General features: G+C 46.8%; 59 protein-coding genes, 1 pseudogene and 3 riboswitches (1 of these 63 cut by a window edge). Of the genes and pseudogenes, 15 read left to right on the top strand and 45 right to left on the bottom strand.

Translation table 11 applies throughout. From position 1 onward, the window contains the following. Together HP401_RS30480 and dacB are read right to left on the bottom strand one after the other, a co-directional pair. Positions 1-851: the 5' portion of an Ldh family oxidoreductase gene (locus HP401_RS30480; protein WP_173606058.1), read on the bottom strand. It extends 214 nt beyond the left edge of the window; 851 of the gene's 1065 nt are visible here — the first part of the coding sequence; the start codon lies at positions 849-851; its stop codon lies beyond the left edge, outside the window. Between the two features lie 165 nt (positions 852-1016). Next, positions 1017-3911: a D-alanyl-D-alanine carboxypeptidase/D-alanyl-D-alanine endopeptidase gene (gene dacB, locus HP401_RS30475; RefSeq protein ID WP_173606057.1), complete on the bottom strand. Its 2895-nt coding sequence runs from the start codon at positions 3909-3911 to the stop codon at positions 1017-1019. A 179-nt stretch (positions 3912-4090) separates the two neighbouring features. Between dacB and HP401_RS30470 the strand changes: the two genes are divergently transcribed. Continuing rightward, the gene (locus HP401_RS30470) at positions 4091-4633 is read left to right on the top strand and encodes a hypothetical protein (protein WP_173606056.1); all 543 of its coding nucleotides are present in this window, start codon (positions 4091-4093) and stop codon (positions 4631-4633) included. A 262-nt stretch (positions 4634-4895) separates the two neighbouring features. Here the strand turns inward: HP401_RS30470 and HP401_RS30465 are convergent, their stop codons facing one another. From HP401_RS30465 to HP401_RS30455, 3 genes are read right to left on the bottom strand one after another with little or no spacing between them, the layout of a single operon-like run. Continuing rightward, complete coding sequence (locus HP401_RS30465; protein ID WP_173606055.1) at positions 4896-5627, bottom strand: ABC transporter permease; 732 nt, start codon at positions 5625-5627, stop codon at positions 4896-4898. Positions 5628-5639: 12 nt separating this feature from the next. After that, the gene (locus HP401_RS30460; RefSeq protein WP_173606054.1) at positions 5640-6389 is read right to left on the bottom strand and encodes an ABC transporter permease; all 750 of its coding nucleotides are present in this window, start codon (positions 6387-6389) and stop codon (positions 5640-5642) included. After that, positions 6389-7300 (bottom strand): ABC transporter ATP-binding protein, encoded by a 912-nt coding sequence (locus HP401_RS30455; RefSeq protein WP_173606053.1) that lies wholly within the window; start codon positions 7298-7300, stop codon positions 6389-6391. The genes HP401_RS30460 and HP401_RS30455 overlap by 1 nt, the downstream gene beginning before the upstream one ends. A 152-nt stretch (positions 7301-7452) precedes the next feature. On the opposite strand from HP401_RS30455, the gene HP401_RS30450 reads away from it, so the two are divergent. Then, complete coding sequence (locus HP401_RS30450; protein ID WP_173606052.1) at positions 7453-8166, top strand: response regulator transcription factor; 714 nt, start codon at positions 7453-7455, stop codon at positions 8164-8166. Continuing rightward, positions 8167-9549, top strand: coding sequence for a sensor histidine kinase (locus HP401_RS30445; RefSeq protein WP_173606051.1), 1383 nt, complete (start codon positions 8167-8169; stop codon positions 9547-9549). 90 nt (positions 9550-9639) lie between these two features. Here the strand turns inward: HP401_RS30445 and HP401_RS30440 are convergent, their stop codons facing one another. From HP401_RS30440 to HP401_RS30385, 12 genes are all read right to left on the bottom strand, one after another. Next, the gene (locus HP401_RS30440; RefSeq protein WP_173606050.1) at positions 9640-10671 is read right to left on the bottom strand and encodes an ABC transporter substrate-binding protein; all 1032 of its coding nucleotides are present in this window, start codon (positions 10669-10671) and stop codon (positions 9640-9642) included. Further along, a complete protein-coding gene (locus HP401_RS30435) occupies positions 10668-11426 on the bottom strand; it encodes an ABC transporter permease (RefSeq protein ID WP_173606098.1) in 759 nt (252 codons plus the stop codon). Before HP401_RS30435 ends, HP401_RS30440 begins: the two co-directional genes overlap by 4 nt. Beyond that, the gene (locus tag HP401_RS30430; RefSeq protein WP_173606049.1) at positions 11426-12208 is read right to left on the bottom strand and encodes an ABC transporter ATP-binding protein; all 783 of its coding nucleotides are present in this window, start codon (positions 12206-12208) and stop codon (positions 11426-11428) included. Before HP401_RS30430 ends, HP401_RS30435 begins: the two co-directional genes overlap by 1 nt. Continuing rightward, positions 12193-12873, bottom strand: coding sequence for a thiaminase II (tenA, locus tag HP401_RS30425; protein WP_173606048.1), 681 nt, complete (start codon positions 12871-12873; stop codon positions 12193-12195). The genes HP401_RS30430 and tenA overlap by 16 nt, the downstream gene beginning before the upstream one ends. 7 nt (positions 12874-12880) lie before the next feature. After that, positions 12881-14176, bottom strand: coding sequence for an acetylornithine deacetylase (locus HP401_RS30420; RefSeq protein WP_173606047.1), 1296 nt, complete (start codon positions 14174-14176; stop codon positions 12881-12883). Then, entirely contained in the window at positions 14169-14942 is a 774-nt protein-coding gene (locus tag HP401_RS30415; RefSeq protein ID WP_173606046.1) for a thiazole synthase, read from the bottom strand. The genes HP401_RS30420 and HP401_RS30415 overlap by 8 nt, the downstream gene beginning before the upstream one ends. A gap of 5 nt (positions 14943-14947) precedes the next feature. Continuing rightward, complete coding sequence (thiS, locus tag HP401_RS30410; RefSeq protein WP_173606045.1) at positions 14948-15151, bottom strand: sulfur carrier protein ThiS; 204 nt, start codon at positions 15149-15151, stop codon at positions 14948-14950. Positions 15152-15349: 198 nt separating this feature from the next. After that, positions 15350-15460, bottom strand: a riboswitch (TPP riboswitch). Between the two features lie 41 nt (positions 15461-15501). Beyond that, positions 15502-15885, bottom strand: a complete 384-nt coding sequence (gene kapB / locus HP401_RS30405) for a kinase-associated lipoprotein KapB (protein WP_015891398.1) — start codon at positions 15883-15885, stop codon at positions 15502-15504. 33 nt (positions 15886-15918) lie between these two features. Beyond that, positions 15919-17130 (bottom strand): alanyl-tRNA editing protein, encoded by a 1212-nt coding sequence (locus HP401_RS30400; RefSeq protein ID WP_173606044.1) that lies wholly within the window; start codon positions 17128-17130, stop codon positions 15919-15921. Positions 17131-17210: 80 nt separating this feature from the next. Continuing rightward, positions 17211-17438 (bottom strand): hypothetical protein, encoded by a 228-nt coding sequence (locus HP401_RS30395; RefSeq protein WP_041749457.1) that lies wholly within the window; start codon positions 17436-17438, stop codon positions 17211-17213. 96 nt (positions 17439-17534) lie between these two features. Next, on the bottom strand, positions 17535-18818 hold the full coding sequence (locus HP401_RS30390) for a glycoside hydrolase family 18 protein (RefSeq protein ID WP_173606043.1): 1284 nt from the start codon (positions 18816-18818) through the stop codon (positions 17535-17537). A gap of 64 nt (positions 18819-18882) precedes the next feature. Further along, positions 18883-19200: a thioredoxin family protein gene (locus tag HP401_RS30385; RefSeq protein WP_309145139.1), complete on the bottom strand. Its 318-nt coding sequence runs from the start codon at positions 19198-19200 to the stop codon at positions 18883-18885. Positions 19201-19395: 195 nt separating this feature from the next. Between HP401_RS30385 and HP401_RS30380 the strand changes: the two genes are divergently transcribed. Then, positions 19396-20694, top strand: a complete 1299-nt coding sequence (locus HP401_RS30380; protein WP_173606041.1) for a DUF6080 domain-containing protein — start codon at positions 19396-19398, stop codon at positions 20692-20694. Positions 20695-20791: 97 nt separating this feature from the next. Continuing rightward, complete coding sequence (locus HP401_RS30375; protein ID WP_173606040.1) at positions 20792-21421, top strand: LysE family translocator; 630 nt, start codon at positions 20792-20794, stop codon at positions 21419-21421. A gap of 94 nt (positions 21422-21515) precedes the next feature. On the opposite strand, the gene HP401_RS30370 is transcribed toward HP401_RS30375, so the two are convergent. Next, entirely contained in the window at positions 21516-22406 is an 891-nt protein-coding gene (locus HP401_RS30370) for an NAD(P)-dependent oxidoreductase (protein WP_173606039.1), read from the bottom strand. A 26-nt stretch (positions 22407-22432) separates the two neighbouring features. Next, positions 22433-23908: an aldehyde dehydrogenase family protein gene (locus tag HP401_RS30365; protein WP_173606038.1), complete on the bottom strand. Its 1476-nt coding sequence runs from the start codon at positions 23906-23908 to the stop codon at positions 22433-22435. A gap of 99 nt (positions 23909-24007) precedes the next feature. On the opposite strand from HP401_RS30365, the gene HP401_RS30360 reads away from it, so the two are divergent. Beyond that, the gene (locus HP401_RS30360; RefSeq protein WP_173606037.1) at positions 24008-26149 is read left to right on the top strand and encodes a helix-turn-helix domain-containing protein; all 2142 of its coding nucleotides are present in this window, start codon (positions 24008-24010) and stop codon (positions 26147-26149) included. Positions 26150-26310: 161 nt separating this feature from the next. Here the strand turns inward: HP401_RS30360 and HP401_RS30355 are convergent, their stop codons facing one another. The 3 genes and pseudogenes from HP401_RS30355 to HP401_RS30345 form a co-directional block, all read right to left on the bottom strand. Continuing rightward, positions 26311-27084, bottom strand: coding sequence for an alpha/beta hydrolase (locus tag HP401_RS30355; protein WP_173606036.1), 774 nt, complete (start codon positions 27082-27084; stop codon positions 26311-26313). A 111-nt stretch (positions 27085-27195) separates the two neighbouring features. Next, the gene (locus tag HP401_RS30350; RefSeq protein WP_254457117.1) at positions 27196-27411 is read right to left on the bottom strand and encodes a hypothetical protein; all 216 of its coding nucleotides are present in this window, start codon (positions 27409-27411) and stop codon (positions 27196-27198) included. Positions 27412-27468: 57 nt separating this feature from the next. Then, positions 27469-27546 (bottom strand): annotated as a pseudogene (locus HP401_RS30345) (hypothetical protein); the annotation flags it as partial. Positions 27547-28089: 543 nt separating this feature from the next. Between HP401_RS30345 and HP401_RS30340 the strand changes: the two are divergent. After that, positions 28090-28827, top strand: coding sequence for a MerR family transcriptional regulator (locus HP401_RS30340; protein ID WP_173606035.1), 738 nt, complete (start codon positions 28090-28092; stop codon positions 28825-28827). Positions 28828-28909: 82 nt separating this feature from the next. Here HP401_RS30340 and HP401_RS30335 read toward each other — a convergent pair whose 3' ends face one another. After that, positions 28910-29929 (bottom strand): serine hydrolase domain-containing protein, encoded by a 1020-nt coding sequence (locus HP401_RS30335; RefSeq protein WP_173606034.1) that lies wholly within the window; start codon positions 29927-29929, stop codon positions 28910-28912. A 27-nt stretch (positions 29930-29956) separates the two neighbouring features. Continuing rightward, on the bottom strand, positions 29957-30781 hold the full coding sequence (locus tag HP401_RS30330) for a MerR family transcriptional regulator (RefSeq protein WP_173606033.1): 825 nt from the start codon (positions 30779-30781) through the stop codon (positions 29957-29959). A gap of 305 nt (positions 30782-31086) precedes the next feature. On the opposite strand from HP401_RS30330, the gene HP401_RS30325 reads away from it, so the two are divergent. The 3 genes from HP401_RS30325 (at position 31087) to HP401_RS30315 (ending at position 33895) form a co-directional block, all read left to right on the top strand. Next, entirely contained in the window at positions 31087-31641 is a 555-nt protein-coding gene (locus HP401_RS30325) for a GNAT family N-acetyltransferase (RefSeq protein WP_173606032.1), read from the top strand. 270 nt (positions 31642-31911) lie between these two features. After that, positions 31912-33423: an MFS transporter gene (locus HP401_RS30320; RefSeq protein ID WP_173606031.1), complete on the top strand. Its 1512-nt coding sequence runs from the start codon at positions 31912-31914 to the stop codon at positions 33421-33423. A 106-nt stretch (positions 33424-33529) separates the two neighbouring features. Next, positions 33530-33895, top strand: a complete 366-nt coding sequence (locus HP401_RS30315) for a winged helix-turn-helix transcriptional regulator (RefSeq protein WP_173606030.1) — start codon at positions 33530-33532, stop codon at positions 33893-33895. A gap of 66 nt (positions 33896-33961) precedes the next feature. Here the strand turns inward: HP401_RS30315 and HP401_RS30310 are convergent, their stop codons facing one another. The 12 genes from HP401_RS30310 to nrdI form a co-directional block, all read right to left on the bottom strand. After that, positions 33962-34525 (bottom strand): NAD(P)H-dependent oxidoreductase, encoded by a 564-nt coding sequence (locus tag HP401_RS30310; RefSeq protein WP_173606029.1) that lies wholly within the window; start codon positions 34523-34525, stop codon positions 33962-33964. Positions 34526-34702: 177 nt separating this feature from the next. Then, positions 34703-35179: a GNAT family N-acetyltransferase gene (locus HP401_RS30305; RefSeq protein ID WP_309145138.1), complete on the bottom strand. Its 477-nt coding sequence runs from the start codon at positions 35177-35179 to the stop codon at positions 34703-34705. Positions 35180-35203: 24 nt separating this feature from the next. Then, the gene (locus HP401_RS30300) at positions 35204-36712 is read right to left on the bottom strand and encodes a fatty acid--CoA ligase family protein (protein ID WP_173606027.1); all 1509 of its coding nucleotides are present in this window, start codon (positions 36710-36712) and stop codon (positions 35204-35206) included. Positions 36713-36775: 63 nt separating this feature from the next. Next, positions 36776-38035: an MFS transporter gene (locus HP401_RS30295; RefSeq protein ID WP_173606026.1), complete on the bottom strand. Its 1260-nt coding sequence runs from the start codon at positions 38033-38035 to the stop codon at positions 36776-36778. Positions 38036-38081: 46 nt separating this feature from the next. Further along, positions 38082-39383 carry a CapA family protein gene (locus tag HP401_RS30290; RefSeq protein WP_173606025.1) on the bottom strand — a complete coding sequence of 434 codons (1302 nt, stop codon included), beginning with the start codon at positions 39381-39383 and terminating at the stop codon, positions 38082-38084. 40 nt (positions 39384-39423) lie between these two features. Then, positions 39424-40311 carry a MurR/RpiR family transcriptional regulator gene (locus tag HP401_RS30285; RefSeq protein WP_173606024.1) on the bottom strand — a complete coding sequence of 296 codons (888 nt, stop codon included), beginning with the start codon at positions 40309-40311 and terminating at the stop codon, positions 39424-39426. A gap of 225 nt (positions 40312-40536) precedes the next feature. Beyond that, positions 40537-41538, bottom strand: coding sequence for a DUF418 domain-containing protein (locus HP401_RS30280; RefSeq protein WP_173606023.1), 1002 nt, complete (start codon positions 41536-41538; stop codon positions 40537-40539). Positions 41539-41890: 352 nt separating this feature from the next. After that, on the bottom strand, positions 41891-42367 hold the full coding sequence (locus HP401_RS30275) for an acyl-CoA thioesterase (RefSeq protein WP_015891424.1): 477 nt from the start codon (positions 42365-42367) through the stop codon (positions 41891-41893). Positions 42368-42390: 23 nt separating this feature from the next. Beyond that, positions 42391-44682, bottom strand: a complete 2292-nt coding sequence (metE, locus tag HP401_RS30270) for a 5-methyltetrahydropteroyltriglutamate--homocysteine S-methyltransferase (RefSeq protein ID WP_173606022.1) — start codon at positions 44680-44682, stop codon at positions 42391-42393. A 145-nt stretch (positions 44683-44827) separates the two neighbouring features. Beyond that, positions 44828-45026: riboswitch (cobalamin riboswitch) on the bottom strand. A gap of 86 nt (positions 45027-45112) precedes the next feature. Further along, on the bottom strand, positions 45113-46063 hold the full coding sequence (nrdF, locus tag HP401_RS30265) for a class 1b ribonucleoside-diphosphate reductase subunit beta (protein ID WP_173606021.1): 951 nt from the start codon (positions 46061-46063) through the stop codon (positions 45113-45115). Positions 46064-46118: 55 nt separating this feature from the next. Continuing rightward, positions 46119-48203 (bottom strand): class 1b ribonucleoside-diphosphate reductase subunit alpha, encoded by a 2085-nt coding sequence (gene nrdE / locus HP401_RS30260; protein WP_142496802.1) that lies wholly within the window; start codon positions 48201-48203, stop codon positions 46119-46121. Continuing rightward, positions 48190-48549, bottom strand: coding sequence for a class Ib ribonucleoside-diphosphate reductase assembly flavoprotein NrdI (nrdI, locus tag HP401_RS30255; protein ID WP_015891428.1), 360 nt, complete (start codon positions 48547-48549; stop codon positions 48190-48192). Before nrdI ends, nrdE begins: the two co-directional genes overlap by 14 nt. 162 nt (positions 48550-48711) lie before the next feature. Further along, a riboswitch (cobalamin riboswitch) is annotated at positions 48712-48911 on the bottom strand. A gap of 170 nt (positions 48912-49081) precedes the next feature. Between nrdI and HP401_RS30250 the strand changes: the two genes are divergently transcribed. Further along, positions 49082-49906, top strand: coding sequence for an alpha/beta hydrolase (locus tag HP401_RS30250; RefSeq protein WP_173606020.1), 825 nt, complete (start codon positions 49082-49084; stop codon positions 49904-49906). A gap of 31 nt (positions 49907-49937) precedes the next feature. Here the strand turns inward: HP401_RS30250 and HP401_RS30245 are convergent, their stop codons facing one another. From HP401_RS30245 to tlp, 4 genes are all read right to left on the bottom strand, one after another. Continuing rightward, positions 49938-50450: an ACT domain-containing protein gene (locus HP401_RS30245; protein WP_015891430.1), complete on the bottom strand. Its 513-nt coding sequence runs from the start codon at positions 50448-50450 to the stop codon at positions 49938-49940. Between the two features lie 39 nt (positions 50451-50489). Continuing rightward, a complete protein-coding gene (locus HP401_RS30240; protein WP_015891431.1) occupies positions 50490-50819 on the bottom strand; it encodes a hypothetical protein in 330 nt (109 codons plus the stop codon). Positions 50820-50840: 21 nt separating this feature from the next. Next, positions 50841-51953, bottom strand: a complete 1113-nt coding sequence (gene mnmA / locus HP401_RS30235; protein ID WP_064199254.1) for a tRNA 2-thiouridine(34) synthase MnmA — start codon at positions 51951-51953, stop codon at positions 50841-50843. A gap of 139 nt (positions 51954-52092) precedes the next feature. Beyond that, complete coding sequence (tlp, locus tag HP401_RS30230) at positions 52093-52311, bottom strand: small acid-soluble spore protein Tlp (protein WP_015891433.1); 219 nt, start codon at positions 52309-52311, stop codon at positions 52093-52095. A gap of 124 nt (positions 52312-52435) precedes the next feature. Between tlp and HP401_RS30225 the strand changes: the two genes are divergently transcribed. Further along, the gene (locus HP401_RS30225; RefSeq protein WP_016743595.1) at positions 52436-52651 is read left to right on the top strand and encodes a hypothetical protein; all 216 of its coding nucleotides are present in this window, start codon (positions 52436-52438) and stop codon (positions 52649-52651) included. Between the two features lie 2 nt (positions 52652-52653). Here the strand turns inward: HP401_RS30225 and HP401_RS30220 are convergent, their stop codons facing one another. After that, complete coding sequence (locus HP401_RS30220) at positions 52654-53004, bottom strand: DUF952 domain-containing protein (RefSeq protein ID WP_173606019.1); 351 nt, start codon at positions 53002-53004, stop codon at positions 52654-52656. A gap of 19 nt (positions 53005-53023) precedes the next feature. Further along, positions 53024-53269 carry a hypothetical protein gene (locus HP401_RS30215; protein ID WP_173606018.1) on the bottom strand — a complete coding sequence of 82 codons (246 nt, stop codon included), beginning with the start codon at positions 53267-53269 and terminating at the stop codon, positions 53024-53026. A gap of 164 nt (positions 53270-53433) precedes the next feature. On the opposite strand from HP401_RS30215, the gene HP401_RS30210 reads away from it, so the two are divergent. Both HP401_RS30210 and HP401_RS30205 read left to right on the top strand, forming a co-directional pair. Next, positions 53434-54441, top strand: coding sequence for a glycerophosphodiester phosphodiesterase family protein (locus tag HP401_RS30210; protein ID WP_173606017.1), 1008 nt, complete (start codon positions 53434-53436; stop codon positions 54439-54441). Positions 54442-54513: 72 nt separating this feature from the next. Further along, entirely contained in the window at positions 54514-54699 is a 186-nt protein-coding gene (locus tag HP401_RS30205; RefSeq protein ID WP_015891438.1) for a hypothetical protein, read from the top strand. 61 nt (positions 54700-54760) lie between these two features. Here HP401_RS30205 and HP401_RS30200 read toward each other — a convergent pair whose 3' ends face one another. After that, positions 54761-55813: a P1 family peptidase gene (locus HP401_RS30200; RefSeq protein WP_173606016.1), complete on the bottom strand. Its 1053-nt coding sequence runs from the start codon at positions 55811-55813 to the stop codon at positions 54761-54763. After that, entirely contained in the window at positions 55810-56370 is a 561-nt protein-coding gene (locus HP401_RS30195) for a GNAT family N-acetyltransferase (protein ID WP_173606097.1), read from the bottom strand. The genes HP401_RS30200 and HP401_RS30195 overlap by 4 nt, the downstream gene beginning before the upstream one ends. A gap of 176 nt (positions 56371-56546) precedes the next feature. On the opposite strand from HP401_RS30195, the gene HP401_RS30190 reads away from it, so the two are divergent. Beyond that, the gene (locus HP401_RS30190; protein WP_015891441.1) at positions 56547-56780 is read left to right on the top strand and encodes a hypothetical protein; all 234 of its coding nucleotides are present in this window, start codon (positions 56547-56549) and stop codon (positions 56778-56780) included. 82 nt (positions 56781-56862) lie between these two features. Here HP401_RS30190 and HP401_RS30185 read toward each other — a convergent pair whose 3' ends face one another. Beyond that, positions 56863-57114, bottom strand: coding sequence for a YolD-like family protein (locus HP401_RS30185; RefSeq protein ID WP_015891442.1), 252 nt, complete (start codon positions 57112-57114; stop codon positions 56863-56865). Positions 57115-57292 lie beyond the last annotated feature (178 nt).

Genomic DNA, 57292 nt, shown 5'->3' with positions numbered 1-57292 from the left:
AAATCGGGGAGTGGCATAAATCGTTCAATATCCACTGTCAAGAATAGATGTCCTACGTTTTGTGGATCGTGCCAATTGTCATACAGGCTTTTTACATGTGGTCCCGTTGCTGCACCCGTTAGCAGCCCACACAATATATCGATGAACATCGCCAATCCGTATCCCTTTGCTCCCCCGATCGGCAAAAGTGAGCCTAGCAAGGCTTTTGTGGGATCAGTCGTTTCCTTCCCATTGGCATCAATGGCCCAATCTGCAGGAATGGATTCTCCTTTTTTAACGGCTAAGGCGATTTTTCCTCTGGCAGCGACACTTGTAGCCATATCTAGCAAAAAGGATGGCTCTTCTCCTGCCGGTATCCCCGCTGCAATCGGATTTGTTCCGAAAAAAGGGCGAATCCCACCTGTTGGCGCCATGGCTTCGGGGGCGTTGGAAAGGACAATGAGAATCTTTCCTTCCGTGATCGCTCGTTCTGCGTAGTACGAACAGGAGCCAAAGTGGTTGGAATGACGAACACCAACTAGCCCGATTCCCATCTGCCGCGACAATTTAATCGCTTCCTCCAATGCCGTAACCCCGACTACCGCACCCAAAAGGTTTTTTCCGTCTACCAGTGCTGTTGCTCTCTCTTGTTTCCATATCACAGGTTCATCATTCAATTCGATCAAGCCTGCTTCGATTCGTTGGATATAGATCGGCAGCCTCGCCAAACCATGGGATTCGATGCCGCGCAAATCAGCATGGATGAGGGATTCTGCGACAAGCCTTGCATGCTCATGTCTGGCACCTGCCTGTACAAGCACTTCTGTTACGACTTGCTCCAAACGCTTCCAATGAAAGAGTGCAGGGTGCATCTTCTCTTCTTCCCCTCCTTCACCGTTGTTCTGTACTTCGCCTGCTTCCTAATCTGAATATAGATATGTCGCCCGCTGATTGACCGCTACAGGCATTGACCCAGTTCAGGAGACGATACCAACAGAAAAAGGAGCACCCAGTAATTGGCACTCCTTTTCGTATATCTATTCGTAACTGGCTAGTATCGTAATAATCTGATCCTGCATCTTGGTAAACAGCTCTTCATCCTCGACATAGCCATTAAATAGAATCGAAACGATGAGCTTCTCCCCGCCTTTTGTCGTGATATAGCCTGACAGTGTGTTTACACCCGTCATCGAACCTGTCTTCGCGTGAAGATTATTTGCGGCAAGTGTGTCCTTCAAGCGGTTTTTCAGTGTACCATCTATTCCCGCTATGGGCAAAGATTCATCATAAGCGGCAAACGTCGATTCTTTGGTCATCCCTTCAAGTAAGGATGCGATCTGCCGAGCAGAAATTAGATTGTAGCGGGTCAAACCAGATCCATCCATCATGTCGAAGGTGGTATTCCCGCCAAGTGAAGCTACGGCTTCCTGAACGACCTCTGCACCACTGGCTGCGCTCCCTTTGCCTTTCTTTGCCGCTCCGAGCGTCTTGAGGAGCATTTCTGCGTAGTAATTGTCACTTCGCTTGTTGAGGTACTGAACGATGTCCTTGAGCGGAAGTGACTCAAATTTTGTCCATTTCACTGCTGCTGGAGGAACTGGCTGGATGAGCACTTCGCTTTTTGGAGCAAACGCAATTCCTTGCTGCTGCAACGTTTCCTTCAGTACGGTACCCACGTACTTGGCTGGCTCCTCCACAGGAACTCGCTCGTAATCCCCTTCGTGATCAAGCGGGAGGTTCCCTGACAGTCTGATGGTATTTGTTCCACGGTCACGCAGGATTGCAAACGTATTTTCTTCCCCTTTTTGTACCGTCTTGGCTTCATTGATCACCTGCACATACGCTGTTTTGGGTAGCACATTGATGTCCACTGGTTTGCCAGCATCGTTAGCGGGCTTGAATTCAATCATGACCGTCCCTCGGTTTAATGCGAGAGCCCCTATGGTCGGGTTGTAATAGTAGCTCTCGTCATCCCATGCCCAGCCGAGGCCAAGCCGTTGTTGATCAAAGTAGCTGTCATCCATCACAAGGTTCCTGTTGATACGCGTGATTCCTTGTTGCTTGAGCCACCCTGCTATTTTTTCAATCGACACACCTTCCTGCACCTGGAGTGCATTCTCCGTATGCAAGGTAGGGTCACCGTATCCTTTCACATACAGATTGCCTTGTTGTATGCCCGAAGAGGTGATCGGGGCGTCTCCATACACTTCTGTTTTAAAGACGTAATCCGAGCCAAGCTGGTTCAGCGCGGTTGCGGTCGTCAACAGCTTCAAATTCGAAGCTGGGGTAAGCAGTGTGTCCGCATCCCGCTCGTATAAAACAGGATCACCTGTTGTATCCAACGATTTGATCATGATTCCAGCCGTTACCCCTGCTGCTTCCGGCGTATCTAGGATGGGATCGATCATAGCAGAGAGTGGGTACGACTTTTTCTCTGGAAGGCTGAATCCTTCCGGTGCTGCGATATCCGGGTAGGTTGTTAACAAAATTCCGATTCGATCCTGTAGCTCCCTTGCATACTTCGATTTATAAATGCCGTTGATCAAAATCGAGAAGGCCAGCTTATGACCATTTTTTGCCGTTACATAACCCGACATCGTATTGACTCCGCTTAATGAGCCTGTCTTCGCTACCAGGTTCTTTTCCGCACTGGTTCCTTTCATGCGGTTTTTCAAGGTGCCGTCTACTCCCGCGATTGGGAGTGATTTTTCCAGTTCCGTTCGATATTCTTGCTCCTGCAAAAAGATGAGTGTTTCGATTATCTGTTCCGGAGTGATCATATTAAATCTCGATAACCCGGAGCCGTCTACCTGACGGAAGCCTGACTCAATGCCAGCTCGCTTCATCACGTCCGCTACCGCCTCACTGCCTGCTTCAAAGCTGCCCTCACCTTTCTGGGTAACGCCCAGTGTCTTTACAAGCATCTCCGCATAGAAATTGTCACTATCCTTGTTGAGCTCCACCGTGATCTCACCTAATGGTTTGGACAAGTGGGTATAGAGAGGCACTCCGCCTTGCAGCACGGTTTTTTTCACTTCCGCCTTCGGATGTAAGGCAATCCCTTGTTTTTGCAACTGATCCTTCCATAAATCGCCTACATAAAAAGCCGGGTCTTCCATCGTGACATCTTCATCATAAGGAGGTGCTTGCACCCCGATCGTACCGGATACGATGATTTCATTTTTTCCGCGCGGACGCTCGACAAGCACGTTGCTCTCCTTGCCCGCTGTCGTTTTCAACTGGTTTGTGACTGTTATGTATGTGGTAGCTGGGTTCATCGTCAGGACGGGGGCATCGTTCACCGTTTTTCCAGGGGTTGCGGTTAGGGTCGTAACGTTTTTATTTACGGCTAATCCACTTATCTGAGCGCTGTACCCATACGGTTCGTCATCCCACATCCAGCTCGTGCCCAGTCTGGTCTCATCGAAATAGCTGTCATCGAGAAGCAGGTTTCCATTGATTCGTTTGATCCCCAAATCTTTGATGGCTTTTGCCATTTGCTGCAAATCGTCCGGGGTCAGGCTAGGGTCCCCATAGCCTTTTAAAATCAGATCTCCTTGCAAAATACCTCCGTTATTTACCTTTCCTGAAACAAACACCTCGGTCTTCCATTGATAATCCGGCCCCAGCTTATCCAGACCCGCAATGGTCGTAAACAGCTTCATGTTGGAAGCCGGGATAAAATTTCGTTCGGCATTGTGCTTATATACGTACCTTTTGTCGGTTAGATCGTAGACCGCAATTCCAGCGTACATCCCCTTGCTATTCTCATCGTTTTTCAAATCGGCGAGGAATTTTTCTATGTGGAGTGCAAGAGGACTAGAAAAAGTGGACTCTTCCTTGGCTAGCGCAGGCGAAGCTGCTACCTGCAACAAAAGAGCCAACACGAAAAACCACGTACCGACACGTCGAAAAGCAAATAATTGATTCATGATAACCTCCTTGTCATAGTCTGGGCGATTTCAACCAACAAATCACAGTACGCCACCATGATAGCATGTATTCTATTTATTCGGAATATTACCATTATACTAAAAACGTATAGGCATGAATGATACCCATTCCGTTCATACTACCTTCAAGACTTCTTTTGTTTGGAGGAAATGGTTTCATGTTCTATCAATTGCTGCTTTGTCTGTCACTTCTCTGCAGCTTTTCATTCCCTGTCCATGCCCAAACGGACATCGGGCGGGTACAAGTAGATCCCTCCTCTTTTTCTTCCCTTGCGGAGCTCGTCAAAAAGTGCGACTTGATCGTCATCGGGCGGGTAGACAGCACCCATCGGGCTTATCCCACAGGACGCACCCTTCCCCAGGGCAAGATCGTGAATTACACACAAAGACTTCAGGTAAAAAAGGCCGTAAAAGGCACAGCATCCAGACTATTAACAGTGGTTAGCACTGGCGTAGAGCCGCTTCCTGATGCCTCCAGTCCGCTCAACCTGCAATATCCTGGGCCGCTGGCGGAAGGGAATTATTTATTGTTTTTACGAAAAGTGAGCGGATCACAGCTGTACAGTACAGCAGGTCTCTGGCAAGGCATTTATCCAATCTATCAAGGAAAAACCATTGCTCTTTCCAACCTTGGCTTTACCGAGTTGAACCAGCTATCACAAGAAGAAGCCATCCGAAAAATAACAGCGATATCCCGCTAATACCACAGCAAAAAACCGCTCTATGAAACGAGCGGTTTTTTGACGCTTCCATCATGTGCTGTCAGTTGCGCATCACGTAGATAAAAATCACCATAGACACAGCACAAGCGAGTACGCTGAGAATAAACCCCCAGATCACCCATTTGCTATTCGTCTTGTTTATGTGTTTATCGTCCATGGAAACTTCTCCTCATTCGATCATTCTCCTTCTATTATAAGGTTGTTTGACAGGAAAGGGAAACCGTTAATATGGCGAAAACTATTAAAGACCTTCTCTCGTAAGACGACGAATCCCCAGTGCACAACCGCTCGTCACGAACAGTACACACATGACCACAAACGCCCCCAGCTCTCCTAGTGACAAACTTTCTTGACTGAGCACGCCCATGCCAATCGTCAAAAGTGACTGGGGAAAGAACATCCCGAGCCCAGACACATACAAGCCCAACCCTACAAAAACAGAGCAAACACTAATGCCGACAGGTACAGCAAAGCTCTGTATCCGCGTAGAAAGCCATAGCTGGAAGGAAATAATGGTGAGCGAAGCCAGCCAGCCTCGCAGAATCCATCCGAACACTTCCGTAGGAAACGAAAAATGTGCGTGTAGTCCAGCGATGAAACCCGCGCAAATATAAAGTACGAAGAAGAAAAACTGCACACCAAAAAGGAGAACGCCAACCACCACCAGCTTTGCGAAAAAAATCGTTGGAGTCGATACAGGCGCTGTCAGGATTACATTCCAGTTTCGGTTTACATGCTCCAATCTGCACGCAAACGAACAGCAGATCGCGATGAGAATGGGCAAGAAAAATTCTCCGTAGAACAAGCTCACCTGCGTCCACAGGCTGTACCAGCCATTTTGCAGGATCGCTTGGTTCATCCAGAAGTTCGCAAATCCGATCAACGTACTGAAAATAGGAAGCACAAGCAAAACGAGCCATATACGAGAGCGTCGAAGTTTTACCCATTCTGCTCCCAAACATCTGATTAGCATACAATGTCCTCCCTATACGTCTTGCCGGGATACGTGAATGCTCCCAGCAAGGTAAAATGCGATGCCCATGAGTACGACGATGATCGGTAAAGAAAGACCGATTTCTCGTGTAGTAAACCGCATAGTTTCGTTCACGTACTGATACGTAACGGGCGAAAAGTCTACATAGTACGACCAGATGAAAAGGCGTCCGACTTGTGGTGGAAACAAGCTCGCTGTCATACCAATGAATCCCCCGATCATCCCGAGGCATAGGCTGAACGCCTGATTTTTGATGGCGAGAGAGACCCATTGTTGCAGAGCAATCACTACGAGTGTTGTGACCGTGGTTCCTACCACAAAGCGGAGTAATAGGCCAATCGGGACTGGCTCGGCTAAACCAAAACCAATGCCAAAGGCCACGATCGCCAAAGCTTGTAGAATGACGGCACCCCCCATCAAAACAGCCGCAGAGACGAATTTTGCCGCATAAACAGCTTTCCTACTGACAGAAGCAGCCATCAGCAGCTTCCATGTACGCCCTTTGTGTTCCATATCACAAATTCGTGAAACAATGACAGCCGAACCGATCGGCAAAAACAATCCGTTCATGGCTGTTATCGTAACCAGTATGGCGCTCCACGTCTGCGCATCCGGATTTTTTGTCATGGAGATACTGACAGCCATAAACCCCCATGCCAGTTCGATACTCAAAAGAATGGCGAGCATGAGAAACAAACGCTTATGTCGAATTTTATAAAACTCCAGCCAAAGCATCCGCATTACAAACTTCCCTCCTTGCCTGTAAGGGAAAGGAAAATACTCTCCAAGCTTTGTTTGTGCACTTCAATGCGATAAACATCAATGCCCGCCATCATCAGCGCCCGGTTTGTCTGCGCTACCTCTCTATCCCCCATCTCTTCCATAACAAGAAAGCCATCTTGGAGACTTGGAGAAAGCTCCCGATCTTGAAGAACTCTTCTCGCTTTGTCATTGTCCTGCGTTTTCAACCAAACACGAGGCCGACTATTCCGTTGCAGTTGCTCCATACTCCCTTGAAACAATAGTTTCCCCCCGTGGATAATGCCGATGGATGTGGCGACTTGCTCGATTTCCGAGAGCAGATGGCTGGAGAGCAAGACCGTCATTCCATACTGGTGTGGCAAGGATTGAATCAATTCCCGAATTTCACCGATTCCGGCAGGGTCCAGACCGTTTGTCGGTTCGTCGAGGATGACGAGCTTTGGAAAATGCAGCAAAGCCATGGCAATTCCCAGTCGCTGCTTCATCCCGAGCGAATACTGGTCTACCTTTTTGTTCTGTTGTTTTTCCAAACGAACGATTTGCAGTGCCTTTTCTACTTGTTTGTCCGGGACGTCTCGCAGCCGCTGCATGACGCGCATATTTTCCAGACCGGTAAGATGGCCGTAATAGGAAGGAGCCTCGATCAAGGAACCCGTCTGACTCAATATCTCAAGTCGATTCCTGCTAAAATCCTTCCCGAATACAGATACACTCCCTTCAGTCGGCTTGACTAAGCCTAGCAGCATTTTCAGAGTCGTCGATTTTCCTGCACCATTTGGACCGAGGAAGCCATAGACCTCTCCTTCTCCTACCGCAAGATTCACCCGCTGGACGCAATAGGCTCCTCCGTAGTTTTTGGAAAGGTTTTCCGTTCGAATCACCGTATTCATCTCTTCTCGCTCCTATCTTTTGGTCTCTCCTACGAAATCATAGAGTCCCAACCCGTCGATAAGCTGACAAGAATCTTACAACAACCTTAAATCGACTCCGAGTGGGTAGAACACACAAATCGAACGAGTATAATAAATACGGGTGATTCAATATGGAAGAGTGGAAACAGAAAAAAGTGCTCATTGTGGAAGATGAGCTAGAAATCAGAAACATGATCGATGGATTTTTACGTAAGGAAGGATTCTCTCGAATTTTTCATGCGGGTAGTTGTAAAGAGGCGTTAGAGATATGCGCTTCGGACAAGCCAGATATCGCGATCCTGGATGTCATGCTGCCTGATGGCGATGGATTTGGACTATTGACTTCGATCCGTCGTTTCTCGCAAATCCCTGTCATTTTTCTGTCAGCGAGAGGGGAAGATGAAGATCGATTGCTCGGACTTGGTCTGGGCGCTGACGACTACATTGTGAAGCCATTTTTACCGCGCGAGCTCGTTCTTCGTCTTCTGGTCATTTTACGACGCGTTTACGCTCCTCCCCAAATCGATCGTCTGCCCGTTTTCCAGCTTGGTAACAGTACGATCGATTTAGAGGCAGCAATCGTGACGAGAGATCACTACGAATATGCCCTGACTGCCAAGGAACACGCGCTCTTGCGAAAACTCTATGAAAATCGAGGACGAATCGTCACGAGCGATGCCCTGTGCCAATCTGTATGGGGGGACGATTACTACGGGTATGAAAACACCCTGATGGTTCATATGAGGCGCATTCGCGAAAAGATCGAGGCATGCCCGTCCACTCCTGAATATTTGCTCACGGTAAGAGGACTCGGATACAAGTTACTCGTAAAGGAAGAGTTGTAGATGGATGGAGCCGCACGAATTTTACGTCGTTATACAGGTGCTTCTATCCTGATCGCCGTCTTTTTGCTCATCGTCAATTACATCATTCTCGGCACATTTGTTTTTAAAGGGATGAACGAGGGCTCTCCTCCCATTCACGTCACACAAACTGTCGCAGAGGGGCTGCACAAGAACGGTTCCCACTATACATTGGAACCAAATGCACAAGAGTGGTTGCAAAAAAGCCAGGCTTGGGCCATGTTGATTGGAAACGATGGGAAGGTCATCTGGGACTACGCCATACCGAACGAATTGCCCCGCACTTATTCTCTGGCAGAAGTGGCGCAGCTCTCGCGAAATTACTTACAGGACTATCCTGTTTTTGTTTGGGAGCATGAGTTGGGGCTGGTCGTCGTGGGCTACCCGAAGGACAGTCTCGCCAAGTACCAGTTTCATTTCCCGATCAGTTGGATAAGCGATTTGCCATACCGCTTACTGGCTTTGCTTTTCGGAAATATCCTGCTCGCCGCTCTTCTCTCTTTGTTCATCGGCTCTCGACTCATTCGGGCAATCCGCCCACTGATTAGCGGGATTCATACTCTGTCAGAAGATCAGCATACACATGTCGAGGCAAAAGGAATGTTCAGCGGGATTGCGCGAAGCATCAATCATGCATCGTCGCTTCTGCAAGAGAAGAACGCTTTGTTAAAAGCCAGAGACGAAGCACGCTCGAATTGGATCGCTGGAATCTCCCACGATATACGCACGCCACTATCAATGGTGCTCGGGTATGCCAGTGAACTGGAAGAGAGCGACGCGGTGCCTTACGAGCAGCAGCAAAAAGCAAGCATTATTCGAAAGCAAGGGGAAAAGCTCCGTTCTTTGGTCAGCGACTTGAATCTCGTTTCCATGCTGGAATACGAAATGCAGCCCATTCATACCAAACCAATTCGGCTATCGACACTTGCGCGGCAAATTGTCACTGACTTTTTAAACAATGATTTGGCAGAGACGTTTACCATCGAGCTGGATGTCACGACTGAGCAATGCTTCGTAATGGGCGATGAAAAACTTCTCGTCCGCGCCATCACGAATCTGATCCAAAACAGCATCGTGCATAACCCATCAGGCTGTCACATCCACGTGCAAACGGCCCTGTCACCCAACCAGCGCAATGCTCTTTTGATTATCACTGACAACGGAAAAGGCATTGAGCCAAGCATGCTACCTGACTTGGTGGAATTGCCCTATTCGTCGAAAAGAAAATCTCCCTTACAAAATGGTCATGGTCTCGGGTTGCCCATGGTTGCACGGATTGCTGCCGCTCATCATGGACACCTGCTGTTAACAAGTGATACAGGACAAGGGATGACAGCAGAACTTTGTTTCCCCCTCTCCTCCTAAAAGGAAGACATCATAGAGAAAGCACCTCCTCTGACTGGCTAATCGAGAGTAGACTCTCAAAAGCGTGCAAAGGGGGTGCTTTTTGACTGATTACTTCACGAGATCGCGCATGATCTCTTCTGCTTTGATATCAGCTGTTATCAGCTTCTCTTTTTTCATCCAATCAATTAGTGTTTGCCAAGATTCGGCCGTCTGGTATGCAAAAGGCTTTTCCCCCGCATCCATCAGCGGAATCAGGATATCCAAGCTCTTGGTCTCAATGTCTTTTTCCAGCGGGAAATCGGCAGCCTGTTTGGCAAGTAACAGATCGAGTGCCTTCTCCTTATTATGTTTCACATAGTCCTGACCCTTGCCAATCGCACGCAGGAAACCTTCCACTGCTTTTTGCTTTTTGCCCAAAGTCTCGTCACTTGTTGCCAATACGAGCTCATAATAGTCTGGAACACCAAACTCAAAAGGCTTGAACGCATTGACTGGAATGCCGTGCTTCTCCAAAATCAGTTGTTCGTGGTTGATATAGCCACCTACCACGGCATCGACCTTTTTGGCCGTCAACGCCGGGACGATGTCAAAGCCGATATCCGTGAAGGTCAGTCCGGAATCATCGCCACCACCATGCTTCACAACTTGACGTACAATCGATTCATCAAGTGGAAGGGACGGATAACCAATATTTTTTCCAGCCAACTTTTGCGGAGTATCGATTCCACTGTCTTGGCGCGTCATGATCACGTTTAACGGATGACGAACGAGTGCACCTACAGATACGACAGGAACTCCTTCTGCACGAGCTTGAATAAGCTGTGGTTGATAGCTGATTGCCAAATCTACTTTGCCCGCAGCCGCCATCTTTAACGGATCATTGCTGTCCGAAGGCATTTGCAAGGTCACCTTGAGATTCTCGTCTTTGAAATAGCCTTGCTCCTCTGCTGCATACAAGAAGGAATGAACGGCATTCGGATACCAATCGAGAGCAATCGTCAGCTCAGTAGGCTCCGCTCCTTTATCAGAAGGGGCTTGCGTCTGACCAGCATCCGAGCTCGCCTGATTGCCGCAAGCAGCAAGACCTGTTGCCAATGTAAGTGCCATGAATGCTTTCGTCCATTTGTTGAAAGGTTTCATTGTTGTTCTCCTTTGATTTTCATATGCGGGGAAAAATGACGTTCGATTCGTCCAGCCAGCCAAAACAGCAGCATACCGAGAATCGAGAGCAACAGGACTGAGGCAAACAGCGCGGGTGCCTGAAAATTGCCGGATGCCCGTCTGCCAAAGTACCCTAGCCCTTCGCTCGCTCCCAGCCATTCCCCAATGGTCGCCCCGGCCACACTGTAGGTGGCTGCCACTTTGAGACCACTGAAGAAATGAGGTAAACTCGACGGGAGTTGCAGCTTGGTGAAAATTTGTCCGTTTGTTGCCCCCATTGTTTTTAACAGCTGAAGCATTTCCTTGTCCGTCGAGCGAAGACCATCATACGCGTTGACGACAATCGGAAAGAAAGTAAACAGAATCGTAACCGCGATTTTTCCAGATAAATCATACCCGAACCACAAAATGAATACGGGTGATAACGCGATAATGGGGATCGTTTGGGAGATGACGATATACGGATAGACCAAGCGCTCCACAATCCGATTGCGAATCATCGCAAATGCAAGGGAGATTCCAAATACAATCGAGATCGATAGCCCCAGTAACACTTCCTTTAACGTTGCCCAAAGATGTACACCTATTAGAGAGGCGCGTAAATCCCACAAAGACACAATCACAGCGCTAGGCGGCGGTAAAATGAATGGCTGCACCCCGAGGAAGCGACATCCAGCTTCCCATACCAGAAGAAAAATGGCGATGGAGATACCAAACCAAATGCCTCTGCCCATCATGCTTCTCTCCTCAACGGCTTCATAGTTGCTTGTCGATCCTGTCGAAGCCGTTCCCAAATCTCTTCACGCAATGCCAAAAATTCGGCTTGGTTGCGGCTGCTCACCGTTCGCGGTCTGCTCACCGGAACGGTTAATTCGATCGGCTTGGTAATCGGACTACCTGCAAGCACGATAATACGATCGGCAAGTAAAATGGCTTCGTCGATGTCATGTGTAATCATCAGCATCGTACTGCCTGTTTCCTGCCACTTTTCCATCAGCCACTCTTGCATGTCCATTCTCGTAATTCCATCCAATGCACTAAACGGCTCATCCAACAGCATCATCTCTGCGCCTGAAAACAAAGCCCGTAAAAAGGAAACTCGCTGACGCATCCCGCCGGAAAGCTGGGCTGGATAGCTGTCAGCCCAGTCCTGAAGCCCATACCTTGGCAATTGCTGTCTGACGCGCTCATGCGCATCTTTTTTCGTCATACCTTTGATTTCCAGCGGCAAAGCTGCATTTTCGACAATCGTGCGCCATGGCATGAGCAAATCGCGTTGGGGCATATAGCCGACCTGCCCCAAACGATTTGCTACCGGTACACTGCCGAGCCTGATTTCGCCTTGTCCCGGCTCAAGAAGACCTGCGATGAGCTGAAACAACGTGCTTTTCCCGATCCCGCTCGGACCGATCAAGCTGACGAATTCCCCTTTTTCCACACGCAGATCAAAATGATCGAGAATCTGCCTGTCGCCATACGAAAAGCTGACGTCGGCGAAAGCTAGTTGTTCTCCCACGGCCACATTTCCTCTCTGTAGGACATGTCCCAGAACATGTACTCCATTTTGGAGGTGTTGACAAAATACTCCTCCAGCTTGGCCAGCTCTTGCTCACTCTTACCTTCTGCCAATTGGTTCATGATATCAATCAGCCAGATTGCCAACTGCCCAAATTCATTGGAGCTGTACATACGTACCCATTCGCCGTACAATTCGTGATCCAGTGCCCCTTCTACTTGTGCCAACCGCTTGCCGATTTTCCAATAGCTCCATGTGCATGGGAGTAGTGCACTCACCAATTCCGCCAACGACCCTTGATGAGCAACACGCAGCATGTAGCTGGTGTATCCCAGCATCACAAACGAAGGCTCTGTCGCTTCCAGCTCCTCGCGAGAGATACCAAAGCGCTCAGCATATTGGCGATGCAGCTCCATCTCTGTGTTTAGCGTCGATTCTTGCAAAGCAGCGAATCTGGCGCTTGTTTCCAGATCGTACGCCTTCACACTCGCAATCGCGAACATTTTCGCGTAATCAATCAGGTAGATGTAGTCTTGTTTCATGTAATATTTGAATGCACCGACAGGCAGGCTGCCATCTCCAAGTCCCGTGACGAAAGGATGTTGATGAACACGCTCCCAGATCGGGGCTACACTTTTTCTCAAACGATCAGTAAAGGTTTTCATGCGATACTCACTCCTTCGCTTCCTTTGGGGTATTGCACCAGGTGGCAATAAAGCGGGCCATGATCTGGGCAAAATGAACAAGCTGGTCAGAATCAATTGATTCATCGACGGCATGAGCATGCGTGAGCTCACCAGGCCCGAATAGGACAGCTGGAATGCCTGCATGCGCAAACCAGCCTGCATCGGTCACCGTAGGCGACATGTTAACGATAGGTGTTTGATGCATGTGAGTTTCATATGCGGATTGCAGCGTTACCAACCCCGGATGCTTCGTATCCAGCTCCAGCGAAGGGAAGATTTCACCGCGCTCCTCAATCATCGAACGTCCACCCCAGCGGAATGTTGGAGGATTGTCTCTCAGCCAAAGATCTGCGGCAGCCGCACGCCCGACGTGATCCTCGATCTCTCGAATAATCTCTTCGTAGGATTCGTTCGGATAAAAATGAACGGTAATCCATAGGGCGCAACGGTCTGCGATGAACGCAGCGTGCCGGCCTCCCTCGATGACTGCAGGATTGATCGTATTGCTGCCTGGCGGGAATCCGGGATAAGACTTCATGACAGCCCAGTCCCGCTCCAGCTCCTGTAGTGCGGTGATCACCTTCGTCATTTTTTCAATGGTAGAAGCTCCCCGGACGCGTCCGCCTGCATGAATGGTCTGTGCACGCATTCCGTCATGCAGCGTCGTCGGACTTTCAATCGTGATCCAGCCTGTAATGACCCCGCCCTGCCCTTGCATTTGCAGATTGCTCGTGTCCACTACAACGGCGTAGTCAGCCTGATAGCCACGCTCAATGGCCACCAATGTCCCCGCTTCACCCGCTTCTTCTCCGATGACGGATTGGAAAAGCAGATCACCCTGGAGCTCGATTCCGTGTTCTCGCAGCATTTGGATCGCAAACAAGCTCGCTGCGAGTCCGCCTTTCATATCCGCAACTCCACGGCCGTACAAGCGCCCATCCTTGCCGTGTGTCAAAGCAAAAGGTGGATAGGTCCACCCGATGTCATCACCGACTTCAGCCACGTCGATATGCCCGTTGACAATCAAGCTGTTTGCGTAGGTTGAGGCACTCCCTGATAACCGACCGACAATATTGTCGTCTCCTGGATATACCGTCCAGCGATCTACCTCGAATCCCATCGCTTGCAGTCTGTCGGCGATTACACCTTGTGCGGCATCGCTATTTCGCGCGGGAGGACTCACAGTCGGATGAGAAACGAGCTCTGCCAATAAAGCGAACAGCTCTTCTTTGCGGCTGGCGATCGATTCTACCGCTTCTGTCAGTCGATCCACGCTACTCAATCATCCCTTCGACCGGGCTGCTCGCGGACGCGTAACGCTTTTTCGCGATACGGCCTGCCAAGAAGCCTTTGCGACCTGCTTCCACGCCGAGCTTCATCGCTTCTGCCATCAGGACAGGATTGTCAGCGAGAGCGACTGCTGTATTCAACAAGACACCATCAGCACCCAGCTCCATTGCTTTCGCGCAGTCTGCTGGCGAGCCAATTCCTGCATCTACGATAATCGGTACGTTGGCATCCTCAATGATAAAGCGGAGGTTGTTTTCGTTGACAATCCCTTGCCCGGAACCAATTGGTGAGGCACCTGGCATAACCGCATGTACGCCAACCTCTTGCAGTCGTCTGGCAAGAATGGGATCGTCATTGGTGTAGGTCAGCACGATAAAGCCTTCTTCCACCAAGATTTTCGAAGCCTCGAGCGTGCCAATCGGGTCAGGGAGAAGTGTTTTCGGGTCTCCAATAACCTCGACCTTGATCATGTCACACAGCCCAGATGCTTTAGCCAAACGGGCAATGCGCACTGCTTCTTCTGCTGTATAGGCACCTGCTGTATTTGGTAGCAGGGTGAATTTTTTCAAATCGAGTTGTTCCAAAAAGTTCGGTTCTTGCGGATTTTCCAAATTCAAGCGACGAATCGCAAAGGTCAAAATTTCTGCTTCCGACACCTCTACCGCTTTCCCTTGTGTATCCAAATCAGCGAATTTACCAGTCCCCAGAAGCAAGCGGGAGCGAAACTCGTACGGTCCAATTTTCAATGTATCCATCATGATGATCATCCTCCTCCGACAAAATGAACGATTTCTATGCGATCTCCGTCTGCAATCGGTGTTTGATCGTACGCAGAGCGATCAATGATGTCACCATTTCGCTCAACGACGACAATCTTCTCTTGCAGGGAATAAGAATCGAGCAAAGCCCGTACTGTCGTGATCTCTTCCGCCAACTCTACTTTTTTCCCATTCAGCTGAACAATCATTGATTACCTCCTTCTACTGGAAAAAAACGGCTTCTCCCGCCTGCCTGAGTCGATTCAGACAAACAGAAGAAGCCGTATACCCATCCCATCTCACCGGACGAATGGCATAAAAAAACCATCCGCCTCGGATGGTTGAGTGTCATCTTATCATACATGCGCACAAACAAGCATAGTTCCGCTCGGATGCGACACGTGATACTGATTCCAAATACCTCTTCCTCCGCTGGCATGACCCAGGTCAGGTTCAACGGTCAGTAACACACTCGTCACAATCTCAGCCAACGTTGCTTGGCCCCCGTTTGGTAGTAAAGCTATGCAATTGTCCTACATTCGAGTACTACAGTACCACTCTATTTCGTGTTTGTAAAGGCTTCCTTGTGCATCTTTTCCAGCTCAACGAGACAGCGTTCTGCCCAAGCTGCCATTTTCGAAAGCTTTTCCATTTCTCTCTCCATCGCTTGTCGGACAGATTCCTTGTAGTCGGGAATCGCTCCATTATAGCGAATAAGCCCTTGGACAGGCGTCATGAATTTTTCCATATACGACAGTGCTGGGCGCTGGTGAAACAGCGGCACATCTACTTCGTAGGAAGAATGCAAATCGCCTTGCGTCGGGAATTTGGTAACTGCCAGCACCTTAACTAGCAGCTTCGAATCGTGGATTTCCAATACTTCTGCAATATATTCACCCGTTCGCTGCGCAACGCGAACAATATCTCCCGGATTCCAGTTCATCGCGGTTTCCTCCATTTCTTGAATCGAATGCATTTATATCAGTGAGGCTTCCAGCAGTTTGCGTGCATGCAGCAATACTTCTTCCGCATTCACTACTGCCTGACCGCCACCCTGTGCCATGGCAGGATTTCCCCCACCTTTTCCATTAATAACCGGCAAGGTTTCTTTCAACACTTGATTGATGGCTACGTTGACTTCTTGCCCACGACCAAACACGACTTGCACTTTGTCTTCGGTAGTAGCAGCCAAGAGGCAAATTGCATCTGGCGCCAAAGCGGTAGCCTGCTGTGCGAACTGCTGAAGCTGTTGAATGGTTTTGTCTGTGAAGGTACACATAATGAGGCGCGACTGACCGAGTTGGCTAGCAGCAGCTAGTTGTTGATTGACTTCTACTTCCAAGAGCTGCTTATCCACTTCTGCCAATTTTGCCTTTAAGGTGTCGCGTTCTGCAAGGAGGCGTTCCGTCTGTGCGATCAGTTCGCCTTCATTGGTAGCGAGCAGCTTCGCTGTATCGCGAACCACAGCTTGCTTTTGGTTGTAGTCCCGCAAAGCTCGCCAGCCACAGATGAATTCCAGACGAATGTTCCCGCGATGTCGCTCCCAGCCCAAGATCTTGATCATCCCGACTTCGCCCGTGCGCGCAGGATGTGTTCCTCCACACGGGTTGTAATCAAAATCAGGTATCATCACGACACGAATATTTTCGGTAACAGTCGGCTGTTTTTTCAAGGGCAGCGTTGCCAATTCTTCATCATCTACAAACCGTGCAAGGATGGGGTGGTTTTCCAAAACAATCTGATTCGCGCGCTTTTCTACCTTTTCCCATACTTCTGTTGTCAACTCATCCAGTCGTACATCAATGGTGACGCGCTCTTTTCCCAAGTGAAAGGCAACAGTCTCCGCTTGCACGACTTCCAGGAAGGACGCAGATAAAATGTGTTGGCCAGCATGCTGCTGCATGTGATCGAAGCGGCGGTCCCAATCGATGTGCCCCGTTACTTCCCCTATGCTTTCGGACAAGGGAGCCTCCAGTCGATGACGAATTTCACCGTCTACCTCTTCCACATCTACCACACGAATTTCTTCCAATACACCCAGGTCGGAAGGCTGCCCGCCTCCAGTAGGGTAAAAAGCCGTTTGATTCAGTACCACGTAAGGTGTCCCATCTTGCTCGACACCTGTTTTTGTCACCTGGGCCGAAAACGTACTTGTATAGGCATCCTGATAATAGAGTCTGTCGTCCATCGTTACTCCTCGCTGCATGGAACCATGGTTCCAGCCTGATTCTCCCACTCGGGGGCAAAACAAAAACGTATGTATAAAGCTTAGCCAAACAAGTGATCCATTTGTTTTTCGCGCTCTTGGCGCTCCTCTGGGCTTGCCAGGTCATACTTTTTCAATAAATGAAACAGCTCGTTTAGACGCTCTTGGCTGAGTTCGCCGTTCAACTGATTTTTGAATTGACTCACACGCAACTCTGATAAATGTGGAGCTTGCTCTGCCAGTTTTTTGAGTACATCCTCATGACTGTGATCCAATTTGCATTCTCCCATGATTTCTCCCCTTTTCCTTCCTGTCATCTTCATCATACCATGATTTTTTATTCAAAAAAAAGGCGTACAACCCACGATGGAATGTACGCCAGATGACTATGCACGTTTACGGACGCGAAAGTTCTCCTCGATCAACAGCCAATTTTGCGGAAATGGCAAACCGAGTTTCCAGTAGCTGACGCCCCTCAAACCGAGTTGTTTAACCAGATTGAACTTGGCTTGAATCGACCGTGCATCCTCAAACCACACCTGATGTTGCTTTCCTTGATCATCGGTGTACGTAAAAAATGGAGCCTGCGCGCGATAATCATATCGAATGACGGCATTATGCCGCGCAGCCAGGGCAATTGCCGCTTGCGGACTCAGCGCTTTCGCTGTCGTTCCTCGCTCGTACGGTAAGGTCCAGTCGTATCCGTACAGATTTTGGCCCATCAAAATTTTATCAGCGGGTATTTCGGTAATGGCGTATTGCAAGACACGCCGCACCGGTCCAATCGGAGAAACTGCCATGGGAGGACCGCCACTATAGCCCCATTCATACGTCATAATCACGACAAAATCGGCAAGCGCTCCTATCGCCTTGTAATCATGGGCGGAATACCATTTACCTGCTTGCTCGGCACTCGTCTTCGGTGCGAGCGCAACAGACATCATCAACCCCGCTGCATGTATACGGCTCCTTGCTTTTCGCAAGAAGTTCGCGTACGCTTCTGCACCTGTTGTAGGCAAAGCTTCCAGATCAAAATGGATATCCCCCATTCCCAGCTCACGGGCGGTCGCGAGAATATTATCCAACAATTTGTTCTGGAGTTCTTGATCGTTCAAGATGAGTGCGCCCAATTCCGTACTGAACTGACCTTTTTCCAAATTCGTCACGACCATCATCAGGAGAACTTGGTTTTCTTTTGCGATTTCCGGAAAATTGCTCAGATTTGGTCGTTGGAGAGTTCCATCCCGTTTGATACGAAAGCTGAACGGTGCCAAATACGTAAGATGAGGGGCAGCCCTCCGAACATCCGCTTCCATCGCGGGTGGGACAGTGCGGCGCGGTTCCACATAGGCATTGAAATCAGCCGCTCGTCTAGGGCGAGGCGGGATATATAGCTTTTGCCCAACTTGTAGCGGTTTATAGGGAGAAATCCCATTGACACGAGCAAGCTCTGCTGCGCTGATATGGTTACGCTGACCGATGGTATACAACGTATCTCCTTGTTTGACCCAATAGTAGCTTCCTACAATCGGGATCACCATCGCCTGTCCGATTGCCAGTTTATTGGGATCTGGTAATTCATTCGCCTTATCGATCGCTTCCGGCGTTGTGCCGTACGTCTCGGCGATGCTTGCTAAGGTTTGTCCTTCTTCCACCACGTGGATTTGCATACGCCTCCTCCTTCGCATTTCTTCTCTCTTTGTCATATTCATAGCGAAGGGAATAGGTGTATGTCTAGGCCAAAGGTTTCAATACATCGTATAAAAATCCAACGGACTGGATGGCATAATGCCGTGCTACCAATTCGTTTCGTTGAAAAATAAGCAAGGCGGGTACGCTGGTCACTTGCCATTGTTCTGCCAATGCAGGCGCCGTATTAATGTTAATTTGATACAGAGGAACGGCAGGCAATGCTTCTTGCATGATGCCGAGCATACGTGCTGCGAGCTTGCAGGTCCCGCACATCGGTGTATAGACAAAAAGAGCGACCGACTCCTTTTCTTGCAGGTATTGGATCAGTTCTATGGAGGATAGTTCTTGCAAGTGGTTCACTCCTTTCAATCTCATCGGACATGTTCATTCATGCTAGACCCACTGATTGTAGCTGTCAACAGCGTGATGCACAGGCTTCGTAAAAAATGGATAGCCAATTGAATGTAAAATTTTGGTGCAGAATTCATTATTTTTGTATAATATAGCTAAAATTCGTTACGTTAATCTCAAAAATACGTTGAATGGTGGATTGGTATGCGTTTTTTCAGCTATTTGTTTCAAGATCGAAAAGATAATGTCAGAGCGTTCCTTCTATTTGCCTGTTTTTTCATGTTTTATTTGTCGATGAATGTGCCTTTTCTCACTTATATGAATCAAAACATCACTGTTCTCGCCCCGATCAGCCCTTTTTACGGCGTTCCATTTACGCTTAATCTGTTTAATTTTGACCCGACGCTGTACTATAGCTCTAACAACCCGACGGTGATCCATCCGTTTATCAATTTGATTTCTTTTCCTTTGGCTTATTTATCGGAATTTTTCAAGGAAAACTTCTTCTTCGCGGTGGTTCAATCGATCATGAACGCGCTCGGCGTTGTAATGGTTTACTACTACCTGCGCAAGGGATGGAATAGCTTCTATACCCCATTGCTTTTTGCCGTATTTTTCGGGACGGCCTCTTATCAAATTTTCACGGCAATGATTCCCGATTCCTATCCGTACGCGCAGTTCGTCATTCTATTATCGGTACTTTACACGCAGTACAGTCGTACGGAAAAGAAATTGGCTGTTTGGCCCAACGCTTCATTCGCCCTCGTCAACTTCGGTGTCACCTCGACGAACATCATTCCATTTATGAGCGTTTTGGCCGTCAATCTGTTTCACAAAGAAAAGACTGGCGTTTTTATGAAGCTGGTGCGGACTGCGTTGGTATTTCTCCTGTTGATCATTAGCTTTACGATTTTGCAGCATGTCATGTTCGGTCAATCCTGGTTTTCTACTTGGTACAAAGCGATTCATACCGGAGGGTTCATCTACACGGCTCCGTTCTCGTTTTTCGAGCATTGGAAAGCTCTATATATGCTCGTTATCAGTCCTGTACTAACCCCAGACATTGCGCTCATCGATCCAAAACCGGGGATGGTCGCATTCGCTACGAACCTCACGCTGCCGTATCCATGGTATGTGCATGTCATCGGCTTGACGCTGATCACTCTGGCTATACTCGGTTTCATCAAAGGGATTCGTACACAAGAAGCCTGGTCGCTCGCCGCTTATATCGGGTTTGCTTTCGTGCTGCACATTGTAATAGGGTTCGGACTCGCCACGTTTACATACGATTTGTACTTGTATGCCGGACATTACTTCTTCGCCTTTTTCCTGCTCGCTGCGAGGTTCATCATGCATCTGCGCCATGTGAAAGTAAAAAAGGCATTACTCGGTCTTATCCTATTGTTCGTCATTGTGACGTTGGGCAACAATGTCGTGAAGCACGATGAAGCATTGCATGTGATTGAACGGTCTTATGCACAAATGAATAAAGCGAGTAAGTAAATGAGAAGCTGCTTCATGAAAAAATGTTATCAAAAACTGAACGTGAGATATATAATAGTTTCTAACTTTGAGGAACCACGGAAAGAGGTCATGCAAATTGGTGAGTTTTGGTACTCTTATTGCCTTTCTATTTGTTTCGCTCGGCATGGTTTGTTCCCCTGGCCCTAACATGATTTACCTCATTTCCAGGACGATTTCACAAGGTCGCAGAGCTGGAGTCATCTCACTTCTTGGTGTCATACTTGGATTCGTGATTTACATGATCGCCACTATGCTCGGTCTCTCTGCTCTTTTCATAACGGTCCCGTTCGTTTACGAATCAGTCAAGTGGGTCGGAGCTGTCTACCTGCTTTGGCTCGCTTGGAATGCAGTAAAACCAGGTGCGACTTCCATTCTCAAGCCTGATTCTCTTTCTATTGAACCACCGAAAAAGTTATTTCTAATGGGATTGATGACAAATCTACTGAACCCCAAAATTGCTATTTTGTATGTTTCACTCTTACCTCAGTTTGTAGATCCTGCGAGGGGATCGGTGCTCCTGCAAAGCGCTACTTTAGGTATTACACAAATTGCCGTCAGCTTTACTGTTAACCTGCTTATTGTTCTTGTAGCAAGCAGAGTTGCTGTCTGGTTTGGTACACGACCAACATGGCTACGGGTACAGCGTTGGCTAATGGCAAGTGTCTTGACAGGTCTTGCTGCGAGTCTTGCTTTTGATCGCAGATAGTGGTTCATACTTCATTCAATAAGAGCCTGCATAAAAAAGTAGACTACAAGCAATCGTTGCCGTAGTCTACTTTCTCTTTCGTCAAACTCAACGCTTAACGCGCAATCGTTGTATGAGCCAGCTCTTCGGTCACGGTACAGACCGCACTCGAATCCCAGCTACCTTTGCCTTGTGCTTTGGCTGCCTCATACATTTGTGCAACCGTTCCTCCAACGAGTACAGGAACTTGCTGTTCACGTGCGGTTTGCGCATAGAGCTGCAAATCTTTGTGCATATGATCCAAGGAGAAGACTGTATTTTCATACGTACCGTACAAGATGTTAGGCCCAAAAACGGAGAGCACACGATTGTGGGCAGAGCCTTTATCCATGACTGCTGCCAGCTTGTGTGGATCAACGCCAGCTTTTGCTCCGACACTGAACGCCTCGCCCAACGCTGCTGTAATGACTGCAACGACAGAGTTGTGACAAAGCTTCGCCACTTGTGCAGCGCCGGATTCCCCCAAGTAAAAAATTTCCTTTCCAATCGCTCTGAGATAGTCCATGATTTCTGGAAGCTTTGTCTCATCACCGCCGACCATAATGGTCAACGTTCCGGTCGCAGAACCCGCGGGTCCTCCACTCACTGGACAATCATAATAGTAGATCCCTTTTTCTACGCCTTGCTGATTCAGACGTTTTGCTGTTGTAGGATCGATCGTACTGGTATCAAATACGAAACTGCCAGCCCCTAATGATAAGAAAAGTCCGTCCGCACCCAGCATGACTTCCTCAACAATCGCAGGACCTGGAAGCGAAGTGAAAACGACACGTGCTACGCTACCCACTGCCAGTGGAGACTCGACGACCGTCGCTCCTTTTTCCTTTGCCCAGGCTTTTGCTGCCGGACTTGGATCGTAGGCATACACGTGGTAGCCTTTTTGCAACAGATTGCAGACCATCCCTTTTCCCATTGCACCAATGCCGATCACACCAATCGCTTCCATCTTCGCTCCTCCTGCTTTCCCTATACTTATGGCCGAATATAAACCGTTTTTGTCTCGACGTAAAAATCGAGCGCTGATTCCCCTTGCTCTCTCGGACCCAATCCAGATATCTTTTTCCCGCCAAACGGAAACTGTGATTCAAAATGAGTCGACGGCAGATTGACATGCGTGACACCTGACTGAATCCCTTTGACAAACTGGAAAGCTTTTTGCAAATCGTTCGTAAAAATCGTAGAGGACAAGCCAAATTCCACCTGGTTAGCCACTTGCATAGCATGTTCGAAAGAATCCACATCGATCACGGCGATCACAGGGCCAAAAATTTCTTCGTTGGCAATCGTCATCTCTTGTGTGATGCCGGTAAACACCGTCGGCGCGACGAAATAGCCTTGGGCGAGATCACCATCTACCAGGCGCTTCCCTCCGCATTCCAGTACGCCGCCTTCTTCAATGCCCTTTTGTACATAATGGAGATACAAATTGAGCTGATGCTCGTCCACTACTGGACCATTATGATTGTCTGGATCGAAACCATTCCCGATTTTTAAGCCCTTCGCCCGCTCGATCAGTTTTGCTTTTACTTCTTCGGCTACTTCGGGAACAACCAATACGCGACTGGTCCCCGTACAACGTTGGCCATTATCGAAGAATCCGCTCAGTACGATGGAATCGACAGCGAGGTCAATATCGGCGTCCGCGAGAATGATCGCCGGATTTTTCCCGCCCATCTCCGCCTGAATCTTCCCTCCTCTAGCTCCAACTGCTCTCCCCAAGGCAAGTCCCACTTCAGACGAACCCGTAAATGAAATCCCTTTGACCAGTGGATGATTCGCTAATTCATCCCCGATTACTGCACCTGGTCCTGTTACCAAATTCACAACGCCACTTGGAACGCCACTTTCAATTAGGAGCTCTACTAGCTTTACACTAATCAAGGAGGTGTTGCTTGCTGGCTTGAACACCACTGTATTACCTGCGAGGATGGCTGGAACGATCTTCCACAAGCCAATCCCCAACGGAAAATTCCATGGAGCAATAATCGCGAAAACCCCGATTGGCTCTCGTACCGTGTAACCCACTACCCGTTCATCAAAGGAAGGGACCGTTTGACCTGTCAAGCGAGTCGCTTCTCCGGTCAACTGCTTCATGGAATTGATTGTCTTGGCAACCTCACCTCTCGCTTCCCGCAATGTTTTCCCTACTTCACGGGTGATCGTTTCTGCGAGCTCTTCTTTGTGTTTTTCCAATAAGTGAATGAGGGAGAACAAGAATTCTCCACGTGTGGGAGCCGATTTTTGTGACCATTCACCAAAAGCATCGGCAGCAGCTTCAATGGCAGAACGCGCATCTAGCCCGTCCGATTTTTGAAAATAACCGAGAACCTCATTCGTATTGGCAGGGTTCGTGCTAGGGAAAACCTGTCCAGTATGGCTCGTCACCCAAGCTCCGGCGATGTAGTTATTGTAAGTTGCTGTCAAATCGTCTCCCACCTTCCGCTTCATATAGGAGTATTGTATCTAGCGAAAATTATGAATACAATGTATATACAGACACTTATTTCCAGATACAAATGTGTATTTCTCTATATGGAGGACACGTGGATGAATTCTTTTTCGCTCCTGCTTGAAAAGCTGCATGAATGGTTTGGTGATCAGCCTTCTTCTATCTGGTTCCAATTTTCGCGTGATCGACATTTTCGGCTTGTTTTCTCCTCTTTTCACGAAAACGCTACCACAATTATTCCCCCTATGACTGTACCTCACAGTGATAGCGATGCGAACGATAAGCGTTATACCTATGAGTCCCTTCCCTCCCAACAAATGTACCGTTTTTTCTACGAAAACGAAGGACAAGCTGTTATCTGCCTAGCACAAGCACATAAAGCAAACCAACCGGTCATCCTAACCGCTGACCAATGGGACCTATTGTGGTTCGGGATTCGTCTGTTGTTGGCAGAAGAAAAAATGACTGCCAAAGCGGAGGAAAGCAAGAAGCTTTTTGAAGGGATTCGTTCCATATCTGCTACTCTCGACGTTGACCAAATCATTCGTGGAATCATTGGTAATGCACTGGCTGTTATCCCGGCTGCAGACGCAGGCCTCCTGCACTTGTATGATCCCTCTATCGACCGATTGATTCCGAAAGCGACTGTCGGTTTTTATGATACCGTGTTCAAAGACCTCAAAATGCGAGTAGGAGAATCCATCGCGGGCAAAGTGTTCGAGGACGGAATCCCACGTATGTACAAAACCAGCCAAGAAACAGCCCATGCAATGAAGGATATCTCTGCTGATAACTTTCATTCTCTGAACCACGCAAAAGCATTGCAAGACTTGAATGGGTTGTTATGTGTTCCAATATCACGAGGAGAAAAGCGTATTGGTGTAGTTGTCCTGCATCAGTTTCATCAAGAAAATGTGTTTACGGAATACGACCTTGACCTCCTCCAAGGCTTCGCAGACCAAACTTCCATCGCCCTGCAAAATGCCGAGCTCTATGCGGAAGTCAAACAGGCGTATGAGCATATGGCTGCCATTAGCGCGCAATTGCAAGCCAAGCACGATGATTTGATTCAACGCAACCATATCCATGAATCCATCAAGCAGTTGTCCCTGCAAAATAAAGACGCGGAAACAATCATAAAAACCCTCAGCAAAATGACCGGACATCCCATCTATTTTGCCGATTGGCTTGAGCAAAAAATGTATCCTGAAAAGAGTGGTTTATTTTTTAGCTGGGATGAACTGTATACATTGCTGAACAAAAGAAGACAGCCCGTTTCCGTCAACCTGTTCTCGCCCGCTTCTGGTGACGATCAACGGTTCTGTCTGTATCCACTAATCAATGGAAGCATCTTTCTCGGATGTCTCATGCTTCCCGTAGACGAACGCGGGCTATCTGATCTCACACGTATGACGGTCGAACAAGGGAGCGCTGTGCTCATACTCGATTTGGTGAAAAAGCAATCGATCAGCTCCGTGCTGTACAAGCGTGCACACGATCTTTTTCAAGAATTGATCGCAAGCAAAGGCAATGAACTGTTTGACCGCGCCCATTCGATGGGGTTACAGCCACAAGCAAAATACTACGTGATCTATGCCCATCTGACGCAGTGCCACGACCTGGCATTGCTAGAAGCAAACATTCACCGGCTCATTACCCGTTGCAAATGGGCGTTCAACAAAACACAAATGTTTGTCTACGGATTCCATAACCATGTCACCCTCCTCATCCGGACTCTCGGCTCCCGAGATGGAAAAGACATCCGGGAGAGGCTGCAACAGGCGTACGATGAGTGGGAACTTGGCAAGGAAGCATCGTTATCCATTGGCGTGGGAAGTATGGCAAGCGGGATTGAGCAAATCAGCAAAAGCTACGAAGAAGCCAAGAAAGCCGCTCTCTACCTGACCAACCGCAGCCGTTCTGGAGTGGTTCACTATAAAGACCTGGGTGTCAATCGCCTCATGCTGAACCAGAGTCAAGCCGATATTGATGCATTCATTCATGATGTCTTTGCCCCCCTCTGGCAAGACCCGGAAAAATATGAGGAATGGGAACAGTCGATCATCACGTATATGAAATGCAGTCAATCCCCTCAACTGACTGCCAAAGAGCTGCACATACACGTCAATACGCTGTATCAGCGTTTGCGCAAAGTAGAGGAGCTTCTTCATATCGATTTGCGAAATCCGGAAGACTTGCTAAAATTACAGCTCGCTTGTCATTTGCGCCAGGAAGGATAAATCGAAAAAGGCAGGAGTAGCTTCGGACGGGAAACTGAGCTACCACTGCCTTTTTTCTTTACAAACGATTTTTTCGCGTGTTCGATGTGTTGTTTACCATAATTTTATTATGTAAACTATCTCTTTATGGCTTTTCTATTTGATGAGAATAACACTTCAAATTATTTCAAAACTTTCTTTAATGCTTTTTGTAGCGCTTCATTGAAAAAATACCAGTCATGATTGCCAGACCATTCTTCATACTCAATGGTAAAGTTAAGATTCTGCATTTCATTGTAGAATCTTACGTTGATATCACGCATAAAATCTTCCGTTCCACATGCCATATATATTTCAGGTCTGACTGACTGATCTTTGATCTTGTTAGCTAAGTCCAATATCTCATGCTCATCACTCCACTCCAAGTTACCTCCTAAAATCCCTTGAAAATCCTTGAGCATCTGTTCTCCATAAACCATTCTAAATTTTTCAATCTCTCCATTCTCATCTAAATCCTCCTTCAAAAATAAGCATGGTGATGAAAATGCACAACAATAACCATATTGCTCTGGTTTTGACAATGCACATTTCAAAGCTCCATATCCTCCCATTGAATCACCAATAATGATCGTATCCTCTCTTTCTGAAGATATGTTAAAGACACTTTTGCATATCATTGGCAATTCTTCGGAAATATAACTAAAATATTTAAAGCCAAATTTCATATCCGAACAAAAACTCCTCGAAATTTCCGGCATGACAAATATTGCATGATAGTCATTTGCATAAACAGGCAACATCGTATAATTTGCCCAATCACCATTACCTCCGCAAAGACCGTGAAGCAGATATACCACTTGATAATTTTGCTCCATATTAAATTTGTTTGGAATAATAACCGTTATTCCGGTTTCAATTTCTAGCATACTAGAAAAAACACTACCTCTTAATATCATTTCTTTGCCTCCGTGTATTCTTCTGGATTATGATTTTTCTTACATTACTTATAATACCGACACATAAAACTAAGTCATCAACCAGCATTTCAAATGGTGGTTTGATTCCAGCTACTTCTCTGCCTTTGAAGGAAAAAGAAATAGCTTACCGTTCAAGTAGTTTTTGACCATAGATATTGCATAGGGCTGTTCTTTTTTTAGTCCCTCGGTTTCCCTGGGGTCAGAAGCATGATGACTATAATTTTCAATCATGACCATCACCGCAAAGCTCTCTAGTTTGGGGAGCCAGTCCCCTTCTAGTTTCCGCAAACTCTCGTAGCCTTTCATAACTAGCTCTCTTTGTGCAGGAAATAAACCCAAAATGGTATGGGCGATATCATAAAGATAGTAACCAAACCCACATCTTCCAAAATCAATCGGACGAGGATCTCCGTTGTGAAAAACAATGTTTCCTTGGTGCAAATCGCCGTGAATGATTCCAGAATGGCTGCTATTCTTGTCCAATTTAGCAAGACAAGTATGACAGATACGAAAACACAGTCACCATTCGCTAGATCGATGCTCACTGTCTTGGAACCATAGCGGCATTCTATCCCCGTTGGAATCTCTAGCTCTATTTTTTCATGCAAATAGCTGAGCCAAGCAAGCTCGGAATCTATTTCGTTTCTGTTCTTGTTAGCGTGAATGCGGAGTAAATAATCCCCATCCTTCTCAGTTTCTATGACAAATGTGCAAGTGTCGGACAGTTGGTTAAATCGAATGTGCTCCCCATCCAAGTCGTATTCTTTCAGCGCCTTTTGTGCGATTTGCTGCGACTGGGCCACTACCTTCTCCATGTCATCTTCAGAATTCAACTGAAATAGCTTCGTCATGCGAATCCCCCACCCAATAAACGGATCATACAATTACATTCGTTTGTTTTCGGCCGTACTCCTTTTTTCATTTTTTTCGCTTGACTCCAACCTAAGGTCGGACTGCAAACTCAACTTCAGGAGGTGAATCGCCATGTTGTATACCGTTAACGATGTAGCCAAACTGTCTGGTACCACAATCAAGACACTGTATCACTATCAAAAAATTGGTTTGCTGATGCCAGAAATCGTTACAGAAAATGGGTACCGCTATTACGGTGAGAATGAGCTCAAGCGGTTACAACAAATCTTGTTTTATCGTGAGCTAGATTTTTCATTGGACAGCATTAAAGCTGCACTTGATCACGAACCTGACAGACTTCGGTGCTTATGTGAGCAGCAAGCGATGTTAAAGGCACGCCAGCTACGATTGGAGCGCATCTTGAATACGCTCGAAGAAACAATTCGACACGAGAGGAAGCGAGGAAAAATGTCCACGGAAAACATGTTTGATGGATTGAACGAAGAAGAATGGAAGCGGGCATTCACTCAACAAAATGAGCATTTGCAGAAAGCGTATGATTTTCAATTGGATACAGAGAATCTGGACGTGGCTTCCTTGAATGAAAAAGCTGCCGAAGCGAAGGCTTTCATGACGTTTATGGCCGATGCGCTGAAAAACAACAAAAGTGTCGACGATGACAGTGTGGTTTCTGCGATCGAAAACCATCTTGCTTTTTTACAAAAAGACCATCCGATTGATGCGCGAACATTTGCCGAGCAGTCAAGATTTTTCCTATCAGATGAGTTCCACCGCGCGATGTTGGAAGAGCAGCAAACGGGTTTAAGCTACTACCTTTGCATGGCTGCCGAAAATTACGCTTTTAAGTAAAATGTAGTTAAACGACCGTTTAACAAATAAACCGGGTGAGCGGCAACTCCCCGGTTCATTGCTTCCATTCCTATCTGCTGCCTTAGATTACCGCCTCGATAATATGCTCCTTGATCAGCGTCCATCGATCACGAGAATTCGGCATGAATTCTGATGCAATGGCTACGACGAGGTTTTTTTCTGGGATGCAACAGATCATATTTCCGCCATCGCCCCGTGCAGCGAATGAAAAAACACCGTCCTCTTCACGTAACCACCATAGATACCCGTAGTGTTTGAGATTCATCGCGATTGAATCATCTATCCAAGCTACTGGAATGATCTGATGATTACCCCAACAGCCACGATTCAGATAGAGCAAGCCAATACATGCCATATCACGGGGAGTTAACGTGAGCCCCCACCCTCCTGTGGAGTTGTTGTCAGGATCTTTTACCCACCCTCTCACATCTTTCCCGAATAAATCTTCAAACCCAAACGCTTTCATTTCATAATCAGGGATTTCTTCTATGCCGATGGGTTTAAACAAGTGTTCGTTGGCAAATTCCCGGGCACTTTTTCCTGTGCTGCGTGTGAGGATGGCTGAAAGCAGATGCGCCCCAGCGGTCGAATACTTAAACGCGCCAATCCTTCCCTTTTGCCCGAGCATATCCAGAGTATATGTTATCCAATCGGACTGCATACACATCTTATCCAGTGGTTCGAGCCAGTCCTCAAAAGGATAGGGGGCTGTCATCGTTAGAAGATGGCGTATGGTAATTGATTGTTTTTGCGTATCCGTATGACCGGGTGCATAGTCTGGGAAAAAATCCAGCACCTTTTGGTCAACATGTTTGATAAACCTTTTCTGTATGGCAATTCCGATGAGAGCAGATAGAATACTTTTCGTTACAGACGCTACATGATGTCTATCTTTCGGTCCATAGCCATGATAGTACCTTTCATGGACGATATAACCATTTCTTACAAGAATGATCCCGCTTATGTTGCTGTACGAGGCTTCAATGATAGGGTCTAGCTCTGCTAGTTTTTCAGCGTCTACGTTCAAGAGGGCCGGGTCAACTGCTTGCCATTTTGTTGGGGACCAATCGTTTCTTTGCATGATAATTCCCTCCTCCACAAGAGAATGTCATTTTTTTCTAACCGGAAAATACACTCCCGTAACAAGCTCCTCAGGAACGTTGGCATGATCGGGTTCGGTTACATAGACTTCGTAGGGTGATCTCACCAATTCATAGCCTTCCTTTTCTACCCATTCCCTCAGCCTGGCGTATACCGATGTCAATTCTGAGTAAGGCCCCTTACATACAGACTTTGCACAAAGTCCCCCTGGCAAATCTCTTGTTCCCATTACAGCCTCCGCGACCGGGAGTGCAAACTCGGTATCATTTCCGGCGGGATTGAATTCCGGGCTGTGATAAATCGTTATTGGCGTACCGAGCAAGGTGAGCTTTTCAGTCGCAATTCTTTTATACAGCTTACTAAAGTACTTTCTATATCCTGTTGCATAATCATCACTCGTCATCACCTGACGCAACGAAAGAATATGGATGGGCTGGGTCTCCACAAGCTGTACTTCTATGTTGTCAAGGTATGCCATCATGGGGATCCCCTGCTCCATTTTCAAAAGATCATGGTTCAGTTGTTTGATGGTGTAGTCCAACGCGTTTCGTTTTTCATACATTTCCCTTTGCTTGCGAAGAAGCACGGTAACAAGCTTCTCTTCCGATTGATCTTCTTCCCTTTCCAGAACGACTTTTATTTCGTCCAGCGAAAAATGATACGATTTCAAACGATTGATGAAGAGCATCTTCTTCAGTTGCTTGATGGAATAATACCGATAACCATTTTCAGGATGAATCTCGTCCGGGGTCAATAGTCCGATTTCAGCATAATAGCGAAGCGTTTTAGTTGTCACTCCGCATATTTTTGAAAACTCTCCGATTGATAGCACAGGCTCACCTCCATTCTTCAATCGATATCGATATCGATATCCTACTTATACCCCTTCCCCTAAGGGCAAAGTCAACTGCAAGAGCCGTTTTTCAGCAATCGGCCATCATGTGAGATGAATATGATCATTCCCGAATGAAAAGCTGTAGCACCTACTGAGCAATCATTGTACAATTATTGAGAGAATCTTACATACAAAATAATACGAGGAGGTTCTGCAAATGGCGGAGCAATATGTATTCCGTTAAGTCCGCGGTCCCCCTTTCTATCCCTATTCTCACCTTATAAATACAGAGGAGGACGAATATGGATATTTTCATTAGAGAACTGCGGGCTGGCGACGAAGAATGTGGTGCAAACATTGATGGGAGCTTTATCGTAGACTCTACCCTTGTCTTGCAACTCATCGGACAGCAAATCGGATATACGGTGAAGGAGAGACCCCTTAGAACGAAAAGCTACGATGATGAACAGCTTGAAGAAGATACGATTGAGGATTATTCCAACTATATCGGCAATCCCCATCAAATCATTTATATAGCGCTCGTAAACAATCAAGTTGTGGGCCAAATTGTTTTGAAAAGAAATTGGAACAAATTTGCCTATGTGGAAGATATCAAAGTTGATAAGCAATATAGAGGATACGGTCTCGGTAAAAAACTAATCGAACAAGCTAAACGCTGGGCGAAGGATGGCGGTATGGCGGGAATCATGCTGGAGACACAAAGTAATAATGTCCGCGCATGTAAATTTTACGAAAGTTGTGGTTTTGTCATCGGAGGTTTCGATTCCTACGTCTACAGAGGTCTAGATAAAGATAGTGATGAGATTGCAATTTATTGGTATCTCATGCTTGATTAAAGAAGGCCATTCCGTGGCAGATTCCGGATTTCGAAGTCGATAAATACAGAGAAGAGCGAAATGGTTTTCTGGAGTTGTCGCACCGCGACAGCTCCTTTTGCTTTTTCGCCGATAGCCCCTCTTCTAGCAAATTGGTACGCGTGGCTTGTAACGAGGTAAAGTTTTATTTGCAATTGTTCTTTCCCTATTTCTTGGCAACGAAAGCATAAATAATAGTCTTGTAGCGAAGTTTGCTAAATCAATAGAAAAAGAGATAGGAGTTCGCTTTTTATGTCACGATCCGAAAAACGTAACCGTTTCATTATGCTTGCAATGGCACTTGGCTTACTGATGTCATCCCTCGACAATACCATTACCTCAGCGGCCATTAGTCACATTATTAAAGATATCGGTGGCTTTGAAAGCATGAGCTGGGTTTTCACTTCGTACGTATTAGCCGCAACCAGTACGATGCTCATCTTCGGAAAAATGTCCGATCTTTTTGGACGCAAGTTGTTTTACTTACTTGGCATCACGATTTTTCTCATTGGCTCGGCACTTTGTGGCGTTGCCCAAAGCATCGAACAGCTAATTGCTTTCCGTGCCCTTCAAGGAATTGGTTCAGGGGCTCTCTTTCCGATCACTTTCACAATCCTATTTACGCTATCCTCTGATCCGAAATATACGGCACGAATCTCTGGCGTGTTTGCCGGAATCTTTGGGCTCTCTTCTATCGCCGGACCTCAAGTCGGGACCTTGCTCTCTGATTACTTGGGGTGGCGTTGGTGCTTTTATGTCAATGTTCCGATCGGTTTGTTATCTCTCTTAACGCTTCTGTTTTCCTTGAAAGAATCTCGTTCTCAATCAAAGCCAAAGATTGACTATTTGGGGACTGTTACATTAATCGTCTCCTGTATAGCTGTCATGCTGGCGCTTGAATGGGGAGGAAAAGCATATGAGTGGTCATCGTGGCAAATCATCTCACTATTTGCCCTGGCCATAATCGTAGGGATTGCTTTTATTCTGGTAGAACGTCATGCACAGGAACCGATCCTCCCTTTCCAGATTTTCAAAAACCGTATGGTGGTCGCAACTTGTATCGCCTGTCTTTCTCAAGGTGCCATCATGTTTGCTGCCATCACTTATTTGCCTATTTTCGCTGTGGTCGTACTCGGGTATCCGAACTCCAATAGTGTTTTGACTCCGTTGATGCTCTCTTTGACGGGAGGTGCCGTGGTATTCGGAATGTTGCAAACAAAATTTTCCTTCCGATCTCTCATGGCGTTCTCTATGCTCGCTAGTGTAGTAAGTTCTATTTTGCTCATGTACGTTTCAACGGGCATTTCCTTCTTTTTCTTAACACTCTTGATGATTCTGTTCGGGTTTGCTGCAATCGGGCCGTTAATGAGCGTTGCACAAAACGCGATCGTCTATTCGGTCGATAAACCATATATCGGTATTTCTTCCTCGATCGTTGGGTTTTGTCGAAACATGGGAGGCGTACTCGGTGCATCGATCACGGCTGCTGTTGTGAACCAAAATTATGCGAGTATCGTATCCACTGGGGCGTCATTACATGGCATTTCCTTGGAGAAAGTAGCTGATCTGCTTAATCCTGAAGTTCTCATGCGTGAGCCATTAAAAATCGAGCCGAGTGTTCATTCTTTTTTGAGTGACTCTCTAGGTACTGCCATCAATCATGGTTATATCGTGGGATTGATTTTCGCCGTTATTGGTTTCTTTTCCGTACTATACGCAGGCCCTGGCAAGCTTGAGCGCCATCAAAAGAGCGTCGAATCATAAAGGTCCACGGGTTTCTTGCTCCGCATCACTTTCCAAAAATGGCAGTATGATGTATGGTAAAGTATATGCATTTATAAACTATACTTCCCAAAGGAGAGTGTGATTCGTGCGTGAAACCTGTGTTCCGACTAGTGTGGAACTGAAAGATACTGGTTTTGGTTATACGTTGTCTTTAATCGGCGGTAAATATAAAATGATCATTTTGTATTGGCTCGCTGAAAAGAAGGTGATGCGTCATAATGAGCTAAAGCGAAGTATCGGTACCATTTCTTTTAAAACGCTGAGCCTGATGTTAAAAGAGCTCGAGGCAGATGATTTGATCATCCGCAAGGAATTTCCCCAAGTCCCTCCCAAAGTGGAATATTCCTTAACAGAACGTGGTCTTTCTCTCATCCCTTTATTAAATATGATGTGCGACTGGGGAGAGAAAAACAGCTTGCAGCCTCAGGAGGATGTAAAGAAACAGGCATAACGATCGTTTCTAACAAGAAAAGAAGTATCTCCCAACCGCGGAAATACTTCTTTTTCTTTGGGCTTCTTACAGGTTATCGATGAATTTCACATAATCTTGCGCGCTCTTATCCAATACGCTACCAGTCGGCTCAAGTTCTTGACCAGGTACATTTTCCCCTGACTCAGTCTCCGCACCATAATACGCAAAGAATGAGCGATAATCCGCATGGCAGTAGCGGAAGGTTGTTTCAAAAGGGGTCAATATTTGCTCAAGCGTATACCGATACCTTCCCTCTTCCTGATAATCCTCCTTCCTAATTCCCGCTGATACCGCTAATGCAGCTTTGCGATTCTTTAATTTATCGCCTCCTTTTGAACCGTACGCCCACCCGTATGCGAAAACATCGTCGAGCCATTTTTTCAGGAGAGGCGGACAATTAAACCAGTAAACCGGGAACTGTAATACTAGATGTCCATGCGATTCAACCAATTGTTGTTCTTTTTCCACATCAATGTTTCCATCCGGGTAAACCTTATGCAATTCGTGTACGGTATACTTTTCTGGATATTTTTTGAGTTCTTCTACCCATCGCTTATTGATGACGGATGTTTCGATGTTTGGATGTGTGACGATTACAAGCGTTTTCAATGTAAGGTCCTCCTTGAAGTTTGTTGTTTTATGAGTATAAAATGCTTGCTGCAAATTTGTAAGTACGCACATTTTGTTCAGTTACTTACATAAAGGTGAGTGTAAAAAACAGAAAAAAGCCTCCCCGCGACCTAATGATTCTAGGTTGGTATCGTGGGAGACCATTTTGCAAATGGGTTATTTGAGTTGTTTCTCCATGTACAGCGTGCCTTCAATCGGATTGAAACGGTAGGGCTCAATTGGATAGAATTCCAACGAGCGGTAAAGCTGAATCGCTTGTTCCATCGTAGGAAGCGTATCTAATCGGATGAATGAATAGCCTCGAAATTTCGCTTCGTCTATGATCGCCAAGGCTAATTTTTTCCCTACTCCTCTCCCCTTCCATTCAGGCTTCACGTACAATCTCTTCATTTCGCAGACTTGTTCATCTATTTTCCGTAAGGCAACACATCCTGCGGGCTGTTCGTTATCTAATGCCAACAAAATACAACCGTCTGGTGGTGCGTATTCGCCGGGTATATTTTGCAATTCGATGGCAATGTTTTGAAAGCTCAAATCAACTCCTAATGAATCTACATATTCCAAAAAAAGTTCACGTGCTTGTTCGTATTCATCATCCTCCGTTGCATGAATCAAACGCAGCAATCCAAACACCTCCACATCCCGTCGTGCGATCGTTTACGTGGTGCGTAACGAGCGACGCAAGATTTTCCCTGTAGTGTTTTTGGGAAGCTCTGCTACGAATTCCACCTGACGAGGAACTTTGTATTTCGCCAGCTTGTCACGACAAAACGCCATGATTTCCTCTTGAGAAACCGCTATTTCCTTCAATGCCACAAATGCCTTGACTGCCTCGCCATGCACCTCGTCAGGAATTCCGATCACAGCCGCCTCGATAATCGCAGGATGCTGGTATAACACTTCTTCTACCTCACGGGGGTACACGTTATAGCCGTCAACGAGAATCATGTCTTTTTTGCGGTCAACGATGTATACATATCCTTCTTCATCCATACGCGCCATGTCTCCCGTATACAGCCAACCATCTCGAAGCGCTGCGGCCGTATCATCTGGCAAACCGAGGTACCCTATCATGACGTTGGGCCCTTGTACTACCAGCTCACCCACTTCTCCACGTGCGACTTCGTTTCCTTCGGGATCGACGACCTTGTTTTTCACAAGCGGGATATCGATTCCAACCGATCCTGGCTTTCTGGTCCCATGCAATGGATTGAATGTTGTAGCTGGGGCTGCCTCGGACAATCCGTAGCCTTCCAGTACCTTGGCATCGTATTTTGCTTCAAACTTGTGCAGGAGCTCGACGGGCATGGATGCACCTCCCGAGCAGTATATCCGGATAGAGGAGAAATCTTCTTTTGTCGCAGTCGGCACCTGTAGCAGATAGTTGTACATGGTCGGAACGCCTGCAAAGCATGTGGCTTTTTGCTCACGAATCGTTTGGAGGACGTCTACCGGATGAAATTTTGGCACGATAATAATGGCTGCACCCGTTTGAATCGGGCCATTCATGCACACCGTCATGCAGAAGACGTGAAACATCGGGAGTACCGCGACCATGCGATCTTCTGGCACCAACTCGAACAATATCCCCATCGCATCCGCATTCGAAGCCATATTCCGATGGGAGAGCATCGCTCCTTTTGGCTGGCCAGTCGTACCTGATGTGTACAGAATAACAGCGAGGTCGTCTTCGTTTCGTTCCGGCTCCGCGTAGCCTACCTCTGACTCTTGCCCTTCCTTTACAAGCTGATCGATCGTTATTTCATTCTCAATAGATTCCGAGTAGATAAGAAGCTGCAAATTTTCTATTTCTTCCTTCATCGGGGTTAGTACCGGCTGCAACGCCGATAAGGCAATGGCTGCCTTTGCTTTACTGTTCGAAAGAATGAAGCTAATTTCGCGAGCCGTATAGATGGGGTTCATGGGAACAACAACTGCTCCTACGCGGAGTATCGCATAGTAAGCGATTACAAAATGCGGCCGATTATCCATGAGCAGAGCGACAGCATCCCCATTTCCAATCCCGTGCTGGGCAAGTCCTGCTGCGAGATGTTCGACCTGCTGATTGAATTGTGCATACGTCGTCGTTTCTCCCATAAAGACAAAGGCTGGACGATCCGCAAATTGTTTCGCGCTCTGCATGAGGCTTTCATTCAAATGATACATCGCACACCTACCCCCTTTTCAGAAAATTTTAACACCTAGAGATAAGCCTATAAAGCATTACTTTTAGGAAACATGGGAGATTGGCGGTGCTAATTGACTGACTTGTTCATTGCGCTTCACAAAGAGCAGGAAAAGCACGCCACAAATAATAAATAGCAACCCGTTGACGATCATGGCGTTGCCAAAACCAGTTCCAATATCTCCAGCTGACTGAACAATAGCGCCCGTTACCAACGGCGAGATGATCCCTGCCAATGTAACCAGGCTGGACAACACGCCTACTAAAAGTCCCGTGCGTTCCGGCAACAAGCTGCTAACAATAACAGAGGCAGCTGTCCCAACAGAAAAGGCAAATCCTTTTCCGAGGCACAGAAAGATCAAAACAAATACTGTAGATTGAACGAGAGTCACACCATAAAAGCACAGTCCCCCTAAAATAATCGAAACACCGCCAACCAAAACGTATGATTTACGATAGCTGCGATGCTTTTTAAAGAAACGATCACCGATTGAAGAAATGAGTATGGTCATCAGTCCGGCTAAAAGTCCCGTGCCAGCAATTGCATAGGCCATTTCCTGATTTGTAAACTGGAAGACCTTGACGAGATAGACAGGCTCCCAAACGGATGCGAAGGTCGTCCCCCATATTTGTGCGAAATAGATTAAAAAACAGAATAGAAACGTGGATGAGAGCAAGATACCGGATATATCCGACCATTTCGCTTTTGGCAAGGTAGGAGCTGCGCCTTTTGCAGGAGCGACAGTGACATGTGGTTTTTCTTTTCCAATCCACAACCAGACCAGGAGCCATATCAGACTGAGTGCGCCCATAAATGCCCAGGAAAATCGCCATCCATAGCTATCGATCAGCGCGACAATCATCGGTGCGGAAGCAACCGCACCGACGAAAGCACCAAAGTTCACGGTGGAATAAACCAATCCACGCTTTTCTTCGGGAAACCATTTATTCAGATGGCTGACAACCGTTGCCCAAAATGGCCCTTCGCCTATTCCAAGCAATACACGCGTTACGACAAGCATCGGCAAACCCGCGATCGCATAAGCGCCGAATTGGATGACAGTCCAGGACAGTGCCATGATCGCCAGCATTTTTTTCGTCCCGATGCGATCCGATAATGCCGCGCCTATAATCCCGGCAATGGAGAAAAACCAGAAGAAGCTGCTTCCAACAAGTCCCCATTCTTTCTCGTTCAATGAAAATTCAGTCATGATCGGCACGGCAGAATATCCCGCAATCGTTTTATCCGCATAATTGATCATGTATAGCAAAAACAACATAATCATGGTGATTCTGGCCATCATGTGAATCACTCCATTTGTGTAGGAAATAGACTACCGCCGTTTCCCGCTATTTTGAAAGTCGCACGCGCCCAATTCCATCCGTGATCTCGATCACTGTGCCATATGGTTCACTCAAAGCTTTGAGCCCCTCCAAGATGGAGATATCCTCGCTTAATTTCGGCCACCCCATACGATGTACAGGCAGATCAAAGCCTAATTCAATCGGATGCAGCTCTAGTTCGAGCAGTTCACCATCTTGCATTTTCCACAAGGGAATAACCGACTCCCACACCTCTTTGTGCACACAGAGTCCGCGTGTGTAGTTGGCACTCATCTCTTCCAACGCATCTGCCACATTATGGTTGTGGTCTAAACCATAGTGCTCGTAGAAATCAGCTGGCTGACTCGTAACGGCTTCTGTCTGAAAAATAAAATCCCCCAAGCTGTAAAAGATCGGCCGATTGTTGTAGATTTCAATGCCTCGCAATAAATGGGGGCCATGTCCCACCACGGCGTGTGCGCCCGCATCGATGCAAGCTTTTGCGAACACAGGCAAGAAATCAGCCGCCACTTCCTTCGCATCCCCCTTCATCTCATGCGCGTGAATACTCACGATGACGTAATCAGCCCGCCTTTTTGCCTGCTCAATCGTTTTGACGATTCTGTTCAGATCGCGCGGATGCGGCTGAGTAGTCGTCCCTTCTTCGTCGCTTACCATGAAACGCGCATTTCCGAAGAGAAAGATCTCCTTGCCCGGATCGTTCATGAAGCCTTCCTCGATGAGAAGCTTGTTGAAGGCGTTAATGTCTGTCGACTCCGCAATGGCTTGCAAATCAGCGAGCTTTTCTTCCGTAATGTGGTGTGTCATGATATATCGCATCGGATTGATCCCTGGCCTGCCGATACTATCCGAACGCTGATCTCCGGCCGCCCACCATGGATGAAAAGTCGACGTTGTAGCGATGAAAGCTACCCTGGCTCCTTCGCATTCGAGATAACGCGGCGCCCCCGCTTCAGCGAGATTTTTGCCAGCTCCAGCATGGACGAAGCCATACTCATTGAGATATCGTTCCGTTGCTTCTAGTCCCCCATACAAATAATCAAGCGTATGGTTATTCGCCCACCCAATCATGTTAAAGCCATAATCTTTCATGACTTGCAAAACGGATGGTGGTGACATCGCCCACGTGCCTCCGCTTTGTGCGCTGGGATAGCCCTCGTTATCGTGTACGGTCGTCTCCAGATTCGCAATGCGTACGTCCGCACGGTGCAGCAAGCTGGATACCTCTTCAAAAGCTTGGTCCCTGTATGGAAGATTGCGTGTAATGAAGCTGTCGCCAGTCGCGGTAAACCAAATCGGCTTGGTCATTGGCAGGATTCCCCTTTCGCTTTTCTCATTTTTACTGTTTTCAAAAGATCGAGAAGTCTTCCTCTTCCTCTCCAACAAACGAGTATAGCTTCGAACTGATTTCATCATAGTGCTGCAATCGTTTCTGGACATTTTCCGAGTCGTGGAGCATGACGCCTTTGATCAAGACATTTAGCATGGAGAATAGTGTGGGCATACCGCTAGTGGCAACGGGTTGGGGTGTGGTAATTTTCAGGAGATGATCTGCGACTTGGCTAATAGGGGAGAACTCGCCTTCCGTAATCGCCAAAATCTTTGCTCCCAGCTCTTTTGCTGAATGGACCATTGCAACTGTCTCGCTAGGATGACGAGGAAATGATATCGCAATGACCAGCCATTCTTGATCCCGTTCGGTGAGAAAATAATCGGCGTTATCTACGGCTCCCGTATACAAATGTGTGTTTCCTTTGATCGCATTCAACGCCGAAAATAGCCATTTTGCAGGAATATGGCACCAGCGAAATCCCACCACTACGATTCGGTTAGCCTGCACGATGCTTTTGACCACATCATGGAGCAAGTGGTAATCTATTTGCTGCAAGCCTTGCTGGAGATACGCAATATCACTCTCCATCACTTGATGGGCGTAATTGCTCAGATTGAGCGTAACCTCCGTGTCTCGATATTTCTGGATCGGCCCCTTCCTTTGGTCTCCTATCAAAAGAGACTTTTTGATTTCTTCCTGAAGCTCTGTGTATCCGGAGTAACCCAATGCGTAACAAAAGCGAATGACAGTTGCTTCACTGGTATTCGTAAACTCCGCGATTTTTTTAGCGGTATGGATCGCAAGTAAGCTGGGCTTTTCTATCGCGATCTTACAGATGATTTTTTGGCTTGCTGTCAGCTTTCCATACTGCTTCCGAATCCGTTCCTTTACGAGTTGTGCCATACCTGAAGCCCCTTTATCATTCTGATTTATTTTAATATTGGGAATAGTATATCCTTTGCAATAAATCACTTCAATACTTCTTGGAAAATGTAGTTTTTGCTTCATTTTGGTGTATGCGGACTGTAAAAAGGGACCTCCACAGTTGGAAGGCCCCTTCTCTTCTCTTTTTATTCCGTACTGAGACATTCATTTGGAACCCAGCCCTAAAGCTATATCGTATTTCGCTTATTTCTCAACTTGCTTAGTCTTTTTTATTTGAACTTTACTCCAATAAGTGAAAGATCGTAATAACAGTTCAACCGGTCCCATCTTACAATACTTTAACCATATGGAGCTACCAGTGAGTAGAACAGCATGAATGATTAAGAAAGTAATCAAAGAATGAATACTAATCATGGAGCTAAAAACAATTAATAAGGCACTTTGTGCAAGATAATTTGTTAAGGACATTTGTCCATATAATTTTAATGGAGACAATATAGCTTTTATCTGATTCCATTGCAGAGAAATAATAAGGATGCTAACCATCATCGAGGAAACTAAATAATCTTCTAGTATTTCAATGCCTGCTGGAGTAATCTCTACTGAGCTATTTACAAAATATAAAATGACATAAGCACAAATGATCCCAATTAAAAAAATCAAAACATGCTTTACTTTCGCATAAATATTTTCAATTATTTTAAATTGGCCCATGGTAAAACCTATCATCATCAGCGATAACCATTTACTAATTGCTGAGAAAAGTTCTAGCCATGCAATTCTCTCCCCATAATACGGTTGACAAAAGGCAGTTACGATAGACAAAATGATTAGGATTATCGTTACCACTAAGTTCGTCCATTGATTTGTTTTAAAAAACAGAGCTATAAATAGGCCAAGGACAGCGTACTGCATCAGCACATCGTGAATACCTGACGGTGCATAAAATGTATGGATCAGTCCTAGTACAAATAAGAAGCAGATTCTGCGGAAAAACAGAAGGTAACGGTTCTTTATTTGTTGTTGGGATCGATTCATAAAAAAGTAGCTTCCAAGTCCAAATAAGAAAAATAGAATTGGATAAAATTTACTGTTAAAAATATAATACAGTCCAGCATGTAATTCATTATAATTCGACACATTATTCATCACCTGAAAACTATTTACAAGAAGTACCCCAATCAAGGCAAATCCTCGTAAGTAATCCATAATGTCTATTCTTGTATACGAATTTATTTTATTCATGTAGAATCTCCTCATTGAAAATATTCATTTAGATTAAACACCTTACCTACCTTTATCTTTTCAACTCCCCAAGTCGGTTTCATGACTTAAACATACACGTTATCTTTAGACAAATGAATGACTGCTGTCTTACAATACAGAATACAATCTTACTAAATCGTAAAATTACCAGAGCACCTCATTTAAAGAAGTTAGCCATAGACGAAAAGGTAAATCGTACGGAAGCGAGAATGAATCCAGTGGCAGAAAACGACTTTCTAAATAGTCATAAAAAAAAATGCCTCCGGTGACCTGTTGCAACCAAGCTCACCAGAGGCATCTATTCGTTATAGGGGGGGTGATAGTGTTCCCCTTACATCTCTACCTTCCGCTTCCTTCTCAATACATGACGTTCCTTCGCTTTTTCATACTGAATGCGCTCTTCCTCAGTATCAGGAATGACACCAGGCACGATCGTCGGCTTTCCTTGATCGTCGAGGGCAATCATCGTCAGATACGCGCGTGCTGTCATGCGCTTTTCCCCGGTCAACAAGTTCTCCGCTTCCACTCTCACGAATACTTCCATCGATGTCTTATGGGTCCAGGTCACATATGCCTCCAGGTTGATCGCTTCCCCTGTCTTGATTGGCGCAAGAAAATCGAAGGAATCGCTCGACGCAGTGACAACAGGCTTACGGCAATGTCGCATAGCTGCGATGCAGGCGATTTTATCTACATAGGCCATGACTTTTCCACCGAAAATGGTATGGTGGTGATTGGTATCCGGTGGAAAGACGAGATCAGTCAAAAAGGTTCTCGATTGTTGGATCGGTCGTGCTTCTGTCATCATTTGTGTGGCTCCTCTCATCGCGTTCACCTTCCCGACTGAGCTGTCAAACGATTCCGAATCGCCTTCGTTGCCGCAACCATGTTTCGTAATGACTGAACGGTTTCTTCTCTTCCTCTCGTCTTCAGCCCGCAATCCGGGTTTATCCAAAATTGATCCGGTGGAAGTACTTGCACACCTCGTGCTACCATATCTTCCATTTCTGAAACAGCTGGAACTCGGGGGCTATGGATATCATATACGCCGAGCCCGATGCCTTTATCATACGTACCTGTTTCGAACACAGACACGAGCTCTCCGTGGCTACGTGAGGTTTCAATCGAGATCACATCGGCATCGAGTTCGCTGATGACGTCCATGAAATCATGGAATTCGCAATAGCACATATGTGTATGAATCTGGGTGCTCGGCGCAACAGTGGAAGTCGCTAGACGAAACGCTCTGACACCCCACTCGAGATAAGCTGCTTGCTCTTCTTTTTTGAGCGGAAGTCCTTCGCGCAGCGCTGGTTCATCGACTTGAATCATGAGAATCCCCGCTTCTTCCAAGGCTTCTACCTCTTTTCGCAATGCCAACGCGATTTGTTCGCACACTTCTTGTCTGGAGACATCGTCTCGAGCAAACGACCAATTCAGAATAGTTGCTGGGCCCGTTAACATACCCTTCATTGGTTTGGCGGTCAATGATTTTGCATACACACTTTCTTTGACCGTCATTGGTGCCACAAACTCCACATCTCCGTAAATAACAGGTGGCTTCACGCAACGCGAGCCATATGACTGCACCCAGCCGTTTTTCGTGAACAAAAAGCCATCGAGCTTTTCGCCAAAATACTCAACCATATCTGTTCGTTCGAACTCACCATGGACGAGGACATCCAGACCGAGCTCTTCTTGTATTTTGACCCATTCCTTGATTTGCGCATGAATGAAAGCGTCGTATTGCTCTACTGTCCAGTTCCCTTTTTTAAACTGCTGTCGGGCTTGACGAACCTCCGCCGTCTGCGGGAAACTACCGATTGTGGTCGTTGGCAACAGTGGTAACTTCCACGTATTTTGTTGAATCTCTCGACGTTCGAGATAAGGAACACTTCTTTCAAGTTTGGCAGCAGCGACTTGACGTAAAGCATTCTTCACTTCTAGACGATTCCTCGCTGGAGATAATGCGAGCTTTAGCAAGTCCGCTTCATTTTGAGCGATCTCTTTTGAAATGACGTACTTACCATATCGGAATCCTTGGACTAAAAGCTGTACTTCCCCTAGTTTTTCGTCGGAAAACGCCAATGCAGACACGACTTCCTCTGGCAATTCGCTCTCTGCTTCAACTGTTACAGGAACGTGCAACAAACTGCTAGACGGTTGCAGCCACAGCTTTTCGAGTGGAACGATCTCGGAAATTTCATTGACCAGCTCCCATTTCTCTTCAATGGACGCACGCCATATGTTTCGACCGTCGATGATTCCCGCTGCGAGAATCTTGTCTGCTGGAAACCCGTGTGTTTTTAGATGAGTCAAATTGCGCTTCGCTCCGTGTACAAAATCAAGACCGATTCCTTTTACCGGTAAGGAAACTAGCTCCTTGTACCAATCCACCGCTTCAAAATAGGTTTGCAGCATGCATTGTAGATGCGGGAGTGCTTGACCGATCTGCGTATAGATACGTTTGATGATGGCGCGTTCTTGCTCAGAGACATCCAGTACAAATGCAGGCTCATCGATTTGCACCCATTCCACGCCGTGCAGCTCTAACTCCCGGAGAACGTCTATGTAGAGCGGAACGAGTTGATCCACGACGATCTCAAATTCGTTTTTCTCATATCCTTTAGACAATTTGACAAACGTATACGGGCCTACAATAACAGGCTTTCCGATGATGCCATACTTTTCTTTGGCCTCCAAATAGGCCTGGAGAGGCTTGTTCTCGGTTATGGCTGGTTGTCTTTCACCGAACTCCGGGACGATGTAATGGTAGTTCGTGTTAAACCATTTCGTCATTTCGCTGGCAACAGCTTCCTTCGAACCGCGAGCCATGGCGAAGTATGTGGCTAATGAAACCGGGCCTCCCTCGTATTCATAACGCTTGGGGACCATTCCAAACATCACAGCCATATCCAGCATGTGATCGTAGTACGTAAAGTCACCCACAGGGATCAGCTCGACCCCTTTTTCCTGCTGACGTAACAGGTTTTGGTGACGGATTTGCTCCATTTGCTGTACCAGGCTTGCCTCATCGATGCTGCCTGCCCAAAATACTTCCAATGCCTTTTTCCACTCCCGGTTCTTCCCGATCCGTGGATATCCCAAATTGCTGCTCTTCATGAGCTTCCTCTCCATTCTTCATTCGATCTTGACTTGAATCCGCCCAATAAAAAAGGCATCTCCAACGATCAAAAAGAACGTTAGAAATGCCAAATAAGCACTGAGATCACAGCATCCTAACACCTCCCTATCTCCCGTAGGTTAAGCAGTGTCGTCGAAACAGGCAGGTCTCCTGACTTTGGGATCATCATCTGCACATACCTTCCCAATCCGATTGGATCAGTGGCTAATAAATGTGCCGACTCCCCTCATACAGTGGCGGGACCGTGTCGGATTCTCACCGACTTCCCTTTTCATCCTTGGTCGATCTTGATAACCAAAGAACCTGTTCCCACTCCTATGAAATTATCATGGTTCTGTGAAGTGCCCCAGAAAACGAGCAGGGCAGCATACTGTTCATACCGTAACACAGAATCCATTTTTTGTCATACTAAAATCTAAAATCATCGTCCGTCAACGGCTCTACGTTTAGTGTACGGACATAACCATTTCCTTTTTTCGAGAAGAAGTCATGCTGCTTTGTCTGCGTGCGAATGCCGTTCAGCACGATCGGGTTCACTTCTTCCTCCGGGAATAGCGGGTCCAGCCCCAGATTCATCAATGCCTTATTCGCGTTGTAGCGCACGTAGGCATGAACCTCGTCAGCCAATCCGATTTCGGTATACAACGAAGTCGTATAGGCCTCTTCATTTTCTTGCAGCTCATGCAAAAGGGCATACAGCTCCTCTTTTGCTGCGGTCTGCTCGACCACACTCAGGCCTTGGTAGACTTCTTGCGCGAGAACGCCGACATAGAGTCCGTGGATGCTCTCGTCACGAACAATCAGGTCGATAATTTCCCCGCTACTTGTCATCTTTCCTTGCCCCGCCAAATAGAGCGGATAGAAGAAGCCGCTGTAAAACAGATAGCTTTCCAGGAAAACGGACGCTACCATCGCCATGTACAAGTCTTTCGGTTTCTCAATCTCTTGATAGCGTTTGGAGATGAGGGCCGCTTTCTTTTGCAAATGTGGATTGTTTTCTACCCACGAAAAAATACCGTCAATCTCTTCGGTCGTTGCCAGCGTTGTAAAAATACTGCTGTATGATTTGGCATGGATTTGCTCCATCATGCCCATGAAGGCGAGAACCGCTTTTCTTTGCAGTCCATCGACATGCTCCATGATCTTCGGCATCCCTACTCCACCCTGAACCGTATCCAGCAAGGTGAGACCGCCCAATACTTTTTTATATGTGTCCCGTTCAGTCGCACTGAGCTCCATCCAGGCCATCTTGTCATCTGACAACGGAATCTCATCATCCGTCCAGAACTGCATGATGTTTTGATTCCAAAACGTCATCGTAAAATCGTCGTCCGGCCTGTTCCAATTGACTGCTTTCATATGGCGTTCCTCTTCTCTTTTTGCTTGATGCTTTTCCTTATATGAATCGACTTCACTAAACTGCGCAGCTAATGCACTCTTCTACAGTCAAATGCTTCGTACGCGTATAGTAGAGCGACTTCAGACCTTTTTTCGCTGCGTAAATGTAATAGCGAGCCAGTTCTCTGGTTGAAATATTGCTGTTCACGTGCAGTACAGTCGAAATTCCTTGGTCGATGTGCTCTTGAATTTCGGCAATCAGATCAATCACTTTGAATTGGTCGATCACATACGCCGATTTGTAGTAAAAATAGTTTTCCTGCGACAAGTATGGCATCGGGTAATACGTCGTAGAGTTGGCATACGTTCTCGTTTCGATATGCTCGACGATTGGCATCACGCTAGAAGTCGCGTTCTGAATGTAGGAAATGCTCTGTGTCGGTGCAATCGCCAAACGGTACGCATGATAAACGCCATGCTTTTGCACCTTTTGCTGTAGCTCCGCCCAATCTGCTGGTGTCGGAATGTGCATTCCTTCAAAGAGAAGCTTTGCTTTTTCCGTCCGCGGGCTGTAATCGTTCGTCACGTACTTGTTAAAATAAGTGCCTTTTGCATATTCCGATTGTTCAAAGCCCAAGAAGGTCATGCCTGTTTCCCTTGCAATTTCCATACTTTTTTCCAAGGAGTAGAAGTTCATCATCATGAAGAACGTACGGGCGAAATCTTTCGCTTCTTCACTTTCGTAAGCGATTCTGTTCTTTGCGAGATAACCGTTCAGATTCATCGCACCGAGACCTACAGAGTGCAGCTCACGATTTGCCTTTTGAACGCCTGGAGCGTTTTCTACACGCGTCATGTCACTCACGGCTGTAATGGCTTCGATTCCTTCGTGGACAGATTCGCGGATCATTTTGCGTTCCATCACATTGACAATATTGAGCGATGCCAGATTGCAGCTAATATCGCGACGGATGATATCCATCTCGCCGTAATTGGTAATCGTCGAAGTCTCCTGTAGCTGGAAGATTTCCGTGCACAGGTTGGACATTTTTACCGAACCGAGATCTTTCAGCGCATGGTTGTTGTTCGCATTCGTTTTGTTCATGATGTACGGATAGCCCGATTCCATTTGGATCATCGCGATTTTGGTCAACATCTCGCGTGCGCTCATCACGGTCTTTTTCTTGATGCGATCGTTAGCCAAGAGCTCCTCGTACATCTCATCGAGGTCCATATCATCCAGATGCACGCCGTATTCTTTGTACACGGAGTACGGAGCAAACACAGTCAATGGCTTGTTTTCCTCAGCCAGCTTGTAGAATACGTTTGGTACGATCAGGCCGATGGACAACGTTTTGATGCGGGCTTTTTCATCCGCATTGATTTTTTTGCAATCGAGAAACTCGTTAATATCCCAGCCGAAGATGTTGTAGTACGCTGCACCTGAGCCTTTGCGTTGCCCCATTTGATCCGCGTAGGAAAACGCATCTTCCAACAGCTTGAGAACCGGCATAACACCTTTTGCTGCGCCCTCGACGCCTTTAATCGGCTCTCCTCGTCCGCGAAGCTTGGACAGGTTCACGGCTACACCGCCGCCAATTTTGGATAACTGCATACAAGTTCCCAAAATAAAGTTGATGGAATTCAGTGAATCATCCATTTCGAGCAAGAAGCAGGAAACCATTTCTCCCCGGCGGCTTTTGCCTGCGTTCAGGAAGGTTGGTGTCGCTGGTTGCAAGCGTTGATCCATCATGGAGACCGTTAAACGCTTGGCGAGCTCAAAGTCACCTTGTCCAAGTGACAGTGCCACAACGGCCACCCGGTCTGGATACTGCTCCAAGTACATCGATTTATCGTTCGTTTTCAAAGCGTAATCTTTATAAAATTTGGAGATAGCCATATACGAAGCAAATTGAAAATCGGCGTCATAGGCCAAACGGAAAACTTCATCGACCTGCTCAACCGTGTATGTTTCATAGACGTTTTCATAAAAATCATTCTCGATCAAATAGTCCATGCGTTCTTTCACACTGCCAAAGGTCATCGTGTTGGACTGCACTTCTTCCATGAAGACCGCAACCGCTTCCCGATCCTTTTCCAGTTGATAAAATCCGTCGTTGCCACGCTGCATCAGTTCGTTGTTCAATTCAATATGCCGCAATTGCTGCCACCCCACTCGTAAATTGTTCCACGTCACGGCCGGTACCGGACAGTTCGAATTTAGAAATCACCGGAACGCCATATTGGCTCGCGATCGTATCCGCGCTTTTGGCAAAACTGGTTCCCCAGTTGCGGTTGCCGCTGGCAGATACCCCGCGCAGATGGACATGATTTCGCTTCAGGAACGTCGCCACCTTCTCCGGCACTTGTCCGAATCCCGTCGTGTATGTGATCAAAATGAATGGCTCGTCCAGCACCATATCTTGATCAATTTCCACATGTGGCAAATTAATTTTGTTGACGAATCGTCGGACGTTTCCTGTTTTTGAATCATAAGCGATTAGCATGTCCCTCATCCTATCCTTGCTATTTTTACTCTGTATGTATGTTATTTAGCCAAAGTAAAAGCGCATCCGACGTTTACATGCCGAATGCGCGTGATGACTTCCATCTAGCAATTCGCCAATGCGAATTGAGCGCTCGAACACTTCCCTATCTCCCGTAGGGTAAACAGTGCAAGCGGTTAGGCAGGTCTCCTGGCTTTTGGATCATCGCTCCATTTTCACCTTCCCGATCCTTCATGATCAGTGGCCTTCTTTCGCAAATGGAACTCTCTCATTACAGTGGCGGGACCGCGTCGGATTCTCACCGACTTCCCTATTAAGTCTACCAAATCTGGCTGGTAAACACCTTACCGCATCAATATGTAGTTGGTAAAACTTACTTTACCTCAATATATCGTAGGAGTCAAGCTCAGTATGGGCTCTTTTCGAAAACTAACTATTCTCCTTTTTCGGCTATTGCCAATCTCTGGTTCTCGTTCATATAATAGATTTTGTGCGTGTTGGTTAGCCTTGGAGAGATTGGAGAGTCGCCCTCATGAAAAGCACCGACTATCAACCTGTCGTCATACCTCGTTCCTACCGTAGAATCATGACTTATCAAGAGCGTGACTATCACATTTTCGTAAGTATACCTGCCGATCCCCCTCCGGAATCAGGCTTTCCCGTCATATATTTGCTAGATGGAAACTCTGTTTTTGCAACCGTGACCGAAGCGATACGGATACAATCACGTGGCCCTGAACGAACTGGGGTGTATCCTGCTATCGTCGTCGGGATTGGCTATCCAACAGACGCTCCATACCATCCTGCCCGTTTCTATGATTACACGTATGAAGTTCCCGCCTCAGAGCTTCCTGACAGCCCAAAAGGAGCCGAGTGGCCACAAATGGGGGGAGCCGAGCAGTTCCTCACCTTTTTAGAGGAGGAGCTCAAGCCTAGCATCGAAAACGACTTCCCCATCGATCGGACCCAGCAAGCGATTTTGGGACATTCGCTAGGCGGCTTATTTGTCTTGCATGTGCTTCTGTCCAGACCACACGCGTTCCAGCGGTATATTGCCGGTAGTCCCTCTATCCACTGGAATGAGAGCGTGCTGCTTGCGAAGGAGAGTCAATTGCCGAGCCTGCTGACAGATGACCTCAACGTCCATGCACTCCTCACCATCGGGGAGTTGGAAAACGATGGGCGATTCTTGGTCAAAGAAAAATCGCTGGCGATGATCGAACGATTGTCCTCCATGGGGAAGGGCCAAATCAAGGCTTCCTTTAAGGAATTTGCCAACGAAAATCACTCGTCCGTTTTGCCAGTCTTCATTAGTCAAGGACTCAGATTCGCCACGAAAAAAACTGCCCGCTACTAACAACGGGCAGTTTTTGTTTTTCATGATTCGCTTACTGTAGAGATAACACTTTGGTGATTTGGGGCAGCTCTTCGATGGCAGATACAATCGTTGGTGTAATCTCTTCATCAGTCACAGAGATAAGCAGGGCATTCTTCCCTTTTTGCTCGCGGGATACATTCAACTTGGAAACATTGATTTGATACTCGGCCAGTTTTCGTGAGACATCATAAATCACGCCTGGATAATCGATATGGCGAACCAACAATCCGTGGGCCCCTGGAGGTATGCGACACGCGCAGTAATTGATTTCACTGATGTACACTTCTCTCCAATCTTGCGCAAAGGTGTACTTGTTCGCTCCTACACGCAAAATCGCCAAATGATTCGCATATTCGCCAGAGCTGTGTTGGACAGGAATTTTTGTCCCGAGTCCTTCCACTAGCAATGTTGCGATTTCCTCTTTATTTTCATGAGCAAGAATACTTAATTGTGCACCCGCTAACTCTGGCTCGAGTCTTCGAATCAGTTCAGCCAGTTCACGCAATCCAGCATATTGGGTCATGTGATGCCTTCACTCTCCCAGTCAGGTTTATCCTCGTTATTACGGCAGAATCCACGCTTCCGGCTCTTTCTTGATGGAGGATTCGTTATCAGCACGATACCAAGCCGTCAACGTTTGCCCATCTTTCGTAAAGTAGATACGGTAGATGGTATTGCCTTTTCCGCTGTTGGTAAAAGGACTTTCATCCATCGGTACTGCTGTCACTCCACCCGCGTTTACAACCCCGCCGTTCTCCTTGATGACGTTTTGGATCGTCGCCATATGCTCTTTACCCATGGAGGCCATCCCGAAATAAGAGATGATCGCCAAGAGAACTGCTCCCGCCAAAAATGAAACGATAATCACTTTTGATTTTTTCGTAGCATCCACCGAGTGCTTCCCCCGTCTATCTTAGTTCTCTTTATCGACTAAGCGTACCTTGTCAATCGTACCTCCACCCAAGCACACTTCCCCATCGTAGAAGACGACAGCCTGACCAGGTGTCACTGCTTTTTGCGGTTGATCAAATACAACTTCTACGTTGCCATCCTCCAGCAGGTGAACGGTTACTCCCTGATCTGGCTGACGATAACGGAATTTGGCTGTACAAGTAAACGTTTCGGATGGTTTCTTATCACTCACCCAGCTCACGTTGGTCGCCAAGAGACTCTTCGAGTACAGACGGATATGATCAGAGCCTTCGCCAACGATCAGGGCATTCCGTTCCAGATCCTTGTCTACAACAAACCAAGGCTGCCCGCTTGTGCCATGACCTCCGCCTATCCCTAGGCCTTGTCGTTGGCCCAATGTATAGTACATCAGCCCGTCGTGCGTACCGATGACTGCTCCATCTACGGTCTCGATATTTCCTGGTTTGGCTGGCAAATAGTTTTGCAGGAACTCGCGGAAGTTGCGCTCCCCAATAAAGCAGATCCCTGTACTGTCCTTCTTTTTCGCTGTATAGAGTCCTGCTTTTTCCGCGATCTCCCTTACTTGCGGTTTCGGGAGATGACCAATCGGGAACATCGTTTTGGAAAGCTGTTCTTGGCCCAATACATTCAAGAAGTAAGTCTGGTCCTTGTTGTTGTCAGCGCCGCGAATCAGCTTGTACTCGCCATCGATGTACTTGACCTGCGCGTAATGGCCGGTAGCAATATAATCCGCCCCCAGATCCATCACCTTGGCGAGAAGCTCACCGAACTTGATTTCACGGTTGCACATGACATCCGGATTCGGTGTACGGCCTCGTTTATATTCATCCAAAAAATACTGGAATACCTTGTCCATGTATTCTTTTTCAAAGTTTACCGTGTAATATGGAATGCCGATCTGTTCACAGACGCGCCGGACATCCTGGAAGTCTTCTTCCGCCGTGCAGTGGCCGAATTCATCGGTATCATCCCAGTTTTTCATGAAGATGCCGATGACGTCATATCCCTGTTGCTTAAGCAGGTAAGCCGTCACGGAGGAGTCGACTCCGCCGGACATGCCGACAACGACGCGTGTATCTTCTGGTCGCTTCATAAGTCTTTCTCCTCTTATTCAATTTGTACCATTACAGATTACCATGTTTCGCAAAACAAATCATGTTTTGTTGCACTTTTGCCCGATAGAATGAAAAAACGCCTGACGCGTAGTTGGCGCCAGACGTTTGGTAGCAAGGTTATGCCTGCGTAGATTCATCCTTGATTTCTGCGCGATATCCCTCGATGCTTTCTTCGCGACGATGATTCTTCGCCTCGAGGTTTGCTTTTTCCTCTGCAGAAATCTCTCCAGCATGAGCCGTCAGGTAATCTTCGGACTCACGAATGTTCTCTTCCGTATTGGAAATCATCTGTTGAAGCTTTTCTGCGTTGTCAGAACGGTCATCCGGCTTCGCCATAATCGATACGCCTCCTACAAAGGGTTATATTCAACACCTTTACCATTGTGCGCCAATCATGGTTTCTTTATGTACCCGTGTTATAATAGAAGAAACGGATTAAACGAAAAAGAGGGTTTCACCTATGGCTTCCTTAGATTTGTTGGAAAGAAAGCTGCTTCGGATCATCTCTGATACCGATCCCGTCCGCCTGAAACGACAATGGGTGAAGGGGCAGAAGGTACCTGAATCCGAAGTGGAACAGCGCATGCGAATCGATCTTCTCTTGCGCAGACTCGACAAGCTACCTGAGGCCAAGCGTCAAGAAGTGCTTGCGCTACTCAAATGGTTTAAATGGTAGAGTTAGCGGATGGACGTTCCCAGACGCCACTGGCCGTCTATCCGATTCATTTGCTTTCTATCCACGATCGCATCTTGATTCAGCGGTCCATAGATGTGTGGATACAGCAATCCATCCTTCGCAGCCTCGTATTTGACTTCCGAAGTCGTTTTCGTTTCATCAACAACGAGTACATACAACTCCTCGTCAAACTGTGTGTAGACGCGGTTTGCTACCTTTTCAAGCAGCTCGTCCCCTTTTGTCGCGTGAATAAAGCCTTCTTGCTCGTAATCGCGCGGTAAGTAGTGATCCTTGTCCATCCACTTTTCCCAGTATGTTTTTGGTACCATGCAGTAAATAATAGAGTCTTGCATGCTTCTCCCCCACATTCGATTATTTTTTGGGCATTGCTTTGTTCAGGTGACGCATAGCTTTATCATAGAACATTTGCTCCATTTTCCCCTGATCGTATCGCCATTGAACGAAGTTACGCAGAGAGTGCAAATCCACCCAGGCATCCTTTGCTTGCGGATTGCGGTCAGGTATCTCTCCCGTTATTTCACCATCGTAGACAAGCTTCGCCATATCAGTTGGGTGCATGCCGATTTGATAAGCGATTTGATGTAAAGCTATTTTCATGGAACCTCCCCTTGCTCTTCAAGGATACATCGTATCTTCCGTCTATTGTGCCAGTCTTTTCGAATGATGCCAAGCCCCTAGCCCTACTCCCAAAGCATGTACCTTCCTCCCTTGCGTTTTGCTACAATGAACAGAGCATTTTAAGGAAGGGGTGGTATTCCATCATGTCAAAACATCGAAATCAACCTCGAAAGAAATGGTTCCAGCGAAAACGCATCTGGATTCCTCTTCTTTTCATCGCTTTCCTGTTTCTGGGTAACAGCTCTTATCTTGCAAAAGAGCCAGAAGGCGAGCCTTTTTTACTTGCTCACCGGGGAATGGCGCAAACCTTTCATATGGAGAACATCACCAACGAAACTTGTACGGCGGAACGGATTTATCCACCGGAGCATCCGTACCTGGAAAATACGATTCCGTCCATGCAGGCGGCTTTTGATGCAGGCGCGGACGTTGTTGAGCTCGATGTACAATGGACCAAAGACAATCGATTCGCCGTGTTTCATGACTGGACGCTTGACTGTCGGACAAATGGTACCGGTGTCACGAGAGATTATACCTTGGCCGAATTACAACAGCTCGACATTGGCTACCATTATACAGCCGATGAAGGGAAAACCTTCCCCTTCCGTGGAAAAGGGATTGGCATGATGCCTTCGCTCGATGATGTGCTACAAACATTCCCTAATCACTCGCTGCTTATCCATATCAAAAGCAATGACCCACTCGAGGGGAAAGCGTTGGCGGATGTTTTGGCGACCTTGCCTGCAAAACGACTGGCACAGCTCTCTGTTTATGGCGGTGACGAGCCCATCGAGACATTGAAACAACAACTGCCCCAGCTGCGTGTGATGTCAATGGCAACAATGAAAAGTTGCCTGATCCCGTACATCGCTGCAGGTTGGTCCGGATTTGTACCACAAGCCTGTGCACATACCCAACTACATATTCCTGATCAGATTGCCCCATGGCTCTGGGGTTGGCCGAATCGGTTCATGGCAAGAATGGAAGCAAAAGACACCCGCGTGATCCTAGTCGCAGGCAGTGGAGAGGTGTCACAAGGCTTTGATGTCCCGAATGATTTAAAACGGGTGCCTGAAAGCTTTACAGGAGGAATATGGACGAACCGGATCGATCTGATCGGTCCAGCTTTTCACGAAAACGTAGAAAAATAATGAAACGGTTCTTCAGCATATTCGTATATACTTATACGTAATACACTTCCAACCTAACTAGGAGTGATTGATATGCTCAAGAAGCTTTTAAAAAATTTACTCGGTAATCACTCATCTTCGCATAAGCACCGGAAATACAGCAGCAGCGATTACAAACATCGCAGAAAGTACAGCTCCAGCAATCGGTACGGACATTCCCATTACGGCAGCTCTCATTATAAAAGAAAGCGCTCCAGCCGTAGCTTCTTCAGCAGTTAAACAATTGTTTAACAAATGATTAGACAGCAAAACTCCGCTTATGCTAGCGGAGTTTTTTCATTTAACGAGACATGATTTCTACGAAACGATCTAGTGGCAATGCATGTACGGTTCTGTTTTTCTGGCCTTGTATCGTTTCCGCCATCAACATGGAGTTCAGGATCGCTTCCTTGACCCCTTCGATCGCTGCTTCAAACAGTGCATCCAGTTGTTCGGACGGAAACATTTTCACTGTGCTCATTTGCTCGTCGCCATATGAATAGCAATTTCCTGTGGAAAAGGTCAGAAAGAAATCACCGCTGCCCTCCTCACCAATCGCGCCGAGTTGTGCCATCGCGAGTGAGGCTCGCTTGGAAATGCGCTTGCATTGAGTCGGCAAGAGAGGCGCGTCTGTCGCAATTGTGACTAAGAAAGAACCATCGTTTTCAGGTGTTACCCACGGCAGAGGAACTTCATTCTCGGAAATCAGCTGGCCCACGGGAATACCATTCACCTTGAAATCCTGTCTTCTGCCAAAATTCGTCTGCACCAATGCCCCGACAGTAAAAGTGCCACATTCAGTCTCGACGATGCGTGAAGAGGTTCCGATTCCGCCCTTGAATTCGAAGCAGATCATCCCGGTACCTCCGCCCACATTGCCTTCCTCGACATGTCCTGTACGAGCCTCTACAATCGCTTCTTCCAAATCCTCATACTGAATCTGCGTCTTTTCGAGATCACTTAACCAACCATCCCATGTCTCCGCGACGATTCCGTTAGAAAACGGTTCAAGTCCCTCGATTTTTCTCGTCGCACGAGCAAGATGATGATGTGCCAACCCTAGCAGATGGCTTCCCGTAAATACGATGGGTGTCACCAGCGTACCCGTCTCTTCTATCCAGTGACTTCCCGTAAACTCTCCCGTACCGTTAAAGGAGAAAAAACCAGCAGGAAAATGCTGCCCCTCCAAATGTCCGTCGTTGGGAACGATCACCGTGACACCCGAACAAACGTCTTCCTTGTTAATTGTTTTGTGTCCGACCCTCACTCCTTTTACATCCGTAATTGCATTATACGCACCTGGGATCCCCGTCCCAATCAATACGCCACATTCTCTCGCTCGTTTTCTCGTCATGTTACGCTCCTGTCATTTTTGAATCTTCCCATAATAATGGTGTTGTAGTAATTGCCGTCGGAAAGAACTTTGTCGTTTATGAGTACTCCTTCGATTTCAAAACCAAACCGTTTGTACAGCTCAATTGCCTTCTCATTCGTTTCCATTACATTCAACGTCATTTTGGTAATGTGGTTGGCGTCTGCCCAGGCAACCGATTCTTGCAAGAGATTCTTCCCGATGCCATAACCCCAGAAATCTTGTGATACGCATACACCAAACTCTACTTTGTGCGCAAATCTGTTTAAGTAAACACCTGAACATCTGGAAAACCCGACAATTCGATCTTGAACAACAGCCACTAAAAACAAATTTCTTGGGCTCTCTGCATCTGTTTTGATGATACCTTCGAATCCTTGCACATCGATGAAAGCCTCTCCTCTTTCTCTGTCCAAATTTTCAGTCTCCCCATCGATTTGCAGTCGAAGGTCCGACAACTGTTGTGCATCTGTTTCCATTGCAGAGCGAATCGTGTAGGATAACCCGTTCACAGAAAGTAGTTGCTGGCTGATTATCATCATTTTTCTCCTATTGGTAAAATTTCGGTCTTTTATTCTATCATAGGTAGAAGTCTTTGTGAATCTTCTCTCTTCCTAAAGAGAAGGAAACTGCATTGAGTTTACATAACATTTATTATGTTCACTTATACGTCAACCTGTGGATATGCTACAATAAGGAAAAGGAGCGTGCTCGCATGAATTTTTCTAAATCATTTTATTATACGGTCAACCATTCCAAGGTAGAAGAATATAAGAAGATGCTCGATCTAATGAAAATCCCCTACATCGTGGAAGCACCGATCGTTTTGCTGAATCAAGGAGCGAACGAATACTCCTTCGTTTTTCCTAACATGTCAGGTCGTCTTTATGGAATGGTGAGCAAGTTGTTTCAAGCGGATGCGAAACCATATCCGAAGAAAGGTACATAAGAAAAAAAGACCCAATCATTGGGTCAAAAAAAGAAGTGGAGAGAATGCAGTCGATTTTCATGTAAGGTCTCCGTACGTACACCTATGCATGTACATTGATAATTTTCTCCATCTCGATCCATTGACTCCCCGTTTGGTTCGCTAATTGAACACGTCTCGCCTTCGGGTCTACCCATTTGACCACACCCCACATGCTGCATGTATTCCCTCGCTCCCCCTCAAAGGACACACACCAGCTCACATTTAAGGGATAATTCTCTCTACCCGAATCTCGTAGCATGTACATAAATGCCTCTCTTTCTTCGTGCGTTACTTCAAGATTGCCGTTAGCCACGCTTTTCCACCCGCCTACTTACGAACATTTACATCCAAATCCTCATCTTGTGTGGGAAATTGTACTTACATTATAGTGAATGCGAACATAAGTTCGCAACTCTTTTTTTAGCCACTCCTATCGCCATGTAAGTAGGTAGCTCAGGTGGTACCAAGAAAAAAGCCGTTTTCCCAGTGGC

Source organism: Brevibacillus sp. HB2.2, assembly GCF_013284275.1.
GTDB lineage: Bacteria > Bacillota > Bacilli > Brevibacillales > Brevibacillaceae > Brevibacillus > Brevibacillus brevis_D.
The sequence above is the reverse complement of the archived record's forward strand: the minus strand, read 5'-3'. Positions and strand labels throughout refer to the sequence as shown.

Bases quoted from the DNA above. Each gene is read 5' to 3' on its own strand.
- dacB (WP_173606057.1), bottom strand. From the start codon at position 3,911: ATGAATCAATTATTTGCTTTTCGACGTGTCGGTACGTGGTTTTTCGTG.
- HP401_RS30470 (WP_173606056.1), top strand. From the start codon at position 4,091: ATGTTCTATCAATTGCTGCTTTGTCTGTCACTTCTCTGCAGCTTTTCA.
- HP401_RS30465 (WP_173606055.1), bottom strand. From the start codon at position 5,627: ATGCTAATCAGATGTTTGGGAGCAGAATGGGTAAAACTTCGACGCTCT.
- HP401_RS30460 (WP_173606054.1), bottom strand. From the start codon at position 6,389: ATGCGGATGCTTTGGCTGGAGTTTTATAAAATTCGACATAAGCGTTTG.
- HP401_RS30455 (WP_173606053.1), bottom strand. From the start codon at position 7,300: ATGAATACGGTGATTCGAACGGAAAACCTTTCCAAAAACTACGGAGGA.
- HP401_RS30450 (WP_173606052.1), top strand. From the start codon at position 7,453: ATGGAAGAGTGGAAACAGAAAAAAGTGCTCATTGTGGAAGATGAGCTA.
- HP401_RS30445 (WP_173606051.1), top strand. From the start codon at position 8,167: ATGGATGGAGCCGCACGAATTTTACGTCGTTATACAGGTGCTTCTATC.
- HP401_RS30440 (WP_173606050.1), bottom strand. From the start codon at position 10,671: ATGAAACCTTTCAACAAATGGACGAAAGCATTCATGGCACTTACATTG.
- HP401_RS30435 (WP_173606098.1), bottom strand. From the start codon at position 11,426: ATGGGCAGAGGCATTTGGTTTGGTATCTCCATCGCCATTTTTCTTCTG.
- tenA (WP_173606048.1), bottom strand. From the start codon at position 12,873: ATGAAAACCTTTACTGATCGTTTGAGAAAAAGTGTAGCCCCGATCTGG.
- HP401_RS30415 (WP_173606046.1), bottom strand. From the start codon at position 14,942: ATGATGGATACATTGAAAATTGGACCGTACGAGTTTCGCTCCCGCTTG.
- thiS (WP_173606045.1), bottom strand. From the start codon at position 15,151: ATGATTGTTCAGCTGAATGGGAAAAAAGTAGAGTTGGCGGAAGAGATC.
- kapB (WP_015891398.1), bottom strand. From the start codon at position 15,885: ATGAACTGGAATCCGGGAGATATTGTTCGCGTTGCGCAGCGAACGGGT.
- HP401_RS30400 (WP_173606044.1), bottom strand. From the start codon at position 17,130: ATGGACGACAGACTCTATTATCAGGATGCCTATACAAGTACGTTTTCG.
- HP401_RS30395 (WP_041749457.1), bottom strand. From the start codon at position 17,438: ATGGGAGAATGCAAATTGGATCACAGTCATGAGGATGTACTCAAAAAA.
- HP401_RS30390 (WP_173606043.1), bottom strand. From the start codon at position 18,818: ATGCAAATCCACGTGGTGGAAGAAGGACAAACCTTAGCAAGCATCGCC.
- HP401_RS30380 (WP_173606041.1), top strand. From the start codon at position 19,396: ATGCGTTTTTTCAGCTATTTGTTTCAAGATCGAAAAGATAATGTCAGA.
- HP401_RS30370 (WP_173606039.1), bottom strand. From the start codon at position 22,406: ATGGAAGCGATTGGTGTGATCGGCATTGGTGCAATGGGAAAAGGGATG.
- HP401_RS30365 (WP_173606038.1), bottom strand. From the start codon at position 23,908: ATGAAGCGGAAGGTGGGAGACGATTTGACAGCAACTTACAATAACTAC.
- HP401_RS30360 (WP_173606037.1), top strand. From the start codon at position 24,008: ATGAATTCTTTTTCGCTCCTGCTTGAAAAGCTGCATGAATGGTTTGGT.
- HP401_RS30355 (WP_173606036.1), bottom strand. From the start codon at position 27,084: ATGATATTAAGAGGTAGTGTTTTTTCTAGTATGCTAGAAATTGAAACC.
- HP401_RS30350 (WP_254457117.1), bottom strand. From the start codon at position 27,411: ATGAAAGGCTACGAGAGTTTGCGGAAACTAGAAGGGGACTGGCTCCCC.
- HP401_RS30340 (WP_173606035.1), top strand. From the start codon at position 28,090: ATGTTGTATACCGTTAACGATGTAGCCAAACTGTCTGGTACCACAATC.
- HP401_RS30335 (WP_173606034.1), bottom strand. From the start codon at position 29,929: ATGCAAAGAAACGATTGGTCCCCAACAAAATGGCAAGCAGTTGACCCG.
- HP401_RS30325 (WP_173606032.1), top strand. From the start codon at position 31,087: ATGGATATTTTCATTAGAGAACTGCGGGCTGGCGACGAAGAATGTGGT.
- HP401_RS30320 (WP_173606031.1), top strand. From the start codon at position 31,912: ATGTCACGATCCGAAAAACGTAACCGTTTCATTATGCTTGCAATGGCA.
- HP401_RS30300 (WP_173606027.1), bottom strand. From the start codon at position 36,712: ATGTATCATTTGAATGAAAGCCTCATGCAGAGCGCGAAACAATTTGCG.
- HP401_RS30295 (WP_173606026.1), bottom strand. From the start codon at position 38,035: ATGATGGCCAGAATCACCATGATTATGTTGTTTTTGCTATACATGATC.
- HP401_RS30290 (WP_173606025.1), bottom strand. From the start codon at position 39,383: ATGACCAAGCCGATTTGGTTTACCGCGACTGGCGACAGCTTCATTACA.
- HP401_RS30285 (WP_173606024.1), bottom strand. From the start codon at position 40,311: ATGGCACAACTCGTAAAGGAACGGATTCGGAAGCAGTATGGAAAGCTG.
- HP401_RS30280 (WP_173606023.1), bottom strand. From the start codon at position 41,538: ATGAATAAAATAAATTCGTATACAAGAATAGACATTATGGATTACTTA.
- HP401_RS30275 (WP_015891424.1), bottom strand. From the start codon at position 42,367: ATGATGACAGAAGCACGACCGATCCAACAATCGAGAACCTTTTTGACT.
- metE (WP_173606022.1), bottom strand. From the start codon at position 44,682: ATGAAGAGCAGCAATTTGGGATATCCACGGATCGGGAAGAACCGGGAG.
- nrdF (WP_173606021.1), bottom strand. From the start codon at position 46,063: ATGAAAGCAGTCAATTGGAACAGGCCGGACGACGATTTTACGATGACG.
- nrdI (WP_015891428.1), bottom strand. From the start codon at position 48,549: ATGCTAATCGCTTATGATTCAAAAACAGGAAACGTCCGACGATTCGTC.
- HP401_RS30250 (WP_173606020.1), top strand. From the start codon at position 49,082: ATGAAAAGCACCGACTATCAACCTGTCGTCATACCTCGTTCCTACCGT.
- HP401_RS30245 (WP_015891430.1), bottom strand. From the start codon at position 50,450: ATGACCCAATATGCTGGATTGCGTGAACTGGCTGAACTGATTCGAAGA.
- mnmA (WP_064199254.1), bottom strand. From the start codon at position 51,953: ATGAAGCGACCAGAAGATACACGCGTCGTTGTCGGCATGTCCGGCGGA.
- tlp (WP_015891433.1), bottom strand. From the start codon at position 52,311: ATGGCGAAGCCGGATGACCGTTCTGACAACGCAGAAAAGCTTCAACAG.
- HP401_RS30225 (WP_016743595.1), top strand. From the start codon at position 52,436: ATGGCTTCCTTAGATTTGTTGGAAAGAAAGCTGCTTCGGATCATCTCT.
- HP401_RS30220 (WP_173606019.1), bottom strand. From the start codon at position 53,004: ATGCAAGACTCTATTATTTACTGCATGGTACCAAAAACATACTGGGAA.
- HP401_RS30215 (WP_173606018.1), bottom strand. From the start codon at position 53,269: ATGAAAATAGCTTTACATCAAATCGCTTATCAAATCGGCATGCACCCA.
- HP401_RS30210 (WP_173606017.1), top strand. From the start codon at position 53,434: ATGTCAAAACATCGAAATCAACCTCGAAAGAAATGGTTCCAGCGAAAA.
- HP401_RS30205 (WP_015891438.1), top strand. From the start codon at position 54,514: ATGCTCAAGAAGCTTTTAAAAAATTTACTCGGTAATCACTCATCTTCG.
- HP401_RS30200 (WP_173606016.1), bottom strand. From the start codon at position 55,813: ATGACGAGAAAACGAGCGAGAGAATGTGGCGTATTGATTGGGACGGGG.
- HP401_RS30195 (WP_173606097.1), bottom strand. From the start codon at position 56,370: ATGATAATCAGCCAGCAACTACTTTCTGTGAACGGGTTATCCTACACG.
- HP401_RS30190 (WP_015891441.1), top strand. From the start codon at position 56,547: ATGAATTTTTCTAAATCATTTTATTATACGGTCAACCATTCCAAGGTA.